This is a genomic window from Salinibaculum salinum (assembly GCF_037645885.1).
Taxonomy (GTDB): Archaea; Halobacteriota; Halobacteria; order Halobacteriales; family Haloarculaceae; genus Salinibaculum; species Salinibaculum salinum.
The window spans coordinates 57672-112074 of sequence record NZ_JBBENW010000005.1 but is presented as its reverse complement, the minus strand read 5'-3'; the positions used below and the strand labels follow the sequence as shown (position 1 = coordinate 112074).

Sequence of the window (54403 nt, the reverse complement as noted above, 5' to 3'; positions counted from 1 at the left end):
CGGTTTCGCGCCAGCCAACACCACCGACCGGGACGCGGATGCTGCCGCGAGACTGAAGCTGTCCCGCAGGGACCACCGCTTCCCAGGCGTTGCGTCGCTCGCTGGTGACGATGACGCCGCTGGTGTTGACGGTCAGCGAGTCGCGCAGGCCCGGAATCTCGACGCCGGCGATGTACTGGTTTGGCACCTGCTCGGCGTACGTGACGGTGTAGTCTCGAATCTCGACGCCGGAGTCGCTTGCCGGCTCGGCGTCGATGGAGACGAGGTTGTACGGAACCGCGACGAGACTCAGCGCGAGAACGACACACAGCAGGACGCCGACAGCGGCCTCGCGCCGCGAGAGATCGATTCTCGGGACGAGCGGCCGATCGCGGGCTGCTAGCGCGAGTGCGACCACGCCGGCGAGGAGGAACATCGTGGCAGTACCGATACCACGGAAGAGGACGTACTCGGTGTTGCTGAGATACCAGTAGAAGGCGTACAGCGACTTCGCGACGACGAAGACGAGCGTCGCGAAATAGACCCGTCGGTATCCCGGCCAAGTGTCACGCGAGCGAACCAGCCAGAGACCGGCGAGAACGCCCAGGAGGAGGCCGAGCGCGTGTCCCTGGATGGCGATGTCGGCCCATCCCGGCGTGACGAACTGGGTGCGGCCGCGGGCGACGACGAGGGGATTCTGGAACGCATAGTAGCTCAGACTGACGACCCGCTCGGCGACGAGTGCGTACACTGAAGTGATGGGACGGGTGACGATTGCAAAGCCCCCGAACGCGAAGACGACACCCGAGAAGCCGATGAGTGCGCCCGGCGAGAAGAGGCTGGTCGCGAGTCCGACGAGAACGACGCCGACGACGAACAGCAGGATACGGACGAACGGGTTCGTGAGCCAGTTTCCAAAGGAGTGACTGCCGCGTCTCGTCGGGTAGTGACTCCAGGCGTACTCGGCGACGGGGGCGAAGACGACGGTCCCGAGGAGGTTACCGGTGACGTGGCCGTCACTCGCGTGGGCGAAGGCGGCAGTAACCATTCCCAGCGGGTAGCCAAAGGACCACGACCGGAAGCCGACCACGACCGGGCCGCCCTGCTGACCGCCACCCTGGAGGAGGAAGTAGACGGCCAGCACGCCGAGGACGCTGAGAACTGTGCCCCACGGAACTCCGAGGACGAACCGTTTGCGGAGGGGATCGAGCGGTCGATCACTCCCGTCCCGGCCACGGAGTACGAACGCCGAGAGAGCCAGCGCGGCCACGATGGCGAGCGGACTCAACCGCTCGATGAGCTCGATGGGGGCCGACGATGCCATGGGCGGAGGCTGTACCCGGAGTGGATTATGTCTGTCGGCAACCCGATGGCTTTTCGGGAGTGACGGTCCTTGGCCCCCACAATGGGAGTACGGCCACCGTCCGACGAGATGGACGACGAACCGGATGTCATCGAATTCGGCATCGCGGCACTGGATGCACGTCTCGAACAACTCGACGTAACGTTCCCGACGACTGCCGAGGAACTGGTCGCCGAGTACGGAGACGTGAGCGTTCCGGTCGACGCTGCTGGCTCCGAAATCACGCTGGCGGCGGCGCTCGAGAAGACGGCCCAACAGGAGTTCGATACGGAGCGAGAACTGCTCGACGTGTTACACCCCATCTTCGAAGAGCATCGAAAAGGTTCCTCGCGGGGATACCTGTCCCAACTGCGCGCACTCCTCCCCTTCTAGTCTTCCTGCGGTGTCTGTTCGCCGGCCGATTCGGGCGCGTCCGTCGCGCGTCCCGGTTCATGCGTCGCCTCGCCACGAGTGCCGTCTCGGTTGAGCTCCCGGGCGAGTTCCTGCATCTGGTGGGTCTGCTCGCGGTTGAGCGTCACGACGAGATCAGAGAGGACGCCGAACATCAGCAACTGGACGCCGAAGAGGACGGCGACGCCGGCGACGACGGCGATGACCTCGTGTGAAATGTTGCGCGTGACCCACTCGATAGCGACGTATCCCGCGAGTACGACACCGACGAGCGTACTGAGGATGCCGACGCTCCCGAAATAAAAGAGAGGATTGTTGGTCTTGGCCATCTGGTAGAGCGTGAGGAGGATGACCCCGCCATCGCGGAACGGCCGGAGGTTCGTCTCAGACTCGTCGGGGCGAGGCTGGTAGGTGATCGGGACCACGCTCGTACGGACGTTGTGTTTGACGCACTCGACGGCCATCTCCGTCTCGATACCGAAGCCGTCGGCGGTCAGGTTCAGCCGCTGGAACGAGCGGTACGTGAAGGCTCGATACCCGCTGAGTATATCTTCCAGGTTCCGACCGTGAATGAAGCGAAAGGCGCGATTGATGACGCCGTTCCCGATCTGGTTGAGGCGAGACATCGCGCCCGGTTCCATGTTCGCAAAGCGGTTGCCGATGACGTGGTCTGCCTCGTCCGCAAAGAGCGGTTCGAGCATCTGTCTGGCCTCGTCGGCACGGTAGGTGGCGTCACCGTCGACCATCAGCACGTAGGGCGAGTCGATGTACTCCATCGCCTCGCGAACGGCCTGTCCCTTTCCCGACCCGGACTGGACGACGACTCTGGCCCCGTGGTCACTGGCGATTTCGCGGGTGCCGTCGGTCGAACCGCCGTCGATAATGAGGACGTTCTCGAACCCCTCGGCGACGAATCCATCCACCACTGTGCCGATAGTCTCGGCTTCCTCGTACGTCGGAACGAGTACGCACACGTCGTCGGGGTCGACCATCGGCGCAACCTACGCCACTACCCCGGAAAAAGCTAGGTGATTAGTCGTCGTCCCGGTGTTCGCTGAGATGTTCCCACACTTCCGTGCAGCCACAGCCGTCTTCGACATCGTCGAGGTGGTCTGCCGGCGCGCCAGGTTCCTGTGACATAGTTACTCTCTTTCTGAGTAAATACACGCGATTAATAAATAGTTTCCCCTCGTGTCGACAGAACGGACAATCTTGCGCAGAGATTTCACGGCGAAGTCCAGTGTGGAACTAATATTATTTTTGATGTATGTTTTACTATTGACCATTGAACCACTCGGTTTGTATATCAACCTATTTTGAAAATACCCCTTCTGTCGGGCGGTTTAGAATCTTCAGAAAAATTCCTACGTGAGTATCATACGCGGATATTTCGGCTGTCTGAGAGAGGAACATTTAACAGACGGGCATGCTTGTTACTGTGCAACAACGGGGATTCAACAATGTTATCCATGGAAGTAAATATGGTACAGTACGACTGTCCATATATTGATACGACCGCGGACTACGACATCACCTTCTTCACGAAGCAGTGGGACTTCAACGCGGCAAAGGAGATGCTAGAGACGCGCATCATGGCGACGGGGGCGACCTCCCAGGAGCTAGACCGGGGTCTCGACGCTCTCCGCGACCATCCCAACATGCGCAACTTCGAGTTGCTCCGTCGGAAAGGTGAGAAAGCGCTCATCCGCTCACAGATCGGCGAGACGAGTGCGATGGAAGCGATCCGGGAGAACAACGGCTACATCACCGGCCCCTTCGAGGTTCGGGACGGCAGCGAGATGTGGCGGGTCGGCTTCGATAGCGAGGACGTCTCCCAGACTGCGCTGTCGGACCTCGACAGACACAACGACTTCACCGTCGAGTCACGGGAGTCGGTCGACCTCGAAGATTACTACGACGTGTTGCAGAACATCGAGGTTGCCGGCGACTTCCTCGACCAGTGCCGGGAACTCTCTCGCGTCGAGAGCGAGACGCTGACGAAGGCCGTCGAGGAAGGGTACTTTACCCGGCCCCGAGAGGCGAATCTCTCGACGCTCGCCGACGAGTTCGACATCTCGAAAACTGCCGTCTCGAAGAACCTCCGCCGCGGTCAGCGGAAGATTCTCGGCGAAGTCGTCGACGCCATCGAGGCTGTCGAACAAGAGCAAAACTACGGCCGCCAGCCCTGATGAGACTCTTTCTCGCCGGTCGCTCCCGTCCCGAGCGACAGCACTCGCCCTCCCCTCGACCGGTGCGACAGTACTCCCGCTGACCGTCGGGAGAACGAAGAACGAACGAGGCAGGTTACTCCTGGCCGCTGCCCTGCATCAGTTCCTGCACTTCGCGTTTCTGCGAGACTTCGTCGGGGTCACCGTGCTCGAATATCTCGCCGCGTTCGACGACGTACAGTTCGTCCACCATGTCGGGGACGTGCTGGACGTTCGACTCGGCGATGAGAACGGCGATACCGCGGTCGTTGATCTCCTCGATGTAGCCTTTCAGGCGCTCGACGATGATGGGCGCGAGCCCTTCGAGCGGCTCGTCGAGGATGACGAGGTCGGGCTTGAGCGCGAGCGCGCGGCCGATAGAGACCATCTTCGCCTGACCGCCACTGAGGTTCTCGACTTTGGCCTCGCGGCGGTCCGAGAGCTCTTCGAAGATGTCGTAGACGTCTTCGACGGCCTCGTCCTCGTCTTCGATGCCACGCTTGTCGCCGAGCGTCCAGATCGGCATCCGGAAGTTCTCGTCGATAGTCATCCCGGTGAACAGCTTGCGGTCCTCGGGCTGGTAGCCGATACCGCGCTGTGGGATCTGCTCGGGCCGGAGATCGGTCAGCTCCTCGCCGCGGAACTTGATAGAGCCACTGAGGATGTCGGACAGTCCCATCACGCTCCGGAACGTCGTCGTCTTCCCAGCGCCGTTCCGACCGACGTAGCCGACGGCACTCGACTCTTCGACAGTGAGGTCCACGTCGTAGGTGACCTGGAACCCCTCGACGGCCGAATCGAGGTCGGTAATCGAGAGCAGGGGGTCGCCGTTGCTCATTGTTCCACCCCCAGGAGGAGGCGGCGGAGTTCGTCGTCCGTTTCGAGTATCGACGGCGGACCTTCACCGTGGACCGAGCCCTGGTGAAGCGCGATGACACGGTCTGCGTACCCTCGCACGAGGTCCATGTCGTGTTCGATAGTCACTGTGGTCACGTTCTGTTTCTCGCTGACCTCCACGATCGTCTCGATGACGTAGTCCGTCTCCTGTGCCGAGACGCCGGAGGTCGGTTCGTCCAGCAGGAGATAGTCGGGGTCCAGCGCGAACGACATCGCCACGTCGAGCAGTTTGCGGTCTCCGTGTGGGAGTTCGTCGGCGACGGCGTCGGCGACGTCTTCCAGTCGGAACTGGTCGATGAGTTCCTCGATTTTCTCCTCGACTTCTTCGTGTTCGTCGTCAAGCGAGAAGAGCCCGCGAAGTGCGCTCCGCGGGGCGAATCCGCCCGTCATCTGTTCTTTGATGAGAATGGCAGTCCGGATGTTCTCTCGGACCGTCATCTCTTCGAAGACTTTGACGACCTGGAAGCTACGAACGAGCCCTTTGTGGACGCGCTCGTCGGCGCGCAGGCCCGTGATTTCCTCGCCGTCGAGGATGACTTCACCCTCGTCGGGGTCGAGCAGTCCGGTGAGGAGGTTGATGAGCGTGGACTTCCCGGCCCCGTTCGGGCCGACGATGAACACCATCTCACCCTCTTCTCGACCGAACTCGAGCGACACGTCGTCAGTCGCTACGATTTTACCGAACGACTTTCTGAGTCCTTTTGCTTCGAGCATCTACTTCACCCCCAGCAGGAGGATACGGACGTTCTTTGCAGCACGTTTCACCGCGTCGACGCTCCCGCTTGCGGCCTTGCTGAGCCACGGCCCGATGAGACTCGGGTCGTTTTTCAGGTCAACGCCGGCCTCGCGGACTTTGCCGCCGCGTTTGAGCGAGCCGACGACACCGCTCGGGAAGACGAAGACGATGATCAGCAACACGATACCGGTAATTAGCCGACCGATCTCCTTCGTCCCTCCGGGGCCTGTGAGCTCGAAGTCCGAGGCAATGTTCGCCAGCACTTCGAAGATGATGCCACCGATGAACGGGCCGGTGAGCGTGTTGAACCCTCCGAGGATCGCGATGTAGAGGATGTCACCGGAGACGAACACCTGCAGCGTCTGGTCGGGGCTCACGCCGGACGTGAAGAAGATGGCGTAGAGCGAACCGGCGACACCGCCGTAGAAACCCGAGATAATGAACGCTGCCCAGACGTACCGTTTGACCGGCAGTCCGAGGAATCGGGCGCGGGTTCGCTGCTGTCCGATCGCGTCGAGCGCGCGACCGAACGGCGATTTGGAGATGCGGAGCATCACCAGCAGGAGGACGAGAGAAACGGTGATCGTGAGCAGGAACAGAATGCTGTTCTCCAGATCGCTCCCGGTCAGCGCGATAGAGCCCAGTCGCGGGAAGCGTTCGAGAACGCTCATCCCGGGCTGGCTGGGTGCCAGCGCGTTGAGGCCGTCCGAGCCGCCCAGTTCGCCGATTCCGCGCGGAATCGAGAAGAGCAACTGCCCGAACGCGAGTGTCACCAGCGCGAAGTACAGCCCCTCGTGTGGGAGCGTGAAGTACCCGATGAGCACCGCGACGAGCGTCGCGGCGATAATCGCCATCGGAATCAGCACGAGCACCGACTGAATCTGGTAGAACTGAATCAGGATGGCCACGGTATAGGCCCCCGTCCCGAAGAAGGCCGCGTGACCGAAGGAGACGAGGTCGGCGTGGCGCAACAGCAGGTTCAGTCCCACTGCCGCCAGTCCGAGAACCATCCCGCGGTAGATCGGTCGCTCGCGAATCGGGAGATTCTCCGTCGACCGCGCGATGTCCGGCAGCGCGAACAGGATACCGATACCGACGAGCACGCCGAGCAACTGGAGCGGGCTCAAGACGAGCCCCTTCATCACTCTGATACGGAGTTGCCCGTCTTCTCGTTCGAGTCCGGGCGTCATGTCCGCTCACCCCACGTTCCGAAGAGGCCTTCGGGTTTGACGAGCAGGATGAGGACCATCACTGCGAACGGCGCCGCCGTCTGGAACTCGGGGTTGATGACGATCATCCAGTTTTCGAGAATACCGACGATAATCGCGCCGACGACTGCCCCGCGCAGACTGCCGAGACCACCGACGACGATGACGACAAAGGAGAGGACGAGTGCGGTCTCGCCCATGCCCGGTTGGGCACTGGTTCGGACGAACTGCATCGCACCCGCGAACCCGGCGAGGAACGACCCGAGCGCGAACACCAGCGTGAAGGTCCGGTCGGGACTCACGCCGAGTGCCGTCGCCATCTCTCGGTCGATTGCCGTCGCGCGAATGATACGGCCGGTCTTCGTTTGCGAGAAGAACCAGAACAGCGCGCCACCGACGAGCAGACTCACCACGATAACCATTGCCACCAGCGACGGGATGTTCCCGAAGCCGATGAGTTCGAACGTGGGGATGTCGTTGACCGCCTGCTGTGAGGAAAAGCCGATACCGACCGGCTGGCTCCCCCAGATGAGTTCGAGCAGGTCGGCAATTATCAGCAGGATGGCGAACGTCAACACCAGCTGATAGGTCTGTGACCTGTCGTAGATGGGGCGAATCAGCGTCGTCTCGACGACAGCCCCAATCGGGAGCATGATGAGCGCCGTCACCAGCGCAACCAGTATCAGCACCCCGACGAACGCGAAGGACATCACGGGGTCGAAACTGGTCGGCGGAGCCATGAGCCCCGACGACCCGATGAGGTAGCCAGCGACTGACGAGGAGATGAACGCTCCCAGCGCGTACAGCTCACCGTGTGCCAGGTTGAGCACGTCCAGAATCCCCAGAATGACCGTCAGCCCCGAGGCGATGAGAAACAGGACCAGGCCCCGCTGGAGACCGTTGATTGTCTGTTCGACGAACGTATTCGGTTGCAGTAGTGTCTGTACTCCGTCCAGGAAGCCACCCTGCAACACGAGTGTACTCGATTCCAATAATTCGATACCTAATGTCATAATTTTCAGTTTTTGAATGAATTGAAACTGCGGCGCAGAAATCAGCGCCACACGGGCGAACTTATTCCCAGGAATTGAGCCAGTCAGTCGAGGTGACTTCGTAGGCCGATCCCATCGGCGGCGGCGAAATCTGGGTGCCGGAGAAGATGTTGACGTCAGCGAGGATGGGTGCGTCGAGGTCGCTGTCCCACTCCATCACGCCGGCGTAGCCGTTGCTCCGGCCCTGGTGGTCCGCACACATGTTGTGGTAGCCACCCGGCGTGTAGAAGCCGTGCTCTTCGAGGACCTGCCCGATCTGCTCCTGACTCGGATAGCCGTCGAGTATTCTGATGGCTTTCTCGACTGCGGTCGCCCAGGCGGTGACGGCGCCGTACCCGCTCATGTAGTGCGCGGTCGGAACCTTGATGTCCTCCTGGTCGCGGGCCTCGTTGAAGAACTGGGTCGATGCCTCCGAGCGGTCGTTTCGGGGGACGCCCCAGTAGAAGTTCCGCGAGCCAGCGAGGATATCCCCTCGCTCGGTGCCGGTGACGACTTCCTCGTCGATGGCGTCGGCCGACCCGTAGTAGACCGGACCGACGGTCGTCGTGATGTTGTCGAACATGTTGCGCTGGAACGCCTGCGAGAGGAAGTTCGAGGCGTCGCCACCCCAACAACTGGAGAACACCACGTCGGGCTGCTCGTCGTTGATACGCGAGATGTGCGTCGAGAAGTCGCTCTCACCGAGAGAGGGGAAGCCGGAGTAAACCCGTTCGGCCCCGGTCATTCCCTCGATTGCCAGCGAGAAGAGCTCCATCTCGTCGCGACCGAACGCGTAGTCGGGGTTGACACCCGCGTAGGTGTCGATGTTGTCTGCGCCGACTCGCTCGACGACTTCGAGCGCTGCCGCGGTCGCCTCCATCACGTCGTGGTTCTGGAAGCGGAAGGAGTAGGTCGCGTCCGGCACGGTCTCTTCGTACAGCGTCGTCACGGTCCCGTCCGTGGCGATGTTGATGACTTCACTGGTCTCGATTTCGGGGGCCATCGATTCGTGGGTCCCGCTGGAAATCGGACCGAACGTAACGTCCTTGCCGTCGTCGATGAACTGCTGGTAGTCGTCGACCGGCGCTTCGCCCTCGTCGACCACGTCGAGGCTAACCTCACGCTGGCCGGCGATACCGCCTGCGTCGTTGATGCGTTCGACTGCCTTCTCTGCGCCTCGCTGTGCCTGGATGCCGAGCACCGACGCTGCCCCCTGCGTGAATGTTAACAGGCCCGCTTCGAGCGTCTCGGTCCCGACGTCGGCCGCTTCGTCTGCCTCTTCATCGCCGCCGAGCAGCGCCGAACAACCCGCGAGGGCTGCCGTCGCCGCGCCGACTGCGCCCGCCTTCAGCACGTTCCGACGGGTCGTGCTCCCCTCGGACACCGTGGCCCGCTCGGCTCGCTTCTCCGCCGCTGTTCGTTCGTTCGTTGCTGACTGTCCGTTCGTCGTTGAAGTCGAATCTTCCGTCATTAGTTGTCACCTGTGTCGGTTGTCGTCCCTGCGACGATGTCTGTCACGTCAACGGCCCGCTGGCCGCTGCGGCTACACGTCAGTTGTTCTCTCGTGGGGGAATAGCCCGTGGTTGATATATCAATAGACTTCGAGGGATGTTAACACATAAATGTGGTCCCGGCGGCACGACGCGCGTCCCGTGGCCGCGCTTCTTGTGCGAAGATAGAGTGACAGACAGCACCGCTGTGAGGTCTGACTGGGACGCACCCGATTATAGTAACAACTGATACTGTCGGACGTAAGCCTTTCAAGAATTTCGCCACCCCGGGGTGGCGAATATCTTTACGAAGTTACGTCCAACAGTATGAAACGATTTACACATCGACCGCACGGCACTCGTGCGGTCGTATGTGTAATGGCTTTCAGTGGCTACTATACCTCTCTGGGGCGGTTGGGAATCTGTCTGTGACCGTCCGAGCGCAAACTGTTACTGTCCTGGCTGCCAACGGAAGACAGTGACAGCGGAGGATTCTCCACCCCCAGATGTCGACCGTGCGGACGCGTTCTACGACGCACTGGAATCGATCGGCCGCCCGCTTTTGACCGCGACACAGTATGCCCGTCAACGCGACCTGACGCAGGCGGAGGCATCCGAGCGACTGCAACGGCTCGCCGACGAGGGCGTCGCCGAGCGCGTCGACCTCGCTGTGGACCCGACCGTCTGGTATCCCGGGAGCTGGCAACAGATGGCCGCCCGTGAACGGGTCATCCTCTTCCCCGAGCGCCGCCAGCTCGTCGTTGACCAGCCCGAACAGTTCACCCGCGCGCAACTCTCGCAGTTCGCCCATCTCGTCGACACCACCGGGAGCGGCGGGTACCTCTACGAAATCCGGCGAGAAGACGTCTGGCAGGCGCCCTACGATAGCTTCGAGGAACTGCTCGCGACGGTTCGGGACGTACTCTCCGAGCGGTCGGAGACGCTCGAATCGTGGCTCGAAGAGCAGTGGAAACGCGCCAACCAGTTCACGCTCAAAACCCACGAGGACGGCTACACCGTACTGGAGGCCGCCTCGGACGACCTGATGGGCAACGTCGCCCGCCAGAAACTCGACGACGACCAGCTCCGCGCGCCGATCTCCGAGAACGAAAGCTGGGTCGCCGAAGACGCCGTCGCGGAGGTCAAGCGGATACTCTACGAGGCGAGCTATCCCGTCCGCGACGAGCGTGACCTCGACAGCGGCGACGACCTGGCGGTCGACCTCGACCTGGAGTTGCGGTCCTACCAGCACGAGTGGGTCTCACAGTTCATGGAGACCAAATCCGGCGTCCTCGTCGGCCCGCCGGGAAGTGGCAAGACCGTCGCCACGATGGGGATTCTCTCGGCGGTCGAAGGCGAGACGCTGATTCTGGTCCCTGGCCGTGAGTTGGCGGGTCAGTGGCGCGACGAACTGCTCGCACACACCTCGCTGACTGCCGATCAGGTCGGCGAGTACCACGGCGGCGAGAAGAACGTCCGGCCCGTCACCATCGCAACCTACCAGACCGCTGGGATGGACAGACACAGACAGCTCTTCGACAGCCGCGAGTGGGGACTTATCGTCTACGACGAGGTCCACCACATTCCCGCCGACGTTCACCGGCGGAGCGCAGACCTGCAGACGCGGCATCGGCTCGGCCTCTCCTCGACGCCAGTCCGGGAGGACGACCGGGAGACAGAGATCTACACGCTCATCGGTCCGCCGATCGGGACCGACTGGGACGCCCTCTTCGACGAGGGATTCGTCGCAGAGCCGGAGGTAGATATCCTCTACGTGCCGTGGGGATCCGAAGACGCCCAGAACCAGTATGTCAGTTCCGAGGGACACGAACGCCGACAGCTTGCGGCGACGAACCCGGCAAAAGCCGAGGAAATCGAGCGCCTGCTCTCGACGCATCCCGACGAGAAGGCGCTAGTGTTCGTGGAGTACCTCGACCAGGGCCGGGAACTGGCGGCGCGGCTCGACGTCCCGTTCATCAGTGGCGAGATGCCACATCACCGCCGCGAAAAGCTGTTCGAGCAGTTCCGCAGCGGGAGTCTCCAGACGCTCGTCGTCTCCCGGGTCGGTGACGAAGGTATCGACCTGCCAAACGCCGAGCTCGCTATTGTCGCCTCCGGTCTCGGCGGGTCGCGACGACAGGGCGCCCAGCGGGCCGGCCGGACGATGCGTCCGACTGGACGTGCACGGATGTACGTCCTCGCGACGCGCGGCACGCGAGAAGAGGAGTTCGCGCGCCGTCGGATGCGTCACCTCGCGGAGAAGGGGGTCCGCGTCACCGAGCGCGACGCCGAGACGGTCGAGCCGCCAGGGGAACGAGAGGCGGATCCAGGGGAGGACTCGGACGATGAGATGTCGGACGAACCCGCGCCGACCGACGACTCAGGATAGCTGCTGTTCCGGGAGCGGCCCGTCGTACTCCGGCGGGACGTACGGACAGAGCGGGTCGCTCTCCAGCGGGTCACCCGTATACGCGTACGCTCGTGACCGACTGCCGCCACAGACTGCACGGAACGGGCAGGCCCCACATTTGCCCTTGAGGGAATCCGTCTCGCGGAGCGATTCGAACAGCTCCGAATCGCGATACAGCGACACCACGTCCGTCTCGCGGACGTTGCCGGCCGATTCGGGCAGAAAGCCCGACGGATACATCTCGCCGACGTGGCTGACGAACGCGAAGCCGTCGCCGGCGGTGATGCCACCACGCCGTCCCGAGTCGACGTCGTCGCGCTGCTGCAGGACGCGACGGTAGTGGGGGGCCTCGGTTGTCTTGACGGCAAAGTCTTCTGCCTCGACCACGTCGCCCAGCCAGTGCATCACGTCCTCCGCTCGGTCCGGCGTGACCGGGTCGAGGACGCGACCGCGGCCCACCGGGACCAGGAAGAACACGCTCCAGAGCACCCCATCGAGGTCGGCAACGAGCTCCCGAAGACCCGGCAGGTCGCCGACCGTTCGCTGACAGACGGTCGTGTTGATCTGCAGCGGGAGTCCCGCCTCGCGTGCGGTCCGTGCGGCTTCGATAGTCTGCTCGAAGGAGCCGGACTCGCCGCGGAAGTCGTCGTGGGAGGTTGCCGTCGCGCCGTCGACGCTGAGTGCCAGCCGTTTCAGCCCGGTGTCGGCCAGCCGCTCGATAGTTTCGGGTGTCAGCGACTCGGTCCCGCTGGGGGTCAGCGTGACGGTCAGGCCGATATCCGTCCCGTACTCGATGAGCTCTTCGAGATCGTCGCGCTTGCAGGGGTCGCCACCGGAGAAGACCACCAGTTGTCTGTCACCGAACTCCCGCACACTGTCCAGCAGTGCCTTGCCCTCCGCCGTGGTGAGTTCGTCGGGATGGCGGGTCTCTTGGGCGTCGGCACGACAGTGGTCACAGGTGAGCCCACAGGCCTGGGTGAGCTCCCACACGAGGACGAACGGCCGTTCGTCGGTGCCGACCCCGTGCATGGTTTTATTCGACGATGACTGCGCCTTTCATGCCGCTGCCTTTGTGCGGCGTACAGGCGTAGTTGTAGTTCCCACTCTCCTCGAACGTGTACTCGTAAGTGTGACCTTCTTCGCTGACGAATTCGTCACCGCTGGTGAACGTGCCGTCCTCGGCGACGACGTTGTGGCCGCCGCCCTGACCGGTCCACTCCCACGTGACGCTCGTTCCAGTGCTGATACGCACGGCTGCCGGGTCGAAGGCCAGATTGTTCGAGCCGGCACCGACCATGACAGTCACCGAATCGGCGTCGGTCTCGTCGGCGACCGAGCCGTCGAAGTTGTTCGCGTCCGAGAGGTAGTCCGAGACATCGCTGGGGACATCACCATCGCCGCTGTTTCCGTTACCGTCGTCGCCACCACAGCCGGCGAGCATACCGCTGACTGCCAGTGCACCAGCACCGCGAAGGACTGTACGCCTGTCGACATCAACGGAATCTATCGTCTTTTTCATCAACAATCTGTGGGTCAGGGACATACACATAAAAGGCTTCTATTCCATTCTTATGGCCTGAAAACGCCGATAAGCGGATTTCGGGGGTGCCATACACGTTCGGCATGCAGTATAAGTATCACCGCCAGTTCGATGTCTGGTATCTGATTGTTCCCGCGAGAATGTACGCATAGCCACCTGCACCACTGAGGACGAGTGCGTGGCCGACGGCGCGCGCGGCGGGGGCAATGACCGACGTAGCAGCGACGACGAGCAGGCCGGTGGCAACGAGTGCGATGGTAGCCAGCGCGGTTCGGTCGTTTCCGCCGGGCCAGGGACAGACCGCTGGCGGGTAGAACTGGTAGACTGCACCGACGATGCTCAGGCCGAGCAGCCCGTAGACGTTGACGTGACGATGGGCGGTCGCCAGTTCGGCGTCCAGACCGGCGAAGGCGAAGTGAGTACCGAGCGCGACACCGAGACAACCCAAGACGACGGCGACCGCGACGCTGTACAGACCGACTCGGTCCCGTTCGGTCCGAGACAGCATCCGGAGATAGGCGCCGGCGAAGCCGACGACTGCAATCGACTGGAGGACAGCGCCAACCTGAAAGACCGTTCCGGCGGGGTAGCCCCACGCCAGCAGTGCCGGGCCGAGCGTGCCGAACGTCAGGACGATGGCCGCGAGCCGTCGGGAGGGATAGACGACAAGAAACCGAGGGAGCAGTCGGTAGCCGACGCTGAACAGCAGCAGGAGTGCAACACCGGCTACCAGCAGGTGTGTGGTGCGGACTGCCAGCCCCCCAAAAAGTGACGGCGTCCCAACTTCCCCTGCGAGCAGTTCGAGACAGCCGACGAGCAGATAGCCGAAGACGACGGGGACGAAGGCGTTGGCCAACCGGTCGAGTCCCCGTCGGTCGGCGTTCGCGTCGCCGGTTCCCGTCTCGGCACCCGTGAGGTTGCCTCCGATAGTGACGAGCATCGTTCCGAGAAAGACGGCGACCCCAGCGACCCAGGCGAGAGCGCCAGCCGCGGAGAGCCATGTCGGGCCGACACCGGCTCCACCGAGTGCCAGCGCTGCGACGCCGCCGGTACTCAGGGGTAACTGCACCGCAGGCGCGTACGTCCACGCGAGCGTGCGGTCGAAGTACGACGGAACCAGCGAGTAGGCTTTTCCGAACACCGTCGTCAGCACGAATCCGTAGAGTCCCAGAAATATCTCAGCCCTCCGGGGCACCGCTGTGAGGACAGCGACCTGCGAGAGGACGAACCAGGCGGCGCTCACGAGCAGAAACCGTCTCGCCCAGCGGGAGATGCGTGCACTCGACACAGTAGGGCTCCGTCGTCGTGGTCCGTCACCGCCGTCCCGAACTGGTTCGGGAACTGATGGCTACCGTTCGCCCGTCTCATCGCCTCCCTGCGTTTTCAGCTTTCGGGAATACGCACCCCTCTTATTGTGGGACTATACCAAAGCTCGGTGTATGTCAGGCGTCAGAACGGAACTCGTCTTCGAGCAAGCTGAGGGGTGTCCGGTGGCAGTCGCGTCTGCGGCCGTCCCCGACCCGGTGACAGACATCAACTGGACCGACGGCGACGGTGAGACAGTCACTGAACAGGTCTCCGTGGGCACTGACGGAGAGTTCGATACCGACGACGAGCTCCCGCCGTTCGAACCGGTCTTCGACTACGGGTCCGAGCAGGTCTACGAGTTCGACCGCGACAAGACGGATCCCTGTATCTGTGAACACATCCAGGCGACACTGGGGCCCGTGACCGACGTGCACGCACGCGACGGCGACCTGCACGTAACCCTGCACGCCAGTGACGTGACCGGGCTGCGCGACCTCATCGCGGATATGAGCGACGACTTCGGCGACGTGAGCGTGGAGTATCTGGTTCGGAGCGTCGATACCGACGAGGAGTCCGAACTGGTCCCGGTCGACCTCCGGACCCTCACCGACCGTCAGCGAGAGGTGCTGGAGACGGCCCACGAGATGGGGTATTTCGAGTACCCGCGCCAGGCGAACGCCGAGGAGGTGGCAGCCACACTCGACATCCAGTCCTCGACGTTCGCCGAGCATCTGGCGGCCGCTCAGAGAAAACTGCTCGACGAACTGCTCGGCGCGTAACTCTCCAGTCGACGACGACTCGGCTCGAAGCGTGTCGTAGATGCCGGGGATATTGGACGTTTGTACACGGTTTGATAAGGATTGGGTGTCTGCGACCGCACGTATGCCAGACGACGACATCTACACGAACAGCCTCCACGCAGGACAGGAACCCGACTCGGCGACAGGGTCACGCGCGCCGCCGATTTACCAGACCACTTCTTACGTTTTCGAGAACGCCGACGACGCCGCCGCGCAGTTCGCGCTCGAGGAACCCGGATACATCTACTCGCGGCTGATGAACCCGACCGTCGAGACGCTCCAGGAGCGACTCGCTGCCCTCGAAGGCGGCGTCGGTGCTGTCGCGACATCGTCCGGGATGGCGGCGCTCAACCTCGTTACGTTCCTGCTGGCCGACGCCGGCGACAACGTCGTCACTGCCTCCTCGCTGTACGGCGGGACCTACACGTACTTCACGCACTCCGCTCCGCGACAGGGCGTCGAAGCCCGGTTCGTCGACACACTCGATTACGAGGCCTACGAGGAAGCCATCGACGAGGACACCGCCTATGTCCACTACGAGACCATCGGCAACCCCGCGCTCGTCACGCCGGACATGGAGCGCATCGCCGACATCGCTCACGACCACGGTGTCCCCGTCTTCGTCGATAACACCTTCGCGACGCCCTACCTCTGCAATCCGCTCGACCACGGCGCGGACCTGGTCTGGAACTCCACGACGAAGTGGATTCACGGCTCGGGCACGACCGTCGGCGGTGTCGTCGTCGATGGTGGCTCGTTCCCCTGGGAAGACCACGCCGAGAAGTTCCCCGAAATCGCCGGCGACAATCCTGCCTACCACGGCGTCAACTTCGCCGAAACCTTTGGTGACGCAGCGTTCACCTACGCCGGCATCGCTCGCGGCCTGCGTGACATGGGTAACCAGCAGTCACCCTTCGACGCCTGGCAGACGATTCAGGGCGTCGAATCCCTGCCGATGCGGATGGAACGGCACTGCGAGAACGCGATAGCAGTTGCGGAACATCTGCAACGCCACGAGGACGTGTCGTGGGTCACTTATCCGGGACTGGACGACCACGAGACACACGACGCCGCCAGCGAGTACCTTGACGGGGGGTACGGCGGCATGATAACGTTCGGTCTCGAGGGCGGCTACGACGCGGCGCAGGCGACCGTCGAGAACGCCGAACTCGCCAGTCTCCTCGCCAATGTCGGTGACGCCAAGACGCTCATCATCCATCCGGCAAGTACGACTCACCAGCAACTCACGGAAGAAGAACAGGAAGCCTCGGGTGTGACGCCAGACCTCGTCCGCCTCTCGGTCGGTCTGGAGTCGACCGAAGCGATCATCGCGGACCTCGACCAGGCCATCGACAGCGCGACCTGATCGGTCACAACAGTTCGGATTTTCCTATTCGTTGTCGATGTCGATAGACACAGGACCGCCATCGTCGTCTTCGTCGTCTTCGTCGTCCGACTCGTCGGTCTCGGTTTCGCTATCGCGTTCCGCTTCGGCTTCTGCGGCGATGTTCGACCGTTCTTTCTCGGCGTTTTCGGCGCTGGTGACGAGCAGTCCTGTCAGCCCGGCGGCGAGCATGCCGACGCCGGTGATTTTGGTCATTTCGACGTACCACTCGCGCGGTTCGAGTTCGTCGACGTTCTCGAAGCCAACCCGCCACCCGGCTGTGGCGAATTTGAGTGCTTTCTTCGGGAGGAAGACGCTCAACAACCCCTGGACAACCAGCAGGAGATATCCAACTCTGAGGAGTGATTTGAGTCCCATGGTGGTGACTTCGTCCCCCAGTCACCTCAAAGTAGCCCTTCGTTACTCCGTCCACCGGGCGTCGGCCAGCGTCCGCTGGACGGCACTCTCCCCGACGGCTTCGGCGAGCGTCTCGTACCCCGCTCGCTCCGCGTGGTCGCCCGCGTTCGCGACCAGTCGCGAGACGATGAACTCCGGTGTCGACCGGCCGACGGTCTCGAAGCGCGGCTGGTAGTCGACCTCCAGTTCCAGGTCCGTCGTCAGCCCCTCCGCGAAGATGCCATCGGTCCGGGCCTGCTCCGGCAGCGGCTCCAGGTCGTCAGCGAGGTGGGTGACGAACACCCCGAGTGCGCCCTTCTCGACGGTCAGCGCGACCAGACCGTGCAGGAGATCCGCTGCACTCCCCGGCTCGGTTATCGCTTCGAACTCGTCGACGAGCATCAGTGCCTGCCCCTCGTCGGTCACCGGCGGCACCACGGAACGCAGCGTCGACTCCAGGACGCCCGCGTTGAAACTCGCGTGCCGGCGGTGGAAGACGATGGTGTCGACGACGCTCACCTCGGCGTCGTCGGCCGGCACCGGGAGTCCCATCTGGGCGAGTAACTGCACCTGACAGAGTGTCTCCAGCAGCGTCGTCTTCCCGCCGCTGTTTGCCCCGGTCAGGACCGCGACGCGGTCTCCACTTGGCGGTGCAGTCGCACTCGCGACCGTCAGGTCGTGGTCGCCGACAGCGTAGGTAATCGGCTGGACGGACGCACCAGCGTCCTCCAGAAAGAGGTTCCGGGCCTGGACGACACCGGCGACCTGGTGGTCGACAAAGCGCGGTCGTGTGAGGCCGAACGCGAGCGCAAAGCGGGCCAGCGACAGCGAGAATGCGAGGTTGTCGACCGTCTCGACTGCCGCCTCGATTTCGTCTTCGGCCTCCTCGAGCACACCTGCCAGTCGCTCGCTGACTTCCCGTTCGCGCTCTTCGACCGCCGTTCGGAGGTCACCGGCCAGCGACCGCAGTGTCTCGCCGACGAACGCCGACGCATCCGCCGCTTCACCAGGCATTGCCTCCCGGACCCGGGAGATGTCGACACCGCTCTCGCTGGCGACGTGTCGGGCAAAGGCGTCCCGGAGTTCGTCCGTTCCGCGCGCTCCCGAGCGGACCGCCTCCAGTACGTCGCCGGGGGTCGCCGAGAGGTCTTCGACACTCGCGAGGTGGGCTCGGAGTTCATCCAGTCGGTCGTCGGCTCCCTCCCCAACCCGGTCGCCGCCGGCTTCGAGGCCGGCGAGTGCGGCCTCGGCGTCCGACAGGGCATCTGCGTCGAAATCGGCAATCGGCGCGAAGATGCCCTCGTCGATGCCCGTCTCCTTGAGTGCAAGCGCAGTCCGGACCGCCGAGATACGGCCGTCAGCGACGCTGTCGTAGGACTCGAAGGCGGCCATGACAGCAGTTCGATTCGAGTCGTCCAGCCCTGCCCAGGTGTCGCGGGCGTCGAGCACGCCATCCAGTCGGTCGGCCATCGCCGTCGCACTGTCGAGTGGCGTGAGAATTCGGATGCGGTCAGCCGCGCTCTCGGTGACGGCGTAGTTTCCAGCAATATCGAGCAGATCCTTGTAGACGTTACGAGCGTCACGGGTCGCCAGGAGGTCCATCGCCGCACCGCCGTGTGCGTGCCGGAGAATCCGGGTTGCCCGACCGCGGGGGATGCCAGCATTCACGAGCGTCCGCACGTCGCCCGTCTCGACTGCCTCGATTGCGGCATCGACTCCGAGTTCCTCGGCCAGCAGGTCTCGGGTCTTCGGCCCGATTCCCCAGTAGTCCTCCAGTCGCATTGGCAGGTGGGTGGCGGCCCTGACTCTTAGTGTTTCCCAGTCCTTCCCGCGTGGAACGGACGCACGCCGACCGCGAGCGGGACGGACAGATTCAGGGCTCTCGCACTCGAAGGTGGACACCGTCTAGCGATGCTCACTATCGACGGGGCTGCCGGCGGCGGACAGCTACTCCGAACAGCACTCTCGCTGTCGACGATTACCGATACGCCGTTTCGCATCGACGATATTCGGGGGAACCGGCCGAACCCGGGGCTTCGCCCACAGCATCTGTCGACAGTAGAACTCGTGGCCGACCTCTGTGACGCCGAGACCGACGGTGTCGAACTCGGTGCCGACGCCCTTACTTTCGAGCCGGGAGACACCCGCCGCACGGACCTCTCAGCGGAGGTTGGGACGGCTGGCAGTCTCACACTCCTGTTCGATACGGTCCTCCCAATCGGGCTGACCGCCGACGACCCGATTCGCGTGACCGCGAGCGGCGGAACCAACGTGAAGTGGTCGCCGACAATCGAGTACCATCAGTACGTCAAGCTACCACTCCTCGCCAGGTACGGCATCGACGCATCGCTCGAACTCGGCAGAACAGGGTTCTATCCCGCAGGGGGCGGGTCGGCAACATTCGAAACCATGCCGTGGACTCGCCAGGCCCTGGAGATAGACGCGAGAGGCAGTCTGGAGCGAGTCGAGATCCACTCAAAGGCGTCCGAAGACCTCGAAGACAGTTCGGTGGCTGATCGCCAGGCGTCACACGCGGCGGACCTACTCGGCGTCGGCGGCTTCCCCGTCAGCGTCGAGGATGTCGCGTACGTGCCGAGCGATTCTCCGGGATCGTCGATTCTCCTTCGAGGCGTCTACGACCGAACGCTCGCGGGTTTCGATTCACTCGGCGAACGCGGCCTTCCGTCGGAGGACGTCGCTGAGGCCGCTGTTGCCCAGTTTCTGTCGTTTCACTCGACCAGTTCCCCAGTCGACGCTCACATGGCAGACCAGCTGATGGTCCCGCTCGCGCTGGCTGGTGGTCGAGTCACGATTCCCGAGGTGACCGAGCACGTTCGCACGAACCTCGACCTCATCTCGGTGTTCGGCAGCGACATGCACCTCAGCGGGGAATCAACGGAGACGCCGACGCTGGTTGCCTCGCCCCTTCTCGACAGCCAGTGACCACACGACCGCCGCCGACACTACTCCCAGAACGACCGCGTGCGTGCGTACTCGCGCTCGCGGGAGAGGATATCTCTGTAGAAGTCGTCCTCGTCCTCTCGAAGTTTGTTGATGATGCGCGCGGCATTCTGTGGGCCGACGCCGCGTGCGGCGAGTGCGACGACGGCTCGTTTCCCGTGGCTCTGGACGAGACTTGCCGTCCGATAGGCGCGCTCGGTGGCCTTCTCCTCTTGGTCGTCCTTCTCGCCAGTTTTGACAGCTGCCACAGTCTCGTCATCCCACGGATTCAGCGCGGCAATCTGCGTCGAGCCACACTGGGGACACTTGGGCTGGTCCCGGACGCGCCCGACTTCCCGTCTGGTCTGCCAGTCCTGACAGTGTAGACAGAAGAGGATAACCCGGTCGTTCTGGATGCGGTCTTTGACCGTCTGGATGACGCTCGCGTCGGCGTTTTCGGGCGTGAGTAGTTCCGTCCCCGAACCCCGCCCGCTGGTGCCGAGTGGCGTGTGGTCACCAACCGTTTCGATGGCCAGCGTACCGGACTGGATTCGTTCGAGGAGGGCCGCTGTTTCCTCGACAGCCAACTCTTCGTGGAGTATCTCCCGAACTGCTTCGTCGTAGACTGGCGTGTCTTCGAGCGCGTCGAGCAGTCGACTGCGGCCGAACCGAGCCTGTCCGGTCCCACGCCAGCGCTTGAGCGCGCCGAATTTGGCGGCGACCTGTGCGAGTTTGAACTTCAGTGCGTCGGCATTTTTCAGGCTGAGTTCGATGATGTGTTCGACGTGGTCAGGGTCCGTCTCCCGGAGAATCCGGACGACGTCGCCAGCCGTGATGCCCCGTGGGACGTCCAGTTCGATTCGGTACGGGTCGACGTCCATCCCGACTGACGAGCCACTCTGCTGGCCAAGCAGTGCCGAGAGCAGTCGACCGAGCGTCTCGTTGACCTTGTGGCCAAAACAGACGTTGACGACGATGGCGCGGCCGCTAAACTCGACGAGAATCCGGTCGTCCGTCGGAATGGGTGCGTCGGTGTCGGCGTGGTCCGCCAGCGGACCGAGTCCCGATTCGATGGTTGCCGTCTCCGCGTCGTAGCGGTGCTGGACGTCACGGGAGACGGCCGCCTTCGGCACGTCTCGGAGCTGGTCGCCGGCAACGCCGCGTAACTCGCCAACCTCCTGTGCGACCTGGCTGGGGACGGGGATTTCCTGACCGGTCCAGGAGGGGACCTCGCCGGCGGGGTCTTCGATGGGCGACACCGTCACGATTTCCTCCTCCTCGTCGATGTTGGTGATACGCCACATCTCGCCGCGCTGGATGAAGATTTCACCAGGTGCTGCGAAGTTGACGACGAAGCGCTCGTCGAGCGTTCCGACCTGTTTCCCGCTGGCGACGTCTTCCACGTCGTAGGTGGCTTCGTCGGGAATCATCGAGAGGTTCTGGTAGAAGTACTGCCAGGTCCCCTGGCGCTTCTCCAGTCGGTCCTCGTCTTCTTCTAGCCAGACGACGCGATTGCCGGCGAGTTCCCGAATCACCTGTTTGAACGCTGATTTCGAGAGGTCTTCGAACGGATAGGCTCGCGTCACAATATCGTAGGCCTTCATCGCGCCGATCTCGCCGAAGTCCATCACTAGCCCGGCAATCTGGTTGGCGACGGTGTCGAGACTGCCGTAGTGGATATCGGCACGTTCGACCTCACCAGCATGGGCCTGGCGTGTGATGACCAGCGACTCCATTACGTCGTCGGGATGGCTGGTGACGATAGTCCCCGACGAGACTGCATCACGGCGGTGACCCGCGCGGCCGACGCGCTGGAGGAGTCGACAGACTTGTCGGGGGCTGTTGTACTGGACGACGTGGTCGACGTGACCCACGTCGATGCCCAGTTCCATCGAGGACGTACAGAGCAGCCCATCCAGTTCGCCGGATTTGAATTGGGTTTCGACCTCGATTCGAGTTTCCTTGGCGAGCGAGCCGTGATGGATGCCGATGTCGGTGCCGAGTTTCTTCAGCCGTGATCCGAGTGCTTCGGCGGTCTGACGGGTGTTGACGAACACGAGCGTCGACTCGTGGTCGGTGACGAGTTCGTCGATGACGCGGACGTGACTGGCCACGTCCGCCTGCGTGACGAGTTCGCTCGCGAGACGCTCGTCCTCGTCGGTGACTATCGGGCAACGGACGTCCACGTCGAAGGCTGTGCCTTCGTCCACTTCGACGATTTCACAGCCGCGGTTGCCAGTGAGAAATCGCCCGACTTCGTCTGGGTCTCCGACCGTCGCAGAGAGTCCGACACGCTGGAACGGTCCAGACAGTTCCCGAAGCCGTTCTAGCCCGATTGTGAGCTGTGCGCCGCGCTTGGAGGTGGCGAGTTCGTGAACCTCGTCGACGACGACGTGGTTGACGTCCTCCAGCGCTCGCCGGAGTTTCTTCCCCGTTAGCATCGCCTGGAGCGTTTCGGGCGTCGTGACGAGTACGTCCGGCGGGTCGTTCGCCTGTTGCTGGCGCTGGTAGTCGGTGGTATCGCCGTGGCGAACGTCCACGTCGAGGTCCAGTGTGTCGGCCCACCAGTCCAGTCGCTCGCGCATATCGCGATTCAGCGCCCGGAGCGGCGTAATGTAGAGCGCGCCGATGCCGAACCGGTCCTCGTCAGCCAGTGCATCGAAGACCGGTAACATCGCAGTCTCGGTCTTGCCACTGCCCGTCGGTGCGACGACGAGGGCGTTCTCGCCGTCCGCAAGCGGCGGTATCGCCACTCGCTGGGGTGCAGTTGGCGTGTCGAATCCACGCTCGGAGAGGGCAGCCCGGACAGTCGACCCGAGCGCGGCGAAGGCCGCTGGTCCCGATGCGGCCTCACCGTCTGTCATCACCCGCTGTTGGTGGCTAAGCCGATTAAGCCCGTCGGGACGGTTGCGAACAGGCGACACTGCTTGCGCGCGGTTCCCGAATGGTGTGTCACACTATCGCGGCCCATCCGGGGATCGACTGTCAGTGCATGGGCTGTGCTGGTCACGTACTGATATTTAAATCCTGGCCGTAATGAATCCGCTCAGACGGTGTCGTACCGGCCGAGTCGAGTGCCATCGAGCAGATACGCCTGTCCGTCGGCGAGTGCATCGGGGAGAAACGGCGAGAGGAACTCCTGCCCGTCGACGTTGACCCACGTCCCGCCAGAGAGATCGTTGAACGCGGGGAAGACGACGAGTTCGTTCGGACCGTCGATTTTGCGGTCGTGAAACTCTTCGAACGGCGTGGTGTTGCAGTCCCCGCGGAGCCAGACGCGCTCGACGCGACCGCCCCCGACCTCGTCTTCGAGTTTGACGACCGGGTGTTCGTGCGCGGAGCAGAGAATGTCCGCGTCCAGTACGTCGGGGCTCGGCCACGTGTGTCCGTGCGCGAAGCCGACCGAACCGAGTCTCGTGCCGTGTCCCGGTGTGAGTGTCACGTCTTCGAACTTTTCGACTCGTGCCTCGATATCTCCGTCGTGGTTGCCTTTCACGAGCGTCACCGGAACGCGCTCGGTAACGGCGGCGAGCAACTCGTCGACTTCCTGGCGTTCATCGTCCCACGGATTGCCGATTGCGTGGCCGAGGTCACCGAGAAAGACCAGTCGGCCGGATGTCGTCCGGTCCAAGAGTCCGAGCAGTTGCTCGCGGCGCTCGTCGGCACGACTGTCAAGTTCGACACCCTCCCGCCGGAGTCCGACTTCGATACCGGCGTGGAAGTCGGCGACTACGAGTGCGCGTTCGTCGTCACAGTCGACGACGGCGGCGGGCGAATCCGGGACCGGTTCGACCGACATCAAATCGGTTTGACAGTCGAGTCGTCGGGTTCGTAACACCGGCCGTCCATCAGCGCGTTCTGGATTGCGTTTTCCACGTCGTCGGGGTCGATGTCGTAGCGGTCGACCAGCGTCTCGACGAGTGTCTCTCGGTCGGCCCCGTCGCCGTCGTCGAGATCTTCCATCACTTCGATGGTGACTTCTCCGAGGTCGATATCCTCGGCTGACTCCGCGGCAGCGTCGTCCGGTTCGTCTCCGCTGGTGTCAGCAGCTTCAGATTCGGGTTCCGGCTCGGACTCCGTGTCTGCTTCGGCCGTTTCAGCGGTTTCTGCCGTCTCTTCGACGGGCTCGGCTTCGGCCAGTTCTTCCGGGTCGGGCGTCTCGATGTCTGATTCACCGGGGTCTGGCACGTCCGTTCCGCTCTGGAACTCGGTGCCGTACTCCTCCTCGATTTCCTCTCGTTCGTCCTCGTCGAGTTCGAACTCTCCGGGTTCGAAGTCACCGATATCGTCGCCTTCGGTGTCCGCACCGGCGTCCGTGTCGTCGGACGATGCTGTCGTCTGCGTTCCCGAATCGCCAGCACTGGACTCTCTTACACCAGTTTCCGACCCTCCGGGCGTGGCGGCTGCCGCTGGTTCGGTGGTCTCAGTCTCGACACGCTCCGATTCGGCAGTCTCGGTTGCGGTGTCCGTCGCTGTTTCTGTGGTCGGTGCTTCAGCGGTCGCGTCTGTCGCCGTCTCTGCTGTCGCCGCGTCGTCCTCCGTTGGCGTCTCTGACGCGTCCACCTCGGTAGTCTCCGATACGGTGTCCGTCGTCGTTGTCGTGTCGGTCGGTTCGGCGTCGCTCTCGGCTTCCGCTGTCTCCGTCGACGTATCGACCGTCTTTGGTTCGGTCGAAGTGGCTTCCTCGCTGTCCGATTCCGTTGGCTCACCGGTGTCACCGTCAGCCGACACGGACACGTCTACGTCGGTGTCAGCCAGCGACTGCAGGTCGCCGTCGTCACCCTGGTCCGGGTCGAGCGACATCGGTTCCACTTCGTCTACCTCGCCGGCGACGAGACGGGCAGCGTCGACCGCAAGGTCGCGGAGCGCCGAGAGATACGCACCGGTCGTCCCGTAGTGTTCGATAGCCAGCGGGATGCCGGCGGCCAGCCCGTCGTCGACGCCGTTGTCTTCGAGCGTCGCCCGGAGGTCGTCACCGCGAACATCCAGCGAGAGCGCCGTCGCCATGTGGCCGACGCGGTCGATGGTTTGCTCTGCGGTCTGGACCGTCCAGCGGTCCCGCGTCGTGGCGTCGACTTCGCTGATGCTCTCCGGTCGGATCGAGGTGAATACCTGATTGGAGTCGTCCGGCTGGAAGGTGCGGGCTTTCCCGGTCAGCGCGACGAACATCGGCGTCTCCGCACTGTCGAGGAACGCCTGTTCGTCTGGCTGGTACTGGCCGGCGTAGAGGACGAACGCACCCGTCGGGTCGACCACGCGAGCGCGCAAGACGTCCTCGCTGACCTGTTCGACTTCGGTGAGGACACCGACGACGAACAGCCGGTTCACACGCGCGCCCGTCGGCGTGATGACGTAGTTGGGTGCGCGCTCCTCGTCGCTCTCGGAGTACGAGAAGTCCGCGTCGTCGAACTCAGCGGCGAACAGCCGGTAGGCGACTTCGCGGCGGCCGGCACCGCTTTGCTCGCTCTCGCTCATGTCGTCACCTCCTGGAGCAGCGCCTCGGCACGCGCGACGGGGTCGTCCTCACTCTCCGTGAACTCGGACGCTTCGAGGTTCGCGCCGTACTCGTCGACGCTGAGCGAGCCGCGGATACGGTACTCCCGGCCGACGATGCGGTCGGCGATGGTATCCGCGACGACTTCCTTGTCCATCTCCTCGCGGGCGTGTTCCTTCGCAGCCTCGATGTCGCCGCCGTAGACGTCTTCGGTGATGTCTTCGTCGAGGATGGCCGTTACTGTCCCCGTTCCGTCGTCGAGGATGGCTTTCGTCCGCAGGTCGTCCTCGCCCTCGACGTCGCCGTGACTGCGACACTGGCCGTTCTGGACGACGCGGCTGCACTGCGGGCACCGCTCGATGAGACCGGAGCCGTCGCGAATCGAGAGGATGTTGCCGACCAGTTCCACGTCGAAGAGACCGCCCGATTCGACGGCGTCGCGAATCGAGAGCCGCTGTGCCGTCTCGGGCGCTTCGATAGTCCGGTCGAGCCGTTCGACGGTCGAGAACTCCGAGACGTTCACCGACGGGACGCCGCGGAACTCCCGGACGAACGTATCTTCGATTCGCACGGACTCGCCCTCCACGAGTTCGGGGTGTGGGTCCCAGTCCGTGAAGGGGAGCCGTGTCGACTCGTCGGCCAGCACGCCGCTGAGAATCTCTGTTTCCCCGTCGCGGCCGTCGATGACCTTCGACTCGGATTCGAGGACAGTCACCTCGACGTTGATGCCCCTGTCTCCCGGTTCGAGTTCGGTGAGCGTAGCGTCGCCGCCGATGTCGTAGGGCACGTCGAGCGATTCGTCGATGGGTTCGACGCTCGTACTCTCGCCGAGGTTGAGTTCGGGGTGGCCGTCCCACTCCCGGACGCCGGCGTTGCCGATGCTGACGGTGTCGCCGGGCTTGATGTCGAACTGCTCCCAAGAGGTGTAGGAGATTTTCCCGCTCTCGTCGGCGAGTTCGCCCTCCAGAATCACCTGGTCGTCGCCCTGGTAACGAATCGAGCGCTTGCCGACCGTGAGGACGACGGCGGTCACGGAGACGCTGCCGTCGTCGGTCGTCACGTCGGCGATGTCTTTGCTCGGTGGCGCACCGCCACCACCGGAATCGCTGCCGGAGCCGTACTTCCGGCGGAGACTCTGCTTTGCCTCGTCCATCGGCACGCTGTAGGAGACGAGGTTCTCCAGATCGTCTTTGACCTCCGATTTGTCAACGCCGAGGTCGGAGGCGAGTTCCTCGGCATGGTCTTCGAGATTCATCAGGTGCTACTTGCTCGGCCACCATTATAATCGTCCGGTCCGCACGCTCCCAGTCGGTGGTCGACGCTCCAGGTTGTCTGTCAATCTGGGGCAATTACGCTTATCAGCGGGGACAGTCGAGTTGAAATTGTGACGAACGGCTCGTTTCGCGGGAAGCCATCGAAATCGCACATCATCTGGACGCGAGAGACGCGCAACGGTGCCACGAGCAAGCAGTTCGACCACGACCACTTCGAGAAGTGGGTCGACCACTGTGGCTTCGACTTCGAGGAGGGGACGCGCGTTGACCACGACCGGGCCGACGAGCCACGGACGCAGTATCGCTGCGTGTTCAAGTGGGGGCGCATCGAGGGCGAGACCATGGAACTGGGTGACAAGGAGTGGTCGCTCGGCAGTCAGAAGACCCCCCGTACCTTCATCGAACTCGATGACGAGGGGCTGGCCCGCGTGAAAGGCTGGTCGTTCGAGACGGTAATGGATGTCACCGAGATGCGTCACAAAGGGCCGGAACTACTCATTGCGACCGCAAGCGGTGACAAGAAGCGGCTGAACGGCCGGAAGTTCGTGAAAAACCCGCGCGAGCGCCAGCGCGACCGGAATTGACGAACGTTTCAGCGAGCGACCCAGGTGGCCGACCAGATGTTTTACTCCGTGGGGGTTCTCACGTCACTCATGTACGAGCACATCCTCACCGCGACCGACGGGAGCGACCACGCCACCAGGGCAGCGACTCACGCAATCGATGTCGCGGCTCGCTACGGGGCGACGCTGCACGCGCTCTACGTCATCGAGACGCGAACAGCCTACGACAACGCTATCGTCAATCCCGACGAGGTCCGCGAGAACTTCCGAGAAATCGGTGAGGAGGCACTCGCAGCGATAGAAACACGCGCGCAAGATGCAGGCGTCCAACTGCGGACCGCTCTCGAGGAGGGTGTACCCGGCGAGCAGATTCTCGCGTACATCGATGCACACGATATCGATACCGTATACATCGGCGAGCGGGGCCACTCGTCGTTCAAAACGGTTCTGTTGGGCAGCACGACCGAACGGGTGCTCCACGGAACGGATATTCCGGTCACAATCGTGTGAGTTCGAACCGGGAGTTGTCGGAGGAGACGCTCCTCGACAACGTCGTCCGAAAGCACCTAACCGTCCGCCCCCGAGATGGTGGGTATGCAGGGAACACCGGAAGTCGCCGTCCTCCGTCTCGGCCATCGGCCGGGCCGAGACGAGCGGATGACGACCCATGTCGGGCTGACAGCGCGCGCACTCGGTGCCGACCGCGTCATTCTGGCCCAGGAGGGGGCGAGTCGTGCGGATACAATCGTCGACATCACCGACCGATTCGGCGGTCCCTTCGAGGTAGAGACGACCGACGAGCCGATGGCCTGTCTCGACCGCTGGGGCGGTGCAATCGCCCACTTGACGATGTACGGCCTCCCCGTCCAGGAAGTCGACGGGGAGATTCGGGAGCGCCACGAGGGCGGCGATCCGCTGCTCGTCGTCGTTGGCGCGGAAAAAGTCGCGTGGGACGTCTACGACGCTGCAGACTGGAACGTGGGCGTGACCAACCAGCCACACTCAGAGGTGGCGTCGCTGGCCGTGTTTCTGGACCGACTGTTCGAGGGGGCGGAACTGGACCGCGAGTGGAAAGACGCTGACCGAGAAGTCGTTCCACAGGCAGAGGGCAAGCGCGTCGAAGAGCGCGAGTGAGTTCTCTGCGTCGAATCGGCGGACGGGGTCATCCCGATGGTTTTAACCACGTCACACCCGGTTGTTACCGTAATGGCTTTTGAGGAACTCCTGGAGGATCCTGTGATACAGAAGTACCTCCACGAACTCGTCGGCCCGAAGGGTATGCCAGTCGCGGCAGCGCCCCCGGACGGGGAAGTGACCGACGAGGAACTTGCCGAGGAACTCGGACTCGAACTCAACGACGTTCGCCGGGCGCTTTTCATTCTCTACGAGAACGACCTGGCGACGTACCGACGACTCCGTGACGAGGACTCGGGGTGGCTCACCTATCTGTGGACCTTCGAGTACGACGCGATACCCGAGCAACTCGAATCCGAGATGTACCGCCTGCTCACCGCGCTGGAGAACCGCCGGGAGTACGAGCGAAACCACGAGTTCTACCTCTGTGAGGAGTGTGGCATCCGCTTCGAGTTCGGCGAGGCGATGGACTTTGGCTTCCAGTGTCCCGACTGCGGAAGCGAACTCCAGTCGCTCGAGAACACCCGCCTCGTAGAGGCGATGGAAACGCGTATCGAAGAACTGCGTGACGAACTCAACGTGGAGACGGCAAGCGCCGAAATCTGATGGTCGTACTCGCTACCAAAGTGTACGTCGCCGGGGACGCCCGCGACCGCGCGCTCGACGGTCTGGAATCGATGGTCGCCAACACGCTCGACGGGCTTGACGTTACCTTCGAGGTCGGTCACCGCGACGACGACTTCCCGACGGTCACCGTCGAGGGTGACGACGCCGTCGTCGCACGGAACCTGCTCCGCGAGGAGTGGGGAGAGATCACCCCTCACCTGGACGACGGTGAGGTCCACGTCGGCACGCTCGAATCGTGGGATGACGATGGCTTCGTCCTCGATGCCGGCCAGCGCGTGCGGATTCCTGCCGACCAGCTGGGACTCGGCCAGGGGTCGCCCGAACAGATTCGGACTCGCTTCGGACTCGTTCAGCACATGCCGCTCAGATTCGTCGCCGGTGACCCGCCGCGACTCGCCGACGAGGAACAGGACCGTCTCTACGAGTGGACTCGTGGGACCGGTCGGCTGAACATCAACAGCGCGACGCGCTCGGAAGTCCGGGCGACAATCAACCGCGCCGGCCACGCCCAGGACATCGTGACCGTCGAGCGACTGGGGTTGCTCGAACAGAGTGTCGTCTGCCGCGAAGGGACCGACCCACCGGGACTGCTCGCCAGCGTCGGCGAGTACCTCCCCGCAGAGCTGCTCTGTGTCGTCCCATGAGACGCAAACACCTGCTCGCGCTCGGTGCGCTCGTGCTCGCCGCGGCGTTAGCCGGGTGTGGCTTTGGCTCCTCGGAGATACCCGAGGACCAGCTAAACGAACAGGCAACCTACGACTGGGACACGTCGGCGGATGCCACGTTCAACATCTCTCGGTCGTCGTACGCGACTGTGGTCAACGTGTCGAACGAAACCGTCGAAGTCTGGCAACGTGACGCGATCGAAGGCGATAATCCGGTCAATCTGCGGGCTCTCCAGTACCGGTACGAGAACGGAACAGTAGTCAACGCGTCACACGGTAACCTCTCGGCGACCCGCGACGGCGATAAAACACAGATTTCCGTCCCGGAAGCGGGCGGGAAAGTCGCGTACACTGCATCACGAAGCGGGAAGCAGTTCAGCACGCCAGTGTTCATAGAGGGGTCACACGAGGTCATCTTGCCGCCCGGTGCACGCGTGGGTATCCCGTTGCTCTCGCAGGTCAGTCCCGGGAACTGGAACAGTACGGTCGAGAACGACCGGATGACCGTTCGGTGGGGAAACCTCTCTGACGAGACTATCAACACCCGGTACTATCTCGAACGCGACCTGCTAATCTTTGCCGCACTGGCAATTATCGCCCTGCTCGTCGGGACTGTCGGCGGACTCTACTACTTCCGTCAGATTCGGGGGTTGGAGTCCCAGCGCGAGGAGATCGACATCGACATCGACTACGACGACGACGATTTCGGCGATGACGGCCCGCCGCCGGGGATGTAGTCGCGGCCGTCATGGGAGCCGGTGGTGCTTTTACGCTCCGGCCCGAGGGACAGATATGCGCGTCGCGCTGGTCACCGTCGGTGACGAAATTCTCGCCGGCGACACCGTCAACACGAACGCCGCCTGGCTGGGCCGACAGCTCGCCGACCGCGGTGTCGACGTCGACCGCGTCACGGTCGTCCCGGACCGAGTAGAGGAGATTGCTCGACTGGTGAACGAACAGCGTGCCGAGTTCGACGCCGTCATCGTTACTGGCGGCGTCGGCCCGACGCACGACGACGTCACGATGGACGGCGTGGCTGCCGCGTTCGGCAGCGAACTCGAAGAGAACGAGGCCGCACTCCAGTGGCTCGCCGAGGAGGGTGGATACACCCGCGAGGACCTGGCCGAGGGAACCGCAGCGCTCCCGGCAGGCGGAGAGTTCATCCGGAACCCCAACGGCGTCGCGCCGGGCTGTGCCATCGGTAACGTCTACGTCCTTCCTGGTGTTCCCGATGAAATGAAGGGGATGTTCGAGGTGATTGCCGACGACTTCACCGGTGCCGACCGCTTCACTGCAACCATCGAGGCCGATGAACCCGAGAGCGCGCTCATCCAGCGGCTCATCGACGTTCAGGAACGGTTCGGCGTCACAGTCGGCAGCTATCCCGGCGAGACTGTCCGACTGAAGATTCGGGGCGAAGACGAACAGGCTGTCGGTGATGCCAAGCAGTGGCTCACCGAGCGAGTCGAATTACCGGAGTAAGTCGCAGTTATCGCGCGAGCGAGCGAAGCCAGAACGCGGTCAGAAGGACGCCACCGAGGAGGATAATCCACCCAGCGGCATCGATGACGGAACCCTGCACAGCCGTTTCGTTCGCTTGCGCCAGTAGCACACTCATACTCGGCAGTTCGAAGTGGCGACGGTTAAGACGTTCCGGTTTGCTTTTCATCGTACCCGCTCAACCGTGTGTATGCGCCGCATAGGGGTCGTCGTCAATCCGATCGCGGGAATGGGGGGGCGCGTCGGTCTGAAAGGGACCGACGACAAAGTCGAGCAAGCCCGCGCTCGCGGGGCGAAACCACGCGCGCCCGACCGCGCTCGTGACGCGCTCGATGCACTGGCTGACACAGACGTCGATGTCGAACTCGTCACCGCCCCTGGGCAGATGGGCGAAGACGTTGCCCGCGACACCGGCTTCGACCCGGCTATCGTCGACGTTCCCAGCGGTGGGACCGGAACGACCAGCGCCGCCGACACCAGGGCTGCGGTCCGAGCGTTCGTCGACCACGACGTCGACATCGTCCTCTTTACCGGTGGTGACGGAACGGCTGTCGACGTGGCCGAGACGCTCTCCGACCTGGACGACGAGACTCCGATTTTCGGCGTTCCAGCGGGTGTCAAAGTCTATTCGGCTGTGTTTGCAGTCTCGCCCCGTGCGGCCGGCGTCGTGGCAGCGACGTTCGAGCAAACCACCCGGGCTGAAGTCAACGATATCGACGAGGACGACTACCGTGAGGGCGAGGTTCGGACCGAGTTGCGGGCGATAGCGACGGTCCCCGTCGCAGAGCAACGCCAGTCGAGCAAGCAACTCGCCAGCGGGAGCGTCGGCGGCATCGCCGAGGGATTCGTCGATGACATGGAGGACGGTGTGACCTACATTCTCGGGCCGGGGAGTACCGTCGGTGAAATCAAAGCCGAACTGGGCATCGATGGGACGCCACTCGGCGTCGACGTGTGGCGCGACGGGGAGTTGCTGGTACGCGACGGTGCAGAATCGGACATCCTCGACGCACTCGGCGACCGAAACGTCGTCGTCGTCTCGCCAATCGGCGGCCAGGGATTTGTCTTCGGTCGCGGCAACCAGCAGATCTCGCCCGCAGTCATCGAGCAGTCGTCGGTCGAAATCGTCGCCTCTCGTCGCAAACTCGACGACATCGGTGCTCTCCGGACGGATACCGGCGACGAGGAACTCGACGAGAGCCTCCGCGGGTGGCACCGGGTCCGTGTCGGTCGGTTCGAGCGCCGACTCATCGAACTGGTTTGAGAAGTTATCGTTTGTCACGGTGTATAACCTCTACTGTAGTATGGTGCATGAACGACCATGACACTAAGGTAATAATGACAAGATTAAGGTTCGCGCCGCGCTTCTTATCGGTATGGAAACGAGGAAAGTCCAGCGGCTCGGGCCGTCGACGCTGGCGATGACGTTACCGGCCGAGTGGGCACAGGCCCAGAACGTCGATAAGGGTGACGAGGTCTCGCTTCGGATCGGTGGCAAGGGAACGTTGACGGTGATGCCAGAATCAGTCACCGCCGAGGAGTCGGAGGCTATTATACGCGCGACTGGGCTCGACGCGGACGCCGTCGAGCGGGCAATCGTCGCGCAGTACGTCCTCGGTCGGCGCATCATCCACGTCGACGCTGCCGAGGGTGAGACCCTCGAAAGCACGCACATCAACGCCGTCTACAACGCCGAGACGCAGCTGATGGGGCTGGGGGTCATCGAGGAGACGCCCGAGAGCATCGCGATCCGGTGCTCGGTCGACCCCGAAGACTTCACGCTCGACAATCTCATGGAGCGTCTGGAGTCGACCGGGAGTACGATGCGAAACGAGGCTGTCAAGGCGCTCGCACACAACAATCCGGACCTGGCCCAGCGCGCCCTCAACCGGGAACGACAGGCCAACAAGATTTTCGTTTTGCTTCTTCGGCTCATCTTCACGGCCTACCAGAACCCTAACCTCGCGCGCTCTGTCGGGCTCAACGATGGCTTCCCGCTTATCGGCTACCGCTCGCTGGCGAAGAACCTCGAACTGACCGCGGACAACGCCGAGGACATCGCAGAGATCGCGCTGGAAGCGGAGAACAACGCGCTCAACGTCGAATCCGGGACGATGCGCCGCATCCGGGAGTTCACTGACCAGGTCAACGAGATTACCGAACTCGCCGTCGAGGCTGTCGTCGACCGGGACTACGATACCGCTATCGAAGTCCGCGAGAAGTTTGCCGAAATCAGCGACCGCGAGAAGGAGATTCTCTCGGACCTGCCGGAGATGGACAACGAGCAGCTACTTCAGGTGCGAGAAGTCCTCGTAAGCCTCCAGCAAACCGCTCAGTACGCCGTTCGAAACGCCGAAATCGCGACCAACCTCGCGCTCGACGAGGAATCCGACCACATCAGCATCACGTAGAGAGGAGGCCGCCGTCGTCGTCCTCAGCCGTGGCTGTTGGGGTTGGGGTCGAAGTCAATGTCGGCGTTGGACTCTGTTCTGCTGTCGTCGTTTGACTGCTGTCGTCGCTTGGTGTTGCTGTCACACTCTCGTCGCCGTTCGTCACGGTTCCGTCGTCCGCCTGAGTCGTATTTCCGTCACTGCCGTCGCCCGTGTTCTCTTTGTTTCCGAAGACGTCCGTCTCGATGGTATCGCGGTAGTCGAGCGCGTCCGTGTCGATCGTGATTGCTGGAGTGGTTCCAGCTGGTGTGTCAGCTTCGACGACGACCTGCATATCGACGTAGAGATCCGTCGTCTGGTTGTTCTGGAGGTGTGAGACCCACCATTCGTCGAGGCGATCGTTCTGGATGACGGTGTTTGCGTTGATGGTCTCCGTCGCAGATGGTGGAATAGCTGAGTTGCGCTCGTTGCTTCCCTCTCCGACGGTGATGTTGTTCATATAGATGGTGTAATCCACCCGGGTCACGACGTAGGGGTACGGCTTGGGGTTGTAAACAGTAAAGCCGAGGTCGATTGGTGTCTGTTCGCGGGTCAGTTCCGACCCGTAACTGCCGCTCGTCTCGTTGATGTACAGCACCGGGTCCGAGACGAGGGACGAATCGGCATTGACGGGCCGCGTCTCCGTCGAGTTGAACGCACCGAGAATGTTCGTCTCGATGGATTTGCTCGTCTGGAAGTCGCGGGACCCCAGCGTGTTGTGAGAGACGGTCGCGTCGACGAAGAGGTCGCTCTGCTCACCGCCCTGGATGTGCGTGTACCACCACGCCGGAATCTTCGTATTGTCCAGGTACGTGACGAGGTCGACAGTCGAGTTGCCCGACCCGATCGCGATTCCCCTCTTCTGTCCGGTCGCCATTGAGATGTTGTTCATGTCGACAGTGTAGTCGATCGTCGTCCCACCGAGTGAGATGCCGATTGGGTTCGGGTTATTGACGGTAATCGTCGTCTGTATCTCGCTCGTCGAGTTGTTCACCTCGCCGAACTGGTTGTCGATGGATTCGACCTGCGGCACGCCGACGAACCCGAAGACATACGCAACCCCAAGCAAAGCCACGAGTCCCCCGACGCCGAGACCCAGGTACTTCAGTATCCGTCCTATTCCCATACCGCGACAGAAAATCTGGACGCTGATATACGCTGTGGCCCGGTGACCGACACGGAGTCGCATGACATAAGTACCGAACGGGAAAACGGGTGAGTATGGCAGAGACGAAGCAGGCCTCGGACAAGAGTCTCGGGCTGTCCCTGACGTTCGCCGTCATCGCGTTACTCGGGACGCTCGGCATGCTCGCAACGTCGTACCTCTACGCACTGAACGGTGACACCCAGATGCAGATATACTCTGGAGTAGCCTTCGCCGTCGCGATGGTCGGTGGCGGCCTCGCTATCGCCGTCTTGCATATGTTCGACAACTGAACGGAGATAAACCGTTAAGAGCCTGAAGCACCAACAGACGAGTAATGACTGACCTGAGCGAGGAGGACCGTCGTATTCTGGAGTATCTTCGCAAGAGCGTCTCGCGCGGGGAGAGCTACTTCCGGTCGAAGAACATCGCCAAACAGCTCGGGCTCACGTCGAAGCAGGTCGGTGCTCGCCTTCCGAAGCTCGCAGAGGAAACCGAGGAGGTCGAAATCGAAAAGTGGGGTCGTGCTCGCTCGACAACCTGGCGCGTCACGCAGGCTTAACGCGAGTTTTTTTACGCCTGTCCCGAAAATCACAGTCATGACAGTACGGGTCGAGCGAGTCGTCGAGGTGCAGGCACCCATCGAAGATGTCTGGGCGTTTATCGCTGACCCAGAGAAACGCGCGCGACCGATTAGCGTCGTCGATGAGTTCGAAGTCGTCGACGACGAACACGCCGTCTGGCACATCAAGCTCCCGATTCCGGTCATCAACCGGACGATTCGCGTCGAAACCGAGGAACGAGTCCGTGAACCGCCCACGTACGTCGAGTTCGTCGGGAAGTCGAAGGTGATGCACGTCGTGGGCGAACACGAACTCGAAGAGGTCGACGGCGGGACGAAATTGACCAACCGATTTATCGTCGACGGGAAGGTGCCCGGGGTCGAGCGCTTTTTCAAGCGAAACATGGAAGCGGAATTCGACAATCTCGAAACGGCGCTCGACGACGACCTGAATTCCTGAGATGCAGGTAACGCTCGCACAGATAGCCATCGACGCTGCACAGAAAACGCGTAACGTCAAGCGTGCGCGTGCTGCCATCGAACGCGCGGCAGCGGACGGTGCGGATCTCGTCGTCCTTCCGGAGCTATTCACCGTCGGCTACTTCGCCTTCGATAGCTACGCCCGGAGCGCGGAACCACTCGACGGCGAGACGCTGACGACGATCGCCGAGACGGCTGCAGCCGAGAACGTGGCCGTGCTCGCCGGCAGTTTCGTCGAAGATCTCGCTGCTTCGGCAGCGGCGGGATTCGAGACGCCTGCTGACGATGGTCTTGCCAACACCGCTGTCTTTCTCGACCGGGCCGGCGACCGACGTGCAGTCTATCGGAAACACCACCTCTTTGGGTACGACTCGGCCGAACAGGAGCTGTTGACGCCGGGTGAGTCCGTCGGCACTGTCGAGTTCGAGGGTTTTACCATCGGAACGACGACCTGCTACGACCTTCGGTTTCCGGAACTGTACCGCCAGCTCGTCGATGCGGGCGTGACACTCACGCTCGTCCCGAGCGCGTGGCCGTATCCGCGCATCGAACACTGGAAGCTGCTTCCGAAGGCGCGTGCCGTCGAGAATCTGATGTACGTCGCGGCGGCAAACGGCGTCGGGGAGTTCGACGACGCAACGTTGCTCGGTCGGTCGACAATCTACGACCCGTGGGGAACAACGCTGGCGAGTGCCAGTGACGATCCGACACTCGTCACGGCGACACTCGATCCGCCGAGAGTCGCCGAGCGTCGCGAGGAGTTCCCGGCACTGGGTGACCGGCGGTAACACCGGCGGCGGGCGGGACATTTATTTGCGGTCGGGCCTCACCTCCAGTTGCCGGCAAACGCGCTTTTCACGTCGATGCCGGCGAACCAACTCGCTGCACGGCCTCGCGGGCTCCCGGCCAACTCGACGGCGTCACCCCGACCCGGCGGTCGTCCGGACGGCCGTCCGGTCGGCTCCTCGTCTCGGTCGCGCTCTCGGTCTCTACTTTCGGTCAGTCTTCACGGGTCTCGATCTCCGCGGAGAGCCCCTGTGCCATCTCGATGTCCTCGCTGTTGTTGACCGTCCAGGCCGTCCGTTCGGTGACTGTCTCGATGGCCTCGCGTGCGTGCGGTGCGCCCTGTCCGGACTTTTTCACGCCGCCGAACGGAAGTTGGACCTCTGCACCGATGCACGGGAGATTTGCGTACGCCAGTCCCACTTCTGCACGGTCGCGGAAGCGGTTAATCTCGCGGTAGTCCTCGCTGATGACGGCTCCGGTCAGCCCGTAGTCGACGGCGTTGTGTAACTCGATTGCCCGGTCTATCCCACCCGAATACTCGATGAGGGCGACGTGGGGGCCGAACACTTCCTCGTGGATACACCGCAGGTCCGGGTCGTAGTCGATTTCGTAGACGAACGGACCGACCCAGTGGCCGTCCTCGTGCCCGTCGGGAACCTCTCGTTCGGGGAGTTCCGACCGGTCGACGAGCACCTCCGCACCCTCCTTGCGTGCGATGGCGGCGTATTCGTGGAACTTCTCGACCTGTTCGTGATCGACCAACGGCCCCATGAACGTCTCCTCGTCAAGCGGGTTCCCGACGGCGACGCGTTCGGCGTGGTCGACAAACTTGGATTTGAATCCGTCGTAGATGTCGGTGTGAACCAGCAGTCGCTCCGAGGAGACACAGCGCTGGCCGGTCGTCTTGAACGACGACATCACCGCCGAGTGGAGTGCGATATCCATGTCAGCGTTGCCGGTGACGACGACGGCGTTCTTGCCGCCCATCTCACAGGAGGTGTTCTTCCCGGGTTGGTCGGCGACTTTCCGGGCGACGCTGTGGCCGACTTCCGCCGACCCTGTAAAGAGAACGGTATCGACTCTGTCGTCCTCGACGATGGCTGCACCGGCGTCACCGTACCCCTGCACGAGGTTGAACACGCCGTCCGGGATGCCGGTGTCGTCGAACATCTCGGCGACTGTCTGGCCACACCACGGCGTCTGTTCGGCGGGCTTCCAGACGACGGTGTTGCCCTCGACCAGCGAGACGGCCATGTGCCAGAACGGGATTGCGACGGGGAAGTTCCAGGGCGTGATACAGCCGACGACGCCGCGAGGTTTCCGTCGCATGTAGGAATCTTTCGCTGCAATTTCAGAGGGGACGATATCGCCGTGCGGGTGTCGGGCGTTGCCGGCAGCCCACTCGACCATGTGCCACGCCTCGGTCACGTCTGCCCTCCCCTCCGAAATCTCCTTCCCACACTCCTTCGTGACGATTTCGCCGAGTTCCTGGTGGCGGTCCCGGAGTTCGTGGAAAATCTCCCAGAGGTACTCCGCGCGGTCGATGTAGGACAGCGAGCGCCACTCCTCGAAGGCGTCGGCAGCTGCCTCTGTTGCGTCTCGGACATCGTCGCCCGTCCCTCGTGGAAATTCCCCGAGCCTTTCACGAGTTGCTGGGTTGTGACTCTCGAAGGTGTCCCCGCCGTGGCCGGCCGTCCAGTCGCCGTCGATGTAGTGCTGGTATGTCATGAATCTACACCCGTCGAAATTGGTACTCAGCCGACAAAAATGTATGGCGTGCGGTACCGTGTCTCGTACTACTCCGTAACTGACGCAGTTTGGTCGAGCGTCGACAACAGGAGCCCACCGACCACGAGTCCGTGCACGAGGCCGGCGCCAGCACCGATAGCCGCGCCCGATGTAAGGCTGGCATCGACGGACCAGGCGCTGACGCCGCCGACGCCAGCGCCGACGAGTAGCCCGACCGTCGCACAGCCGCCAACCACCCGGACAGCGAAGGCATCCTCGCCCCGGTTCGCACGAACCAGTCGCCCGGCGAGCGCTCCAACGATGATACCGCCGCCTGTCCCGTAGCTCAGCGGCGACACGATGTCGGTTCCGAGAATGACGCCGACGAGCAGCCCAATCGCGCCGCCGAACACGAGACCGATGCCAGTTCCGAGAGTCGACAGCCGGCGGTCGTCCATACTCTGATACCGTGGAACTCGGCTAAAAAAGTTTCAAAACAGGTCGTCTCCGTTTCACGTGGGCGAGAACCCTACCCAGTCAGGCAGTCGTTTCGGTGGTACCTGGCGTTCCCATCTCGTCTTCGCTGTCTTCGTCGTCGCTGTCTCCGCTTTCGACTTCTTCGACCTCAACCTCCATCCCCGCGACGCCGCTCTTTCCGATGACAGGGAGGAGGTTGTAGCCGTTACGCGGCCCCTTCTTCACGACGTTGATGTCGAAGACGAAGCTCAGCTCCTCGTCTGCAGCAACTTCGAAGGGCTTGACGATTCGAAGTCGGTTGCTCGGAACCATTACGTCGACAGTCTCGCCGTCGACAACGCCCTCTGCACTGGCCACGCTGAGTTCGATTCCCGAGTACCGCCCTTCTTCGAGTTCGCCGTCCAGCACTGAGATAGCTCGGTCGCCGACGACCTCTGTGAGGTCGACTGTGGCACTGTCGAGGTCGAACTCGACGAACCCCTCACTGTCCTCGTCTTCGTCTTCTTCGTCCTCAATGTCTTCGTCATCTTCAGTTTCGTCTGCTGTCGACTCGGAGCCTTCAGCTGTGGTTTCGGTCATCGCACCGGTGGTAACCTCTTCGTCCTCTTCGGCTCGGAAGACGCGAGCAGATGAGAGGGTCACGTCCAGCGAGTCGAAATCACTGATAGCTGCCGGCTGGTCGCTAATCAGTAGTCGGAAGGTGCCGCTGCCGCTACCGCTACTACCGTCGTCGTCGCCACCGTTGCCGCTGCCGCCGGAACAGCCAGCAAGCAGCGTGCTTCCGACGCCGACCGTGGTCGCAACGAAGGTTCGACGATTCACGCACGTCCTCCGTCGAGAAGTGTTTTTGAATACGTTCGCGTTGATTGCAGCAGAATCGATATCACGTCACCTCCCTCAGGTTCTGCCAGTGATATATCTGATGGCCAGACTGGGTTTGTCGTACGCGAGTCTGGGAGACCGTATCTCAGATAGATTTGGAAGATTATAGATAGTTCTCTCTGAGAAGGTTGGATAATTGAGCCAGGACATTCCGATGGCGTGCATTTGCCATCGACTGACGCTGACTGTCTATCGACTATCACTGAGTTCGGCCATCGCTTGCTCGATATGGTCGGCTGTAATCATCACGTCGTCTGCCCGTTCAACGGCCTCTGCCGGGTCGATATCCGCTGCGACCTCTCGAATCGCACGCATCGACGCGACTCTGAGGACAGAAGCAAGGTCAGCACCGGAGAATCCTGCGGTCTCGGCGGCGAGCGCATCTAGGTCCACGTCGTCGGCGAGCGGTCGGTCGGCAGTATGCACCTCGAGAATCTCTTTCCGGGCAGCCTTGTCCGGCGTTGGGACCTCGATGTGCTGTTCCAGTCGCCCCGGCCGGAGCAGCGCGGGGTCGAGCGCGTCTTTGCGGTTGGTCGCCGCGAGCACGATTAGCGACGGATGGTCGGCGACGGCGTCGAGTTCTGCGAGCAGTTGTGAGACGACGCGCTCGGTCACCTCGTGTGTGTCGCCGCGTGCCGCTGCGATGGCGTCGATTTCGTCGAAGAAGACGATGGTGGGGGCGGTCTGTCGCGCCCGCTCGAACAGGTCTCGAATCGCTCCCTCGCTCTCGCCGACGTAGCGGTCCAGAATCTCCGGCCCGGCGACGCTGATGAAGTTGACGCCGCTCTCGCCAGCGATTGCCCGCGCGAGCAGCGTCTTCCCCGTTCCGGGTGGCCCGTAGAGCAAGACGCCGGCGGGCGGGTCCGTCGCGGCTGCTTCGAACAGCGGGCCGTACGAGAGCGGCCACTCGACGGCTTCACGGAGGCGCTCTTTCACGTCGTCGAGGCCGCCCACGTCGTCGAACGTCTCGGTCGGTGACTCGGCGACGTACTCCCGCATCGCTGACGGTTCGACGCTCGCCATCGCCGCCTCGAAGTCGGCCCGGACGACACGCAAGTCCTCGGGATCCCGCCGAAGCGCTGACATCCCAGCCTCCCGCGCCAGCGACGCCACGTCCGCGCCGACGAAGCCGTGGGTCCGGGCAGCGATGCGGTCCAGGTTCACGTCCTCGCCGAGCGGCATTTCGCGGGTGTGCACGTCCAGAATCTCGCGGCGACCGGTCTCGTCCGGCACCCCGATTTCGATTTCGCGGTCGAAGCGCCCGCCCCGACGCAGTGCGGGGTCGACGGCGTCGACGCGGTTCGTCGCACCGATGACGATGACCTCGTCCCGGCCCTCCAGACCGTCCATCAGCGTGAGCAGTTGCGCGACGACGCGGTTTTCCATGTCAGCGTCGTCGTCGCGCGCCCCGGCGATGGAGTCGATTTCGTCGACGAACAGAATTGCGGGGGCGTTCGCCTCGGCCTCCTCGAAGGCTTCGCGGAGTCGTTCCTCGCTCTCGCCCTTATATTTCGAGACAATCTCCGGGCCGGAGATGGTATCGAAATAGGCGTCGACTTCGTTGGCGACGGCGCGGGCGATGAGCGTCTTCCCGGTTCCGGGTGGACCGTACAGCAGGACGCCCTTCGGCGGGTCGATGCCGAGGCGGGTGAACAGTTCGGGCTCCGACAGTGGGAGTTCTATCATCTCCCGAACCTGGTCGAGTTCGTCGTCCAGCCCGCCGATGTCCTCGTATGTGATTCCCGTGTCGCTCTCGGCCGCTGGCTGATTTCGGTCCTCACCGTCCGGCGTTGCGCTCTCCACGTCGGCGATCTCCGGACGGAGCGTGACAGTCGTACTCTGTGTTACTCGCACTGAGTTGGTCGGGCTGGTCTCGGTCACGATGTACGCGCCGTAGCCCTGGATGCGGATGCGTTTGCCCGGTCGGACGAGTCTGTCGACGAGGCGTCGGCGCAGTCCCTCTGTCGAGGCCGATTCGTTGGCGTGTTCGTCGGCCGGCTGGAGGACGATACTGGTCGCGTCTTCGACGGACGCTCGTTGGACGGTAACTGTCTCGCCGATAGTAACGTCAGCACTCGCGCGTGTGTCGGCGTCGATACGGATGACGTCACCGTCGTCGTCGCCGGGCCACACTTTGGCGACGGTGAGGTTTCCGCCCTCGATAAGCACGGGGTCGCCGCTGAGGATGCCGAGGTCGCTCTGGACGTGACCGGGGAGTCTGGCGATTCCCCGCCCGGCGTCGCGTTTGCGCGCGCCCTCGACGCGCAGTTCCCGCACGTCGTCACTCATGGTGAGTGGTAGGGGGTGGACGGGGATAAAACAGGGGCGTCGGAAAGTTGTTTGATGGGTTTCGTTGATAGCCGTCTCCGAAGCAGAATGGATAGCGCCGTCGGTTGCGGTCCGGAGTTCCTCTACTGGTTCTTTCCCGAACGCATGAAGAAACCACACCGAGAAGTTCCGTGACACGGTGTGGAAACTATTCTTGACACTCTCGGAGTATATCTTATTTATTCGTCACGAACACTACTAGGTGACTTTTCTGCGTGGACGGTAATTGTGCCGGAAACATCGTTCCCGGAGTAGTCCTCTTCGATGATTTTCACTCCCACTTGAAGACCTGATTGGCCGGAATTGAAATTACTCTTTTTGCCGCCTTGAGACCACAGTGACGCCTCAAGTCGATCGTCGGGATCGCCCTCGGCATAGAATTGCACGCCGGGGAGCCCGGACGTCGTCAACCAGACATCTACTTCCGTCGGCCCAGTTGGGCCACCGTTGACAGCAGCATCGTTTCTGATTCTGAACACGTCGTCGAAGGTATAAACCGACCCTTTGTTGACACCGTCTCCAGTGGGGAAAGTTCCTCTAGCGTCCTCGTTGAAGTGGAGCTCGATGGTTCCTGGGTCACCAGTCTCACTCGCGTACCGCCCGTTAGGATTGGTGCCCTCAGGATCATCAGCCGCCGTATCAGAATCCGACGTATAAATCGCTAAGAACGAAGCACTGTCATCCGTAGTACTGACCGCGACATCACGCTCTCCCGTAGTAGCGCTTGTGAACGCACCAGTACCAATTGCAGCTGCCCCGCCGGCAGCGAGCGATCCCATTCCGACCAAGAATTTGCGTCGTTGCATTTGTGTTCTCCCTCGTTTGATTGCGCACCGACACGCGTCCGAGCCATCAGCGACCGACCAACCGTCGGTGGCACGCACTCTGACCATCACGGAGCCCCCACTTTGGTATGAATAGCTTCTGTAACCCGGAGAGAGACTTTGTAACCCAGGAATAGCGTCTATGGAGAGGTCACATAGACACCCTGGTCAGCCAGGGAAGCATACACAATCACTCTCTGCCAGCGTAGCAAACATCCTATATTTGACTGCCCACTCCCGTTAGAGACCCCCTGAACGACCAGAACACCGCGAGATTCTAACGACTGAACTCGGTTTTGGTTTTCCTGATTAAACGGCCTCTACAGCCACCAGAACGAACGTTCAGGCTGACTATGACGGTATATTCTCAGAGCGAGAAACTAATCGATCACACGCCGAGTCACTGTTGAGTCGAATTGTTACTGTTTACTAATATATCTGGATGTCACGAGTGTTGAACGAGTATCGCTTCCGAATCTCTCCGCATCGCTGCAAGCCAATCTATGAGCAAGTCTGCAAACCCAGATCCGAACCAGTCGCCAGATATCGGTGCTGAGTTCACACGGGACACGACGCTTGAGGTACTGAGCAATCAGCGACGCCGCTTCACGATCCACTTTCTGAAACAGCAACCTGGGAACAGGGCAGCGATTTCCGACCTCGCCGAGTGTGTCGCCGGCTGGGAGAACGACAAGCGACTCGACGAACTCGACCACAAAGAGCGAAAACGCGTTCGCAACGCACTCCGGCAGTTCCACCTCCCGAAGATGGCCGACGAGGGGTTCGTCGAGTTCGATAGAGAGCGGGGGGTCGTTGCACTGACCGACGCGGCATCGAGCGCCAACTTCTACGTCGACTCGCTCACTGGTGGCGACGTTCCCTGGGGTATCTACTATCTGGGGCTCTCCGCACTGAGTCTCGTCTGTCTGGCGGGACTCTGGTTCGGCGTCCCGCCGTTTACCGCCATCTCGCCGTCGATGTACTGCGTCTACCTCGTGGCGGCGCTGGTGGTCTCCTCTATTGGGCACTTCTACGACAACTACTACCGGATGCGACTCGGCGCTCGTGAGGAACCGCCTGAGGTGGGAGACGAATGAACGTCCGGACGCTACTGGTCGTCTGCGGTGCCATCGCTATGGTGGTCGCACTCACCACCGGAACGAGCGGATTCAGCTCGGCGACAGCAGACCGGAGTGTGACGGTGTCGGTCGCTGAGGATGACACCGCGCTGCTTGGCGTGGAACGCTCTCTGTCGGGAGTAACCAACGGGACGACGAATCTCACAGTTGCAGTGACGAACCAGTTCTCGGACACCTCGTTTACGAACGTCGAGGTCCGTGTCGGTGACCGCTCGACGTCACTCGCGACCACGACCGGACTCACGCCCGGTGACCGCGAGACTGTAACGTTCACGTCGGTGAGTTGTGACGAGACAATCCGGCTCACTGCAACTGGTCCAGCCGTTACCGTCACACTCACCCGCTCGGTCAGTTGTCAGTAGCGACAGCAGGTAGCGTCACCGGAGTAACGCATATACATCCCGACAGCGCAGTATGGGGTATGGTGTCTCAGACCACGCGAGACGAGATGACGTGGTACGAATGTGAGCACTGTGGCCTGTTGTTCGACTCACAGGAGGACGCCAGGCAACACGAACAGAACTGCGACGCGGAGGGTCCGTCCTACATTCAGTAGCGTCACTGTCCGACGCTACGCTTGGGAATCCACGTCGTCTTCACCGTCTTCACCGCTGTCGCCCTCCGCATCGCTATCGTCAGTTGACCCGGGAGGAACGAGTTCGAACGACCGCTCGCCGAGTTCGTCCTCCTCGAAGACGAAGACGCGTCCGTCGACAGCCTCGGTGTCCGCGTCGATCTCGATGCGCATCGCACTCTCGCTGACCGCGACACCGGGAAACACCGTCGTCTCTTCGCCGTCGTCGAGCACGACGCGACCGACACCGGTGTCTTCGAGAATCGCGTCTTCAGTGTTCCGTTCGTTGACGTAGACGAGGACGCCCTGTGTCTCGCTTTTGTCTGTCACGAGAACGTGCGTGTCTTTTCCGGGGGCCGTCTTGACTGACCCTTCGACGGGGGTGGGAACGCCGCGGTAGAACACTGCGCGGCCGTCGAGATACTCGACTTCGATGCCGTCCTCGGTGAGTTCGATGGGGAGCGTGTCCGGCGAAACGTCGGAACGGGAGTGCATACCCGACGGTAACACGCGGCGAGTGAAAACGCCGTCCCTTTCGGTCACTCCGCTGCGCTGGCGAACATGCTGGCGACGAGCAAGCCGAACAGAAGCGTCGTGGTCGCCATCCCGAAAAGGAGGTACACGAGCAGCGAGAAGCCCGGGAACTGCTGGATGCCGGCGACGACGACGGCGACGCCGGCCAGTGCCGAGACGCCGGCTCCGACGTACAACTGCTGGCGACGCAGCGCTTCTGCTTGCGGTGTCGGCTCTGGCTGGACCGAGTCGCCGTGCGTTTCGTTGGCGGCGTCGTGACTGTCGGCGTCTGCCAACGTGTCCGCTGGATCGTCGGCTGGCGTCTCTGACTCCGGCTGGTCGGTCGCCGGAGCGTCGCCGGTCGCCACGTCATCGCTCATTGCCCCGCCGTTGGCAACGCGAGCGAAAGTCGGTTGCGGTTGTCGGCAATCGGAATCACCACAGGTAAATACGGTCGTGTGGGACAGTCAGACACGATGGAGGGCCAGGCACGGGCACCGGCGGCCGGAACGGTTCTGAACGCGCTCGCCAACAGGACCGGGTCGGCGTTCGCTATCGACGAGTACACCACCGCGACTGTCGAACTCGACGGCTCCGAGGCCGTCACGGGTACCGTCGCCGAGGACCCCGACGCGGACACGCGACTTGTCGAAGCCTGCGTCGAACGAGTCGTCGAGTTCTACGGCAACAACCAGGGCGGGACGGTCCACACGGAGAGCGAGGTGCCGATGGCTTCGGGACTCAAATCGTCCAGTGCAGCCGCCAACGCGACTGTCATGGCGACTCTCGACGCACTCGGTGTGACCGACGAACTCTCTCGCGAAGACGCCTGTCGACTCGGTGTCGACGTGGCTCGTGACGTTGGTGTCACGGTAACCGGCGCGTTCGACGACGCCAGCGCCAGCATGCTCGGTGGCGTGACCGTCACCGACAACACAACTGACGAACTTCTCGCTCGGGAAGAACCGGACTGGGACGTGCTGGTCTACACGCCACCGGAGCGCGCCTACAGCGCCGACGCCGACGTGGCCCGCTGTCAAAACATCAGGCCGATGGCTGACCTTGTCGCCGAACTCGCACTCGACGGCGAGTTCACGCGAGCGATGACAGTCAACGGACTGGCGTTCTGTGCGGCACTTGGCTTCTCGCCGGACCCGATGGTCGAGGTGATGGACGACGTCGCAGGCGTGTCGCTTTCCGGGACCGGGCCGAGCTTTACGGCAGTTGGTGACCGCGACGCACTCGAACAAATCCACGAACGCTGGGGCGCCCGCGACGGCAAGACGTGGTTGACCACGACACAGACGGAGGGAACACAGGTTCTATGACAGACGAGACGCTCGAAGGGGGAGCAAACCCCGAAGACATGACCCTGGACGAACTGCGCGACGAAATCCGCGGCATCGACCGCGAACTCGTCGAACTCATTGCACGACGCACCTACGTCGCCGACACGATTGCACAGGTCAAAGACGAACAGGGGCTACCGACGACCGACGAACAGCAGGAACAGGCCGTTATGGACCGCGCCGGCGAGAACGCCGAGCGATTCGATGTCGACGCCAATCTGGTGAAAGCGATCTTCCGCCTGCTCATCGAACTGAACAAAGTGGAGCAGCGGGAGAGTCGGTAAGGTGCCGAACTCGCGGATGCTCGCCTCTGTTCCCGAGTCAGGAACAGAGCACGACTGGCCAAACTGATTTATTTCTACCTCTTGTACCGAGCCATATGGGGAGTTACGCGACACCGCCGGACTGGTCGGACCCGACCGACGAGGACGATGACGAGGAGTCGGCAATCAAACTCGGTGAGCTACTGTCCGGACGACTGGCTGACGTCGACATAGGCTCCGTCGAGGCAGTTCGCGAATCGCGAGAACGTCGATGAAATCGACAACCACCGTGAGGTTGCTCGGTCCGCCGTCTTCGTCATCGACCCAGGGCGGCAGATTCAGTACACTTGGCAGAGCGAGTCCGACGACGACGAGCCCGACCTCGGGGCCATCGAACGGGCGACCAATTGTCACGGCGATAAGTGTGAAATACCCGGAACGAAATCGTATTTGTAGGCTTAACTGAGTGGCACTCACGGCTCCCGGTCGGACAACAGCGGGAGTTGAACTGAGTCGAATTCGGCACTGATTGCGTTCCGCTTCAGTAGCAGGAAACCCACCAATATCAATAGAAAACCAACCACGGTGTCGGCGGTCGGCGTCTCGTTGAGGAAGAGTACCCCTGTGACAGCTGCCACTACCGGGGCAGCATAGGACACCAGGTTGATTTCTATCGGTCCGAGGCGATTCAGGAGGTCGAAATAAATGAGGAATCCCAGTGCGCTCGCGACAACGACGAGGTACAGCAGCGAGAGGATCGCCTCACCGGTCCATTGCACGTCGGTTAGAGACTCAGCGAGGGCGATACTTGCTCCGTGCATCAGCCCCGCTCCGATGAGCATCGACCACGCTTCCATCGTTTCGATCGGGAGTTCTCCATCGACGCGGCGGGTGAGCACGCTTCCGAGAGCGAACGAAGCGGCGGCCAAGAACACCAGGAACATCGAGATTGTTTTCGTATTCAGCAGGTTGTTCGGGTCGGGGTTGCTCAGTACACCGACTCCAACGAACCCGATGAGAAGTCCGACCGTTCCGAGAACCGTGAGTCGCTCGTCCGGCAGGAACGCCCGTGCAAACCCCGTTGTGAGGATTGGCGAGAGACTGACGATGATCGCCGCGGCGGCACTCGTCGTTTCCTGTTCTCCGATGAAAAGGAACGCGTGGTAGGCAGCTATCATGAAGGTCCCGCCGATACCGACCAGCACCCATTCGTCCCGACTGTGGGGTAGCCACTGGTCGGTCGCATACACAGCGTAGCCAAGCATCAATACACCTGCCGCGTCGTACCTGAACGCGGCAAAGAGAACCGGTGGGAAGAACTCTAACCCTGCCTTAATAGCGGTGAAGGCACTCCCCCACGCGATAGCCAATCCGATAAACAGTATCGCATTTCTGAATCTCATACGTTATTTAAATATTCACATATGCGCTCTCAGTCAGACGGTCCAGTCGGAACGAGTCACTCGGTGGTGATGATGATTTGGGTGGCAATCTGGGTGCCTCGAGGACAGCTATGAGCATGTTTTCGGCGTCGACCTGTGACCTGGAAACGCGGCGCGGCCAGTCCAGGCCGAGACGAACACTCCTGGGTCGCGTCTGTCAGTCAGTACTCCCACAGCCGTTCGATTCGCGATTCGATGTCGGGATACGATGCACGAAGTGTCTCGACGGCAGTCTCCCCGTCGACGTTGATCACGTGGACTTCGCCGCGCCTGCCACCGTACACGTCTTGGAAGTCGTAGACGACGCCGGCGATGTCGGTGTCGTCCGGCACGTCGTCGCTGTCGAGCAGAAAGTCGACCTGTCTGTCGACGTTGTACTCGACGAGACGGTTGATTTCCCCCGCACGGTCGACATCGTTCGGAAGTTCGTCGAGCGCGGGTTCGATGTACGGTTCGAGCAGCGAGAGACAGTGCTCGATACCGGCTGGTTCCGAGACGCCGTCGGTCAGGGCGTTGTAGGTGGCTGTTACCGCACCGCAGCCGGTGTGACCCATCACGATTGCAGTGTCGGTCTCGGTGTGTGCGATGGGATAGAGCACGTCTCCGGAGACGGCGAGGCCGGTGTCGGTCCGCTGGACGACGCGGTTGCCGATGTTGCCACACGTAAACAGGTGCCCTGGTTCGTCGTTGCCCCAGATGTGGTCCTGGAGGACCCGAGAGTCCGAGCAACAGACAGTCACTGCGTCGGGATACTGAGCGTCCTGCACGGCGCCGAAGCGGGACTGAAACGCCTCGGCGTGGTCGGCGTTGCGGTCAAGCAAGTCGACGAGAGTCTTCATACCCGCCCGGAGAGGCACCCGAGCAAAGTGTGTTGCTGATTCCGGGGCCGACAATTGTCGAACTGCCGCGGCTGGCGGTTAGGTACCAGCCGTATCGGGATACGTTTCGGCGAGACCGTCGAGGGCCTCGTGGTGTTCGGTCGTGTGTGGAGCGGTCAGTGGTGAGACGCTGACGTGGCCATCGACGACGGCACGGCGGTCCGTCCCCGCTGCGTCCGGAATATCTCCGTTTGCCATCAGTTCCCAGATTCCGTCCTGTAGTTTCACGTGCTCTCCGTCTCGGACTGCATCCATCCGATGGACGCGCGACGGACGAGTGACGACCATCTCGCCAGTGGCCTGTTCGGGAACGGGAACGTTGACGTTGAGGTAGTCGGCTTGCTCGAAGACGCCGGCGTCGATGGCGTGGTCGGCGAGAAATCTCGTCGAGCGGGTCGCCTGTTCGTACGCCTCGACATCGACATCGACGTCGTCGTAGGACGTATCACCGGCGACGGGGATGTACAGAGAGACGGAAAGCGCCGGCGTCTCGAAGAAGGTCGCCTCGACGGCGGCACTCACAGTCCCGGAGCGGCCGAGATTGTGCGCTCCGAGATTTGCGCCCTGGTTACACCCAGCGACGACGAGGTCCGTTTCGGGAGCGAGCACTTCCAGCCCGGCGATGACACAGTCGGCAGGTGTCCCTTCGATAGCATATCCCAGTTCGTGTTCGTTGACGCTGACGGAGTGTGAGAGCGCCCGACCGACGGCGCTCTGGTCGTCCGCCGGCGCGACGACAGTCACCGACCCAATCTCGGAGAGGGCGTCTGCAAGCGCTCGCAACCCGGTGGCGTCGATACCGTCGTCGTTTGTCAGCAGGATGTCCGGCCCAGCCATATCCGCTGTCAGGTCGGCGTCAGCAAAAGGATGGTGTTCCCGAAAGTGCAACCACCGGCATCACCCCACTCGGTCGACGACGGTCTCGGTGTCGACGACGACGTTGTACGCCCCCTCGTCGTCGTTCCAGAGGACGAGCGCGTTCTCGAACCGGAGCGCTTCGCCGTAGCCGGCTCGGGCCAGCGAGTGATTCAGTGCGGACTCGCCAGTGTGGACCGCGTAGTGGTCCTGTCGCTGGCTCCCGTCGCCAATCAGGTAGAGCGGATTCGCGTCCTCGTCGGCGAGGTTGTCGCTAAGCTTGATGGCTGCGAGGTTGACGCGGTCGGTGACGTAGTCGTCGGCGTCGGCCATCTTCGCCACCTGATTCGGGTCCGGCCGGTATGCAATCCGCGTCTCGGTCGCGTGTCGCCACACGCCGTAAGCGTACTGCACGTCGACGTTGACGAACTCACCGTCCCCGCGCTCGCGTTCCTCGCTCTCGATTGGGCTGGACCGCTCGCCCTCGTCGAGTCGGCGCTGGAAGGGTGGCACGGCAAGGTCCGGTCTGGTGGTGAAGGACCACGACTCACTCGTCGGTGTCTCGCCGGGCCAGAGCCGAACCGTCGGTTCGTAAACGGTCAGCCCCGCCTCCCGCTCGACAGTTCGCTCTGTCTCGCGGAGTCCCGTCGCCGTGTTTCTGTCCGCGGGTTCGAGTGCGACAATCGAACCGTCTTCCGCGACGGCATCGGCGTAGCGCTCGACGACCGCAGCGGGGTCTGCCAGTTCCGAGAGAACGTTCGAGAAGAGCACGAAGTCGTACGTTCGCTCGGGGACGAACTCCTCTGCGGTGGTCTGGTGTACCGTCGCGTGAAAGTTCCGGCCGGTCTCGTCGAGAAATCGGTCGAGTACGCCGGTCGCAGCGCTCGGCTCGACTGCGTCGTAGGTAACAAGATCATCCTCACCAAAGAGGTCGGCAATCCCCAGCGCAGGACCACCGACACCAGCCCCAACGTCGAGAATCGTCGGGCTCGCGGGGACGAGTCCATCGCCGACCAGGTCCGCGAGGACGTACTGCACCGTCGCGTAGTACGCTGGCAAATGATAGAGCGCGTAACACAGTGCCGTCTGGTCGTCGTACTCGACTGCCTCGCGCTGGAGATAGCTATCTTTCAAGTTACGAATCCGCGCTCGCAGGCGGTCACCGGATTCGCCGTCAGGCCAGCCAGCGCCGTACTCGGCGACGAGCATGTCTTCGAGGACGTGCGCGTACGATTCAGGAAACTGCTCGACACCGTCGAAGGACACCTCGGCAGTTCCCTCGGGTGCCGGAACGAAGGTACCGTCCTCACGTTCGAGCAGGGAGAGTTCGGATGCTTCCTCTCGGAGCGTCTGCCGAACGACTGCCGGATGCGGGTGTCCCTCGACGTACTCACAGATCTCCTCGGGGTCGATCGGGCGGACGTTCTGGAGATACCTCGCGTTGTCCAGAATCCCCTGGCGCTGGGAATCAGTCATCGCTCACCGGCGTCGTCGTAGAGCCGTTCGAACGCCTCGGCGTCGGCCTCGGCAATCTGCTGTGCAGCCGCGGCGATATCCGCTGCCCCGTCGAAGGCCATCTGAATATCCGCGTAGACGCGCGCTTCGCCGTCGGTGACCTGTCCGGCGAGCGCGTCGAGTTCGCTCGAAATCGGCGTATGGAACCGTTCGTCGACATCCTCGGCAGCGAGTGCGTACGCGAGGACGGCAGTGTGCGCGCGAGCCTGTACTGTCTCCATTGCTTCGTCGTGTTCGGCTGCCGTCGTTTCGAAGAGGTCGTTGCCGCGGGCGTCGAGCGCCGACCGGACCGTCTCGGTGACGGGACCGGTCGCGTCGGCGACGAGCGGGACGTTCCCCGGTTCGTTCGCCGGTGCAAAGAGCGGGTGAAGACTGACCCGTTCGCGGTCAGGTGTCACCTCGCGCATCACCTCGATTGGCGTGGTCATCGTTCCGGACACGTCCAGGAGCGCGCGCTCAGCACGGTCGGCGTAGCCTCGAATCGCGTCGCCGACGGCGGGAATCGGGACGGCGAGACAGACGCCGTCGAACTGTTCGTCGGTGTCAGTTGCGACTGTGCGACCGCCGACGCTGTCTGCGGCGGCAGTTGCGGCCGCAGGGTCAGCGTCGGCGAAGGCGAGGTCCACTGGCTCGGGGGCGTCTTCGCAGAGGGCTGTCCCCAGCCAGCGACCCATCGCACCCGAACCGACGACGAGAATCTCCATCGGCGTCTGCTTGTCTGTCCCCCGGCAAAAACAGTTCGGTCGGTCGTCTGCGACAGCCGTCCACGGCGACTCACCGCACTTGGACTACTGCCGCTCGAAGCGGTGCATCACGATGTCGGAGTCGTCATCCCACTCGAAGTTGTCGTGGGCGCGCTCGAGAATCTGTTTGTAGTGGTCGAGGTCCTTCGCACCCTCTGCGCGGGCGTCTTCGTCGGTCATGTCACCCAGCGTCCGCTCGCTGACTTCGACGACTTCGAACGTGACGCCGTCGATTTCGAAGGTGTCGCCCTCGTCGGCGTACTGCTGGCCACGGTGGATCTGTGTCACGTCGCCGTCGAGCGCCTGTGATTGCATTCGGTCGTTCGGGAGGAGCGTTCCCGGTTCGATGGTCGACATACACCCTTTCGTTGGTCCGAACGCGGAAAAGTCACCCGCTGGCGTCACCCCTCCCACCGACTCTACCTCCCCGCTCACCCACTCTCTCACTCCCCCACTCAATCCAGATGCCCCAGAACGTTTAGGCTGGTCAGGACCTGACGACCGGGCATGGAGCCGGACCTCTGGACGACGTTCGTCTTCTTCGGTATTCCGCTCGTCGTGGGCCTACTGGGCGTTCGCACCGGCGGCAAGCTCTGCTACCGTGCGTACATCCAGTACGCGACGAGCGGTGAAACCGACTGGTCCCCTGTCGAGACCAGTCATCACCGTCCCGAATCCAGGCGCTCCTGGCGTGGCAATCTGCTCCGTGGCGCGCCGATTCTGGTAGTCGCAACGCTCCTGACACTGCAGTCGGCGCGGTGGCTACTGCGAGTGTTCGGGCTTCCCTGACCTACGCGTCGAGTTCGTCCGCGATGTCGTGAATCGTCCCCACAGTCAGCGACGGTTCACCGTCGAACGGTTCCCACGGCGTGTCCTTTCTGTTCATCCAGATACCCTGCATCCCGGCGTGCTGTGCGCCCTGAACGTCGAACCACAGCGCTGCGGCGTGGGCCATCTCCTCGATCGGCGTTCCGGTCCGAGCGGCCGCGCGGCGGTAGATTTCGGCGTCAGGTTTGAACGTCTCTACCTCGTCGGCGCTGATAGTATCTTCTAGCAGGCCATCGATGTCGGCATGGTCGACCATCGAGTCGAGCATCTCTGGATTCCCGTTAGAGACCACATAGAGGTCGTAGCCGGCCTCGCGGAGGCGTTGCATCCCCTCGCGAACGTCGTCGAACACGTCGAGTTCGTGGTAGACCGAGAGAATTTCCTCGCGTTCCTCGTCGGGAAGGTCGACGCTGTGGGCGTCGAGTGCGTACGTGAGCGCGTCCCGGTTCATCTCGTAGAAGGTCTGGTAGGCGTCGATGTGGTTGCTGACGAGCGTGTACTCGATAGACCGAGAGCGCCAGAGCTTCGACACCGGTTCGGGGTCGTCGACGCGCGCGGCGAGTGCCTGCTCGGCGGCGTCGACGTCAACTAGTGTGCTGTAGGAGTCGAACGTCAGCGTCGTGACAGCGGTGGGGTCGAAAGACATACTGACCGAATCACCGTCCTCGCCCAAAACCCCACTGCCCGAGCATTTCACAAACCCTTATTTTGCGGCGGGAGAACCCCTGCGCATGAAACAGGTCCGGTTTCGAGACCCGGCAGGCAGCGTCCGCACAGGTGAGTGGGTTGACGCCGACGGCGACCCCGCGGATACCGAGACGGCAGGGACGGGCGGCCAGATTCGATTCGGTGGCCAGACGTACGACCCAGCCGAGGTCGACGTACTCGCACCGTGTGAGCCGTCGAAAATCGTCTGTATCGGTCTGAACTACGCAGACCACGCGGACGAACGCGATTCGGAGTTGCCCGACCGGCCGCTGCTCTTCCTCAAACCGCCAAACGCCGTCGCCAGCCCCGGTAGCGACGTACCGCTTCCGGCGGGCAAGGAGCGCGTCGACTACGAGGCCGAGATGGGTGTCGTCATCGGCGAACAGTGTCGCAACGTCGACGAGAGCGACGCGATGGACGTGGTCGAGGGCTTTACCTGCATGGTCGACGTGTCGAACCGCGACGACCAGGACCGCGAACAGAACTGGGTCCGCGGGAAGGCCTTCGACAACGCCGCGCCGCTCGGTCCGGTGCTGGCGACCCCCGAGCACGTTCCTGACGACGCCAGTATCGAACTTCGGCTGAACGGTGAGACGCGCCAGTCGTCCTCTCGCGAGATA

General features: G+C 62.6%; 59 protein-coding genes (2 of these 59 only partly in view). 27 read left to right on the top strand and 32 right to left on the bottom strand.

Features of this window, described 5'->3' with window-relative positions; all coding sequences use genetic code 11:
* Positions 1–1303, bottom strand: the 5' portion of a protein-coding gene (locus tag WDJ60_RS06555) for a rhomboid family intramembrane serine protease (protein WP_340099310.1). Its footprint begins 332 nt before the window's first position; 1303 of the gene's 1635 nt are visible here — the first part of the coding sequence; its start codon is at positions 1301–1303; its stop codon lies beyond the left edge, outside the window.
* Between the two features lie 81 nt (positions 1304–1384).
* Between WDJ60_RS06555 and WDJ60_RS06550 the strand changes: the two genes are divergently transcribed.
* Entirely contained in the window at positions 1385–1714 is a 330-nt protein-coding gene (locus tag WDJ60_RS06550) for a DUF5789 family protein (RefSeq protein ID WP_340099308.1), read from the top strand.
* Here WDJ60_RS06550 and aglJ read toward each other — a convergent pair.
* The gene (gene aglJ / locus WDJ60_RS06545; RefSeq protein WP_340099307.1) at positions 1711–2724 is read right to left on the bottom strand and encodes an S-layer glycoprotein N-glycosyltransferase AglJ; all 1014 of its coding nucleotides are present in this window, start codon (positions 2722–2724) and stop codon (positions 1711–1713) included. The two genes, WDJ60_RS06550 and aglJ, sit on opposite strands and share 4 nt — an antisense overlap.
* A gap of 468 nt (positions 2725–3192) precedes the next feature.
* Between aglJ and WDJ60_RS06540 the strand changes: the two genes are divergently transcribed.
* Positions 3193–3921 carry a helix-turn-helix domain-containing protein gene (locus WDJ60_RS06540; RefSeq protein WP_417750438.1) on the top strand — a complete coding sequence of 243 codons (729 nt, stop codon included), beginning with the start codon at positions 3193–3195 and terminating at the stop codon, positions 3919–3921.
* 115 nt (positions 3922–4036) lie between these two features.
* Here the strand turns inward: WDJ60_RS06540 and WDJ60_RS06535 are convergent, their stop codons facing one another.
* The 5 genes from WDJ60_RS06535 to WDJ60_RS06515 form a co-directional block, all read right to left on the bottom strand.
* Complete coding sequence (locus tag WDJ60_RS06535; protein WP_340099304.1) at positions 4037–4777, bottom strand: ABC transporter ATP-binding protein; 741 nt, start codon at positions 4775–4777, stop codon at positions 4037–4039.
* Positions 4774–5550, bottom strand: coding sequence for an ABC transporter ATP-binding protein (locus WDJ60_RS06530; protein WP_340099302.1), 777 nt, complete (start codon positions 5548–5550; stop codon positions 4774–4776). Before WDJ60_RS06530 ends, WDJ60_RS06535 begins: the two co-directional genes overlap by 4 nt.
* Positions 5551–6762, bottom strand: a complete 1212-nt coding sequence (locus WDJ60_RS06525; RefSeq protein ID WP_340099300.1) for a branched-chain amino acid ABC transporter permease — start codon at positions 6760–6762, stop codon at positions 5551–5553.
* The gene (locus WDJ60_RS06520; protein ID WP_417750441.1) at positions 6759–7715 is read right to left on the bottom strand and encodes a branched-chain amino acid ABC transporter permease; all 957 of its coding nucleotides are present in this window, start codon (positions 7713–7715) and stop codon (positions 6759–6761) included. Before WDJ60_RS06520 ends, WDJ60_RS06525 begins: the two co-directional genes overlap by 4 nt.
* A gap of 139 nt (positions 7716–7854) precedes the next feature.
* Positions 7855–9165, bottom strand: coding sequence for an ABC transporter substrate-binding protein (locus WDJ60_RS06515; protein WP_417750440.1), 1311 nt, complete (start codon positions 9163–9165; stop codon positions 7855–7857).
* A gap of 614 nt (positions 9166–9779) precedes the next feature.
* On the opposite strand from WDJ60_RS06515, the gene WDJ60_RS06510 reads away from it, so the two are divergent.
* Positions 9780–11690, top strand: a complete 1911-nt coding sequence (locus tag WDJ60_RS06510; RefSeq protein WP_340099296.1) for a DEAD/DEAH box helicase — start codon at positions 9780–9782, stop codon at positions 11688–11690.
* Here WDJ60_RS06510 and WDJ60_RS06505 read toward each other — a convergent pair.
* The 3 genes from WDJ60_RS06505 to WDJ60_RS06495 form a co-directional block, all read right to left on the bottom strand.
* The gene (locus WDJ60_RS06505) at positions 11682–12740 is read right to left on the bottom strand and encodes a radical SAM protein (protein ID WP_340099295.1); all 1059 of its coding nucleotides are present in this window, start codon (positions 12738–12740) and stop codon (positions 11682–11684) included. The genes WDJ60_RS06510 and WDJ60_RS06505 overlap by 9 nt on opposite strands.
* A gap of 4 nt (positions 12741–12744) precedes the next feature.
* A complete protein-coding gene (locus tag WDJ60_RS06500) occupies positions 12745–13230 on the bottom strand; it encodes a halocyanin domain-containing protein (protein WP_340099294.1) in 486 nt (161 codons plus the stop codon).
* Positions 13231–13348: 118 nt separating this feature from the next.
* Positions 13349–14539, bottom strand: coding sequence for a hypothetical protein (locus tag WDJ60_RS06495; RefSeq protein ID WP_340099293.1), 1191 nt, complete (start codon positions 14537–14539; stop codon positions 13349–13351).
* A 151-nt stretch (positions 14540–14690) separates the two neighbouring features.
* Between WDJ60_RS06495 and WDJ60_RS06490 the strand changes: the two genes are divergently transcribed.
* Together WDJ60_RS06490 and WDJ60_RS06485 are read left to right on the top strand one after the other, a co-directional pair.
* Positions 14691–15338, top strand: a complete 648-nt coding sequence (locus tag WDJ60_RS06490) for a helix-turn-helix domain-containing protein (protein WP_340099292.1) — start codon at positions 14691–14693, stop codon at positions 15336–15338.
* Between the two features lie 103 nt (positions 15339–15441).
* Positions 15442–16725, top strand: a complete 1284-nt coding sequence (locus WDJ60_RS06485; RefSeq protein WP_340099291.1) for an O-acetylhomoserine aminocarboxypropyltransferase/cysteine synthase family protein — start codon at positions 15442–15444, stop codon at positions 16723–16725.
* A gap of 24 nt (positions 16726–16749) precedes the next feature.
* On the opposite strand, the gene WDJ60_RS06480 is transcribed toward WDJ60_RS06485, so the two are convergent.
* Entirely contained in the window at positions 16750–17121 is a 372-nt protein-coding gene (locus WDJ60_RS06480) for a DUF6199 family natural product biosynthesis protein (RefSeq protein WP_340099289.1), read from the bottom strand.
* 42 nt (positions 17122–17163) lie between these two features.
* Positions 17164–18921 (bottom strand): MutS-related protein, encoded by a 1758-nt coding sequence (locus WDJ60_RS06475; RefSeq protein WP_340099287.1) that lies wholly within the window; start codon positions 18919–18921, stop codon positions 17164–17166.
* Between the two features lie 129 nt (positions 18922–19050).
* On the opposite strand from WDJ60_RS06475, the gene rtcA reads away from it, so the two are divergent.
* Positions 19051–20082, top strand: a complete 1032-nt coding sequence (rtcA, locus tag WDJ60_RS06470) for an RNA 3'-terminal phosphate cyclase (RefSeq protein WP_340099285.1) — start codon at positions 19051–19053, stop codon at positions 20080–20082.
* Between the two features lie 20 nt (positions 20083–20102).
* Here the strand turns inward: rtcA and WDJ60_RS06465 are convergent, their stop codons facing one another.
* From WDJ60_RS06465 to WDJ60_RS06450, 4 genes are all read right to left on the bottom strand, one after another.
* Entirely contained in the window at positions 20103–22943 is a 2841-nt protein-coding gene (locus tag WDJ60_RS06465) for a DEAD/DEAH box helicase (RefSeq protein ID WP_340099284.1), read from the bottom strand.
* A gap of 182 nt (positions 22944–23125) precedes the next feature.
* Positions 23126–23878 (bottom strand): metallophosphoesterase, encoded by a 753-nt coding sequence (locus tag WDJ60_RS06460; RefSeq protein ID WP_340099283.1) that lies wholly within the window; start codon positions 23876–23878, stop codon positions 23126–23128.
* Positions 23878–25554 carry a hypothetical protein gene (locus WDJ60_RS06455; RefSeq protein WP_340099281.1) on the bottom strand — a complete coding sequence of 559 codons (1677 nt, stop codon included), beginning with the start codon at positions 25552–25554 and terminating at the stop codon, positions 23878–23880. Before WDJ60_RS06455 ends, WDJ60_RS06460 begins: the two co-directional genes overlap by 1 nt.
* A complete protein-coding gene (locus WDJ60_RS06450) occupies positions 25551–26828 on the bottom strand; it encodes a Single-stranded DNA binding protein (protein WP_340099280.1) in 1278 nt (425 codons plus the stop codon). Before WDJ60_RS06450 ends, WDJ60_RS06455 begins: the two co-directional genes overlap by 4 nt.
* Before the next feature lie 129 nt (positions 26829–26957).
* Between WDJ60_RS06450 and WDJ60_RS06445 the strand changes: the two genes are divergently transcribed.
* The 7 genes from WDJ60_RS06445 to WDJ60_RS06415 all read left to right on the top strand — a co-directional run bounded on the left by WDJ60_RS06445 (position 26958) and on the right by WDJ60_RS06415 (position 31318).
* On the top strand, positions 26958–27431 hold the full coding sequence (locus WDJ60_RS06445; RefSeq protein WP_340099279.1) for a hypothetical protein: 474 nt from the start codon (positions 26958–26960) through the stop codon (positions 27429–27431).
* A 69-nt stretch (positions 27432–27500) separates the two neighbouring features.
* Positions 27501–27920 carry a universal stress protein gene (locus WDJ60_RS06440; RefSeq protein ID WP_340099278.1) on the top strand — a complete coding sequence of 140 codons (420 nt, stop codon included), beginning with the start codon at positions 27501–27503 and terminating at the stop codon, positions 27918–27920.
* Positions 27921–28004: 84 nt separating this feature from the next.
* Positions 28005–28544, top strand: a complete 540-nt coding sequence (locus WDJ60_RS06435) for a tRNA (cytidine(56)-2'-O)-methyltransferase (RefSeq protein WP_340099277.1) — start codon at positions 28005–28007, stop codon at positions 28542–28544.
* A gap of 72 nt (positions 28545–28616) precedes the next feature.
* On the top strand, positions 28617–29150 hold the full coding sequence (locus WDJ60_RS06430) for a transcription factor (RefSeq protein WP_340099276.1): 534 nt from the start codon (positions 28617–28619) through the stop codon (positions 29148–29150).
* Complete coding sequence (locus WDJ60_RS06425; RefSeq protein WP_340099275.1) at positions 29150–29815, top strand: DUF2110 family protein; 666 nt, start codon at positions 29150–29152, stop codon at positions 29813–29815. Before WDJ60_RS06430 ends, WDJ60_RS06425 begins: the two co-directional genes overlap by 1 nt.
* The gene (locus WDJ60_RS06420) at positions 29812–30573 is read left to right on the top strand and encodes a DUF5803 family protein (protein ID WP_340099274.1); all 762 of its coding nucleotides are present in this window, start codon (positions 29812–29814) and stop codon (positions 30571–30573) included. Before WDJ60_RS06425 ends, WDJ60_RS06420 begins: the two co-directional genes overlap by 4 nt.
* Before the next feature lie 55 nt (positions 30574–30628).
* Positions 30629–31318 carry a competence/damage-inducible protein A gene (locus WDJ60_RS06415; RefSeq protein WP_340099272.1) on the top strand — a complete coding sequence of 230 codons (690 nt, stop codon included), beginning with the start codon at positions 30629–30631 and terminating at the stop codon, positions 31316–31318.
* Positions 31319–31325: 7 nt separating this feature from the next.
* Here WDJ60_RS06415 and WDJ60_RS06410 read toward each other — a convergent pair whose 3' ends face one another.
* Entirely contained in the window at positions 31326–31454 is a 129-nt protein-coding gene (locus WDJ60_RS06410) for a hypothetical protein (protein ID WP_340099271.1), read from the bottom strand.
* 72 nt (positions 31455–31526) lie between these two features.
* On the opposite strand from WDJ60_RS06410, the gene WDJ60_RS06405 reads away from it, so the two are divergent.
* On the top strand, positions 31527–32600 hold the full coding sequence (locus WDJ60_RS06405) for an ATP-NAD kinase family protein (RefSeq protein ID WP_340099270.1): 1074 nt from the start codon (positions 31527–31529) through the stop codon (positions 32598–32600).
* A 112-nt stretch (positions 32601–32712) separates the two neighbouring features.
* Positions 32713–33747, top strand: coding sequence for a PhoU domain-containing protein (locus WDJ60_RS06400; protein WP_340099269.1), 1035 nt, complete (start codon positions 32713–32715; stop codon positions 33745–33747).
* Here WDJ60_RS06400 and WDJ60_RS06395 read toward each other — a convergent pair.
* The gene (locus WDJ60_RS06395) at positions 33740–34891 is read right to left on the bottom strand and encodes an LEA/WHy family protein (RefSeq protein WP_340099268.1); all 1152 of its coding nucleotides are present in this window, start codon (positions 34889–34891) and stop codon (positions 33740–33742) included. The genes WDJ60_RS06400 and WDJ60_RS06395 overlap by 8 nt on opposite strands.
* Positions 34892–34986: 95 nt before the next feature.
* Between WDJ60_RS06395 and WDJ60_RS06390 the strand changes: the two genes are divergently transcribed.
* From WDJ60_RS06390 to WDJ60_RS06375, 4 genes are read left to right on the top strand one after another with little or no spacing between them, the layout of a single operon-like run.
* Complete coding sequence (locus WDJ60_RS06390) at positions 34987–35202, top strand: DUF7525 family protein (protein ID WP_340099267.1); 216 nt, start codon at positions 34987–34989, stop codon at positions 35200–35202.
* A 44-nt stretch (positions 35203–35246) separates the two neighbouring features.
* Positions 35247–35471, top strand: coding sequence for a DUF7123 family protein (locus tag WDJ60_RS06385; protein ID WP_340099266.1), 225 nt, complete (start codon positions 35247–35249; stop codon positions 35469–35471).
* A 37-nt stretch (positions 35472–35508) separates the two neighbouring features.
* A complete protein-coding gene (locus WDJ60_RS06380; RefSeq protein WP_340099265.1) occupies positions 35509–35931 on the top strand; it encodes an SRPBCC family protein in 423 nt (140 codons plus the stop codon).
* A 1-nt stretch (position 35932) separates the two neighbouring features.
* Positions 35933–36739 (top strand): nitrilase-related carbon-nitrogen hydrolase, encoded by an 807-nt coding sequence (locus WDJ60_RS06375; protein ID WP_340099264.1) that lies wholly within the window; start codon positions 35933–35935, stop codon positions 36737–36739.
* Between the two features lie 211 nt (positions 36740–36950).
* Here the strand turns inward: WDJ60_RS06375 and WDJ60_RS06370 are convergent, their stop codons facing one another.
* From WDJ60_RS06370 to WDJ60_RS06350, 5 genes are all read right to left on the bottom strand, one after another.
* A complete protein-coding gene (locus tag WDJ60_RS06370; protein ID WP_340099263.1) occupies positions 36951–38465 on the bottom strand; it encodes an aldehyde dehydrogenase family protein in 1515 nt (504 codons plus the stop codon).
* Between the two features lie 68 nt (positions 38466–38533).
* Positions 38534–38923 (bottom strand): hypothetical protein, encoded by a 390-nt coding sequence (locus WDJ60_RS06365; RefSeq protein ID WP_340099262.1) that lies wholly within the window; start codon positions 38921–38923, stop codon positions 38534–38536.
* 79 nt (positions 38924–39002) lie between these two features.
* Positions 39003–39764, bottom strand: a complete 762-nt coding sequence (locus tag WDJ60_RS06360; protein WP_340099261.1) for a DUF4382 domain-containing protein — start codon at positions 39762–39764, stop codon at positions 39003–39005.
* A 249-nt stretch (positions 39765–40013) separates the two neighbouring features.
* The gene (locus WDJ60_RS06355; protein WP_340099260.1) at positions 40014–42113 is read right to left on the bottom strand and encodes a CDC48 family AAA ATPase; all 2100 of its coding nucleotides are present in this window, start codon (positions 42111–42113) and stop codon (positions 40014–40016) included.
* 218 nt (positions 42114–42331) lie between these two features.
* Positions 42332–42931: a DUF1102 domain-containing protein gene (locus tag WDJ60_RS06350; protein ID WP_340099259.1), complete on the bottom strand. Its 600-nt coding sequence runs from the start codon at positions 42929–42931 to the stop codon at positions 42332–42334.
* A 548-nt stretch (positions 42932–43479) separates the two neighbouring features.
* On the opposite strand from WDJ60_RS06350, the gene WDJ60_RS06345 reads away from it, so the two are divergent.
* The 3 genes from WDJ60_RS06345 to WDJ60_RS06335 are packed head-to-tail and all read left to right on the top strand — an operon-like array spanning position 43480 to position 44671.
* Positions 43480–44073 carry a DUF7344 domain-containing protein gene (locus tag WDJ60_RS06345; RefSeq protein ID WP_340099258.1) on the top strand — a complete coding sequence of 198 codons (594 nt, stop codon included), beginning with the start codon at positions 43480–43482 and terminating at the stop codon, positions 44071–44073.
* Complete coding sequence (locus tag WDJ60_RS06340) at positions 44070–44477, top strand: hypothetical protein (RefSeq protein WP_340099257.1); 408 nt, start codon at positions 44070–44072, stop codon at positions 44475–44477. The genes WDJ60_RS06345 and WDJ60_RS06340 overlap by 4 nt, the downstream gene beginning before the upstream one ends.
* Positions 44478–44536: 59 nt before the next feature.
* On the top strand, positions 44537–44671 hold the full coding sequence (locus tag WDJ60_RS06335) for a DUF7128 family protein (protein ID WP_340099256.1): 135 nt from the start codon (positions 44537–44539) through the stop codon (positions 44669–44671).
* Positions 44672–44686: 15 nt separating this feature from the next.
* On the opposite strand, the gene WDJ60_RS06330 is transcribed toward WDJ60_RS06335, so the two are convergent.
* Both WDJ60_RS06330 and WDJ60_RS06325 read right to left on the bottom strand, forming a co-directional pair.
* Positions 44687–45184, bottom strand: coding sequence for a DUF5796 family protein (locus WDJ60_RS06330; protein WP_340099255.1), 498 nt, complete (start codon positions 45182–45184; stop codon positions 44687–44689).
* Positions 45185–45228: 44 nt separating this feature from the next.
* Complete coding sequence (locus tag WDJ60_RS06325; protein WP_340099254.1) at positions 45229–45582, bottom strand: hypothetical protein; 354 nt, start codon at positions 45580–45582, stop codon at positions 45229–45231.
* A 96-nt stretch (positions 45583–45678) separates the two neighbouring features.
* Between WDJ60_RS06325 and WDJ60_RS06320 the strand changes: the two genes are divergently transcribed.
* The 3 genes from WDJ60_RS06320 (at position 45679) to WDJ60_RS06310 (ending at position 47089) form a co-directional block, all read left to right on the top strand.
* Positions 45679–46530, top strand: coding sequence for a shikimate kinase (locus WDJ60_RS06320; RefSeq protein WP_340099483.1), 852 nt, complete (start codon positions 45679–45681; stop codon positions 46528–46530).
* A complete protein-coding gene (locus WDJ60_RS06315) occupies positions 46527–46835 on the top strand; it encodes a chorismate mutase (RefSeq protein WP_417750437.1) in 309 nt (102 codons plus the stop codon). The genes WDJ60_RS06320 and WDJ60_RS06315 overlap by 4 nt, the downstream gene beginning before the upstream one ends.
* Positions 46836–46930: 95 nt before the next feature.
* On the top strand, positions 46931–47089 hold the full coding sequence (locus WDJ60_RS06310; protein ID WP_340099253.1) for a hypothetical protein: 159 nt from the start codon (positions 46931–46933) through the stop codon (positions 47087–47089).
* Positions 47090–47287: 198 nt separating this feature from the next.
* Here the strand turns inward: WDJ60_RS06310 and WDJ60_RS06305 are convergent, their stop codons facing one another.
* The 6 genes from WDJ60_RS06305 to WDJ60_RS06280 all read right to left on the bottom strand — a co-directional run bounded on the left by WDJ60_RS06305 (position 47288) and on the right by WDJ60_RS06280 (position 52604).
* Positions 47288–48217: a DMT family transporter gene (locus WDJ60_RS06305; protein WP_340099252.1), complete on the bottom strand. Its 930-nt coding sequence runs from the start codon at positions 48215–48217 to the stop codon at positions 47288–47290.
* Between the two features lie 200 nt (positions 48218–48417).
* Complete coding sequence (locus tag WDJ60_RS06300) at positions 48418–49095, bottom strand: carbonic anhydrase (RefSeq protein ID WP_340099251.1); 678 nt, start codon at positions 49093–49095, stop codon at positions 48418–48420.
* A 78-nt stretch (positions 49096–49173) separates the two neighbouring features.
* Positions 49174–49971, bottom strand: coding sequence for a 5'/3'-nucleotidase SurE (gene surE / locus WDJ60_RS06295; protein WP_340099250.1), 798 nt, complete (start codon positions 49969–49971; stop codon positions 49174–49176).
* Between the two features lie 60 nt (positions 49972–50031).
* A complete protein-coding gene (locus WDJ60_RS06290; RefSeq protein ID WP_340099249.1) occupies positions 50032–51465 on the bottom strand; it encodes a small ribosomal subunit Rsm22 family protein in 1434 nt (477 codons plus the stop codon).
* Entirely contained in the window at positions 51462–52208 is a 747-nt protein-coding gene (locus tag WDJ60_RS06285; protein WP_340099248.1) for a prephenate dehydrogenase, read from the bottom strand. Before WDJ60_RS06285 ends, WDJ60_RS06290 begins: the two co-directional genes overlap by 4 nt.
* An 84-nt stretch (positions 52209–52292) precedes the next feature.
* Positions 52293–52604, bottom strand: a complete 312-nt coding sequence (locus WDJ60_RS06280) for an ASCH domain-containing protein (protein ID WP_340099247.1) — start codon at positions 52602–52604, stop codon at positions 52293–52295.
* 150 nt (positions 52605–52754) lie between these two features.
* Here WDJ60_RS06280 and WDJ60_RS06275 point away from each other — a divergent pair, with 150 nt between their 5' ends.
* On the top strand, positions 52755–53036 hold the full coding sequence (locus WDJ60_RS06275) for a hypothetical protein (protein WP_340099246.1): 282 nt from the start codon (positions 52755–52757) through the stop codon (positions 53034–53036).
* A gap of 1 nt (position 53037) precedes the next feature.
* Here the strand turns inward: WDJ60_RS06275 and WDJ60_RS06270 are convergent, their stop codons facing one another.
* Positions 53038–53721, bottom strand: coding sequence for a haloacid dehalogenase type II (locus WDJ60_RS06270; protein ID WP_340099245.1), 684 nt, complete (start codon positions 53719–53721; stop codon positions 53038–53040).
* Between the two features lie 85 nt (positions 53722–53806).
* Here WDJ60_RS06270 and WDJ60_RS06265 point away from each other — a divergent pair, with 85 nt between their 5' ends.
* Positions 53807–54403: the 5' portion of a fumarylacetoacetate hydrolase family protein gene (locus WDJ60_RS06265; protein WP_340099244.1), read on the top strand. 177 nt of this gene lie beyond the right edge of the window; 597 of the gene's 774 nt are visible here — the first part of the coding sequence; its start codon is at positions 53807–53809; the stop codon falls past the right edge of the window.

What these genes read in the sequence shown, in the direction of transcription:
- WDJ60_RS06390 (WP_340099267.1), top strand. Translation starts at nt 34,987, where the DNA reads ATGGCAGAGACGAAGCAGGCCTCGGACAAGAGTCTCGGGCTGTCCCTG.
- WDJ60_RS06280 (WP_340099247.1), bottom strand. Translation starts at nt 52,604, where the DNA reads ATGTCGACCATCGAACCGGGAACGCTCCTCCCGAACGACCGAATGCAA.
- WDJ60_RS06430 (WP_340099276.1), top strand. Translation starts at nt 28,617, where the DNA reads ATGGCTTTTGAGGAACTCCTGGAGGATCCTGTGATACAGAAGTACCTC.
- aglJ (WP_340099307.1), bottom strand. Translation starts at nt 2,724, where the DNA reads ATGGTCGACCCCGACGACGTGTGCGTACTCGTTCCGACGTACGAGGAA.
- WDJ60_RS06450 (WP_340099280.1), bottom strand. Translation starts at nt 26,828, where the DNA reads ATGAATCTCGAAGACCATGCCGAGGAACTCGCCTCCGACCTCGGCGTT.
- WDJ60_RS06535 (WP_340099304.1), bottom strand. Translation starts at nt 4,777, where the DNA reads ATGAGCAACGGCGACCCCCTGCTCTCGATTACCGACCTCGATTCGGCC.
- WDJ60_RS06405 (WP_340099270.1), top strand. Translation starts at nt 31,527, where the DNA reads ATGCGCCGCATAGGGGTCGTCGTCAATCCGATCGCGGGAATGGGGGGG.
- WDJ60_RS06340 (WP_340099257.1), top strand. Translation starts at nt 44,070, where the DNA reads ATGAACGTCCGGACGCTACTGGTCGTCTGCGGTGCCATCGCTATGGTG.
- WDJ60_RS06385 (WP_340099266.1), top strand. Translation starts at nt 35,247, where the DNA reads ATGACTGACCTGAGCGAGGAGGACCGTCGTATTCTGGAGTATCTTCGC.
- WDJ60_RS06400 (WP_340099269.1), top strand. Translation starts at nt 32,713, where the DNA reads ATGGAAACGAGGAAAGTCCAGCGGCTCGGGCCGTCGACGCTGGCGATG.
- rtcA (WP_340099285.1), top strand. Translation starts at nt 19,051, where the DNA reads ATGCTCACTATCGACGGGGCTGCCGGCGGCGGACAGCTACTCCGAACA.
- WDJ60_RS06550 (WP_340099308.1), top strand. Translation starts at nt 1,385, where the DNA reads ATGGGAGTACGGCCACCGTCCGACGAGATGGACGACGAACCGGATGTC.
- WDJ60_RS06460 (WP_340099283.1), bottom strand. Translation starts at nt 23,878, where the DNA reads ATGTCGGTCGAACCGGTCCCGGATTCGCCCGCCGCCGTCGTCGACTGT.
- WDJ60_RS06355 (WP_340099260.1), bottom strand. Translation starts at nt 42,113, where the DNA reads ATGAGTGACGACGTGCGGGAACTGCGCGTCGAGGGCGCGCGCAAACGC.
- WDJ60_RS06350 (WP_340099259.1), bottom strand. Translation starts at nt 42,931, where the DNA reads ATGGGATCGCTCGCTGCCGGCGGGGCAGCTGCAATTGGTACTGGTGCG.
- WDJ60_RS06335 (WP_340099256.1), top strand. Translation starts at nt 44,537, where the DNA reads ATGGTGTCTCAGACCACGCGAGACGAGATGACGTGGTACGAATGTGAG.
- WDJ60_RS06420 (WP_340099274.1), top strand. Translation starts at nt 29,812, where the DNA reads ATGAGACGCAAACACCTGCTCGCGCTCGGTGCGCTCGTGCTCGCCGCG.
- WDJ60_RS06325 (WP_340099254.1), bottom strand. Translation starts at nt 45,582, where the DNA reads ATGAGCGATGACGTGGCGACCGGCGACGCTCCGGCGACCGACCAGCCG.
- WDJ60_RS06365 (WP_340099262.1), bottom strand. Translation starts at nt 38,923, where the DNA reads ATGGACGACCGCCGGCTGTCGACTCTCGGAACTGGCATCGGTCTCGTG.
- WDJ60_RS06290 (WP_340099249.1), bottom strand. Translation starts at nt 51,465, where the DNA reads ATGACTGATTCCCAGCGCCAGGGGATTCTGGACAACGCGAGGTATCTC.
- WDJ60_RS06410 (WP_340099271.1), bottom strand. Translation starts at nt 31,454, where the DNA reads ATGAGTGTGCTACTGGCGCAAGCGAACGAAACGGCTGTGCAGGGTTCC.
- WDJ60_RS06525 (WP_340099300.1), bottom strand. Translation starts at nt 6,762, where the DNA reads ATGACGCCCGGACTCGAACGAGAAGACGGGCAACTCCGTATCAGAGTG.
- WDJ60_RS06505 (WP_340099295.1), bottom strand. Translation starts at nt 12,740, where the DNA reads ATGCACGGGGTCGGCACCGACGAACGGCCGTTCGTCCTCGTGTGGGAG.
- WDJ60_RS06530 (WP_340099302.1), bottom strand. Translation starts at nt 5,550, where the DNA reads ATGCTCGAAGCAAAAGGACTCAGAAAGTCGTTCGGTAAAATCGTAGCG.
- WDJ60_RS06490 (WP_340099292.1), top strand. Translation starts at nt 14,691, where the DNA reads ATGTCAGGCGTCAGAACGGAACTCGTCTTCGAGCAAGCTGAGGGGTGT.
- WDJ60_RS06330 (WP_340099255.1), bottom strand. Translation starts at nt 45,184, where the DNA reads ATGCACTCCCGTTCCGACGTTTCGCCGGACACGCTCCCCATCGAACTC.
- WDJ60_RS06480 (WP_340099289.1), bottom strand. Translation starts at nt 17,121, where the DNA reads ATGGGACTCAAATCACTCCTCAGAGTTGGATATCTCCTGCTGGTTGTC.
- WDJ60_RS06375 (WP_340099264.1), top strand. Translation starts at nt 35,933, where the DNA reads ATGCAGGTAACGCTCGCACAGATAGCCATCGACGCTGCACAGAAAACG.
- WDJ60_RS06485 (WP_340099291.1), top strand. Translation starts at nt 15,442, where the DNA reads ATGCCAGACGACGACATCTACACGAACAGCCTCCACGCAGGACAGGAA.
- WDJ60_RS06425 (WP_340099275.1), top strand. Translation starts at nt 29,150, where the DNA reads ATGGTCGTACTCGCTACCAAAGTGTACGTCGCCGGGGACGCCCGCGAC.
- WDJ60_RS06395 (WP_340099268.1), bottom strand. Translation starts at nt 34,891, where the DNA reads ATGGGAATAGGACGGATACTGAAGTACCTGGGTCTCGGCGTCGGGGGA.
- WDJ60_RS06275 (WP_340099246.1), top strand. Translation starts at nt 52,755, where the DNA reads ATGGAGCCGGACCTCTGGACGACGTTCGTCTTCTTCGGTATTCCGCTC.
- WDJ60_RS06305 (WP_340099252.1), bottom strand. Translation starts at nt 48,217, where the DNA reads ATGAGATTCAGAAATGCGATACTGTTTATCGGATTGGCTATCGCGTGG.
- WDJ60_RS06380 (WP_340099265.1), top strand. Translation starts at nt 35,509, where the DNA reads ATGACAGTACGGGTCGAGCGAGTCGTCGAGGTGCAGGCACCCATCGAA.
- WDJ60_RS06475 (WP_340099287.1), bottom strand. Translation starts at nt 18,921, where the DNA reads ATGCGACTGGAGGACTACTGGGGAATCGGGCCGAAGACCCGAGACCTG.
- WDJ60_RS06300 (WP_340099251.1), bottom strand. Translation starts at nt 49,095, where the DNA reads ATGAAGACTCTCGTCGACTTGCTTGACCGCAACGCCGACCACGCCGAG.
- WDJ60_RS06465 (WP_340099284.1), bottom strand. Translation starts at nt 22,943, where the DNA reads ATGACAGACGGTGAGGCCGCATCGGGACCAGCGGCCTTCGCCGCGCTC.
- surE (WP_340099250.1), bottom strand. Translation starts at nt 49,971, where the DNA reads ATGGCTGGGCCGGACATCCTGCTGACAAACGACGACGGTATCGACGCC.
- WDJ60_RS06285 (WP_340099248.1), bottom strand. Translation starts at nt 52,208, where the DNA reads ATGGAGATTCTCGTCGTCGGTTCGGGTGCGATGGGTCGCTGGCTGGGG.
- WDJ60_RS06435 (WP_340099277.1), top strand. Translation starts at nt 28,005, where the DNA reads ATGCAGGGAACACCGGAAGTCGCCGTCCTCCGTCTCGGCCATCGGCCG.
- WDJ60_RS06455 (WP_340099281.1), bottom strand. Translation starts at nt 25,554, where the DNA reads ATGAGCGAGAGCGAGCAAAGCGGTGCCGGCCGCCGCGAAGTCGCCTAC.
- WDJ60_RS06310 (WP_340099253.1), top strand. Translation starts at nt 46,931, where the DNA reads ATGGGGAGTTACGCGACACCGCCGGACTGGTCGGACCCGACCGACGAG.
- WDJ60_RS06345 (WP_340099258.1), top strand. Translation starts at nt 43,480, where the DNA reads ATGAGCAAGTCTGCAAACCCAGATCCGAACCAGTCGCCAGATATCGGT.
- WDJ60_RS06320 (WP_340099483.1), top strand. Translation starts at nt 45,679, where the DNA reads ATGGAGGGCCAGGCACGGGCACCGGCGGCCGGAACGGTTCTGAACGCG.
- WDJ60_RS06500 (WP_340099294.1), bottom strand. Translation starts at nt 13,230, where the DNA reads ATGAAAAAGACGATAGATTCCGTTGATGTCGACAGGCGTACAGTCCTT.
- WDJ60_RS06540 (WP_417750438.1), top strand. Translation starts at nt 3,193, where the DNA reads ATGTTATCCATGGAAGTAAATATGGTACAGTACGACTGTCCATATATT.
- WDJ60_RS06270 (WP_340099245.1), bottom strand. Translation starts at nt 53,721, where the DNA reads ATGTCTTTCGACCCCACCGCTGTCACGACGCTGACGTTCGACTCCTAC.
- WDJ60_RS06370 (WP_340099263.1), bottom strand. Translation starts at nt 38,465, where the DNA reads ATGACATACCAGCACTACATCGACGGCGACTGGACGGCCGGCCACGGC.
- WDJ60_RS06440 (WP_340099278.1), top strand. Translation starts at nt 27,501, where the DNA reads ATGTACGAGCACATCCTCACCGCGACCGACGGGAGCGACCACGCCACC.
- WDJ60_RS06315 (WP_417750437.1), top strand. Translation starts at nt 46,527, where the DNA reads ATGACAGACGAGACGCTCGAAGGGGGAGCAAACCCCGAAGACATGACC.
- WDJ60_RS06415 (WP_340099272.1), top strand. Translation starts at nt 30,629, where the DNA reads ATGCGCGTCGCGCTGGTCACCGTCGGTGACGAAATTCTCGCCGGCGAC.